Below are 56,931 nucleotides of genomic sequence, written 5' to 3' on the forward strand. Positions count from 1 at the left end.
GACGATTGGCTATCGTTTAGTCTGTTCATTTGTCTCAATTGCTGGGGATTGAGCCGGAAATCATGATAAATAAAATCCCCCGTAAATTCAGTGCGCTTTACCCGTTATAATAATCGGATAACGGAGGTTTCCATGCCCATCAATCTAACGAAGCGCCAAGCGTCGCGATAAGCCCCCTGAACCACTGCTGAGCCGGATGCGGATCGCTGCGCCGGTGCCAGATCAGGTGAAAATCAATGGACGGCAGCACAATCGGCGGCGGAAACAGGACCAGATCCCGTTGAACGGACGAATGGAGCACGACCCGCTTCATTACCGTTGCCGTCATGTCGGTTTGAGAGATGACCGCGGGAACCGCAAGCATCTGCGGCAGGGTCAGCGCCAGGGTGCGGTGCTTGTTCATCTGCGCCAGCGCCTGGTCCACCAGGCCGTAGCGATCCCCTTCCGGCGACACCAACACATGGGACAGGGCCAGGAAGGCATCCATACTCATTCCCCTCTTCGCCGCGGCGCTGTCGCGGCGAACAATGGTCACGAATTCATCCCGGAAAATGGACTTGGTTAATATGCGGCTCTCCGGGCGTCGCGGGGGTACCCCTACCGCCAGATCGATGGTCCCCGTATCCAGCAGGTCCACTGCGCTATCCCGGCCGTTGAACGCATGCACGTTTAATGTGACGCCGGGGGCCCGCTTTTCCAGCGCCCGCGCCAGCGCCGGTAGCAACACAATGGCCGCATATTCGGACATCCCGAGGGTAAAGGTAAGCGACATCCGTTCGGGTACAAACTCCGGTTTTTCCACCAGGGCCGCCTCTATCTGCCTTAGCGCCTGGGAAATAGGGTTGGCGATATCCCTGGCGAGGGGGGTGGGCAGCAAGCCGTCCGCGCTGCGCAGGAACAGCCGATCGTCAAACAGCTGGCGCAGGCGCGACAGCGCCGCGCTCATTGCAGGCTGACTGACCCCCACGCGCGCCGCCGCGCGGGTCACGTTACGTTCAATCATCAGCGCATCAAACGCCGCCAGCAAATTTAAATTGATACCATGAAAATCCATATTTCAAATAATCATTCATATTGGATATTTGTTAGACAAATTTTAACGGGTTATACAGAATTGGCCATGGGTTCTTAAAAATTCAACGAGGATGAGAGGCATATGACCGACACCAACACGCTGGCCGATACCGAACGACTGAAAATTGAACGTCAGGCGGTGGAAACGCTGTATCGGGCGTTCAACGACAAAAACCCGGATCTGATGGATATCGCCGTCACCGCCGATTGGGAAGACATTCCGCTGGCGCCCGGCCAGGGACCCGGCCCGGAAGGACTAAAGCCGATCATCGGCCTTTTTTTACAGGCCATGCCCGATGTCAACATCATCGTTCATGACCTTATCCAGGTCGCCGGCCGCGCCGCCGTGCGGGCGGAAATTACCGGCACACATCTTGGCCCGCTGTTCGGTATTCCGGCCACCGGAAAAAAGGTCAGCTTCAGTATCCATGAGTTCCATGAATTCGAAGGAGAGCATATCAAAAGGACTTGGCATCTGGAGGACTGGTTCGGCCTGTTCCAGCAGTTGGGCGCCTACCCCCCGTTAGGTAATCATTGATGGCGGGAGGGATGTTTCACGCCGCGAAACAGGTGGACAGATAATCGATAAATACCCGGGTTTTCAGCGGCAGGTAAGGCCCGGAAGGCCATAGCAGCCAAAGCGGTTCGACGCGGATGGCATACTCATCCAGCACGCTCACCAAGGTGCCCTCATCCAGAGCGCCCTGGACGATATAATCCGGCAGCCAGGCCAACCCCACGCCGCGCTTGGCGAAGTCCAGCCGCCCCTGGATATTGTTGCATACCATCGCAACGGGCAGCGTACCCGCGGCGGCGGGTTCCAACCCCCTTATCTGCCAATGCTCTATTTTACCGCTATGAAGGAAGCGGTAATGCAAACAGGCATGGCGCAGTAAATCCGCCGGGTTTTCAGGCGTTCCGGCTTTGGCGAGATAATCGGGCGAGGCGACCACCTTTGAACTGAATACCGCCAGCTTTTTGGCCATCAGCCGGGAATCGCCGATATTGCCGCTGCGGACGACCACATCGAACCCTTCCTCGATGACATTCACCATGCGATCGGAGACCACCAGCTCCAGCTCGATATCCGGCCAGGCCAGGGCAAAATCCGCCATAAAGGACGACACCATGCTCTCTTCCGCCATGCTGACCTTAAGCTTGCCCCGCGGATATTTCCTGATTTGGGTCAGATCCTGTTCCGCGTCTTCAACGGCGCGCAGTATCACCAGTGTGTTCTGATAAAACCGGGTACCTTCCGCCGTCAGGGCGACGCTTCGCGTGCTTCTGTTAAGCAAGCGAACCTTTAACCTCGCCTCCAGCCGGGCGATGCCTTTGCTTACCGCCGAAGGCGATACGCCGGTAAGTCGGGCCGCCTCGACAAAACTTCCCGCCTTGGCCACCTGTACGAACAGTTCGAGACCACCCAAATGATCCATGCGCGCTCCATTCATGACCTATCCATTCATGACATAGCTGTCATCAGAGAATTGAATGCTACCTTATTTTTCTTTAATCGTTTAAAGATTATTGTGGGGGCCAGACATCGGTCTACACGACGGCGATGGTGACAACCGGATAAATAACGATGATTCGTGCTTTATTGGTATTGATGTTAGGCGCCTTTGTTTCCCAAACCACCGAGTATTTACCCATAGGACTGCTGCCTCGTATCGCTGAGGACCTCCAGGTGTCCCAGGCCGCCGTTGGCGCGCTGGTGACAGGCTATGCCTGGATCATTACCCTGACGGTCATTCCCATCACGCTTTTGACCAACCGGATAAACCGCCGCCCCCTGTTTCTCGCCCTGCTGGCTATTATCACCCTATGCAACGGACTGGCGCTGGTAGCTCATTCCTATTGGTTTCTGATGCTGTTAAGGATCGTTGCCGCCTTGGGGCATGGGGTATTCTGGTCCATTCTGGCCTCCTACGCGGTTAAAATCGCGCCGCGCATGCCGCCGGGCCGAACGACCGCCTGGGCCTATTCCGGCATCTCCCTTTCCATTGTCGGCGGCGTACCTTTATCCACCGCCCTGGGACAGGCCTTTGACTGGCAAGTGGGATTTGCCATATTCGGCGCGTTCGGACTGATCATTTTTATCCTGGGGTATTTTTGGCTACCGTCGGTGGCCGTCGCGATCCCGGATTCCGGGGGCAGCTTCCCACGCCGCAACTGGCCGCTGTATGGCGCGGTGGCGGTGACGCTGCTGATTATTACCGCCCACTTCAATGGTTACACCTATATCACCCCGCTGGTAACAGATACCCTGGGGATGCGGGGCCCTCGCCTGCCGCTGGCGTTACTGGTATTCGGCCTGTCCGGCGCGGCGGGAACATTACTGGCCGGCTGGCTCGGGGCACACCCCGCGCGTTTGGCGGTACTCTCCGCCAGCAATATCGTTATCAGCCAAGTGCTAATGCTTTATCTCGCCCCGCAGCCCGGTATCCCCTGGCTGGTGATGGCGGTTTGGGGCGCGGGCATCGCCATGCTGTTTATCGGCTTGCAGAGCTGGGTCATAGAGCTGGCGCCGGGTCAGGCCGAGGCGGCATCGGCGCTGTATGTAATGACGTGCAATATCGGCATTGGCGCCGGCGCGATGTCGGGCGGATTGTGGATGGTGCATTACGGCCCAAAAGCATTGTTGCAGGCGGGGGCGGTGTTGGGCATTGTTGCCCTGTGCAGCTTTATGCTGCCCGGTTATTTACGAAAGCGGCGGAAGGCTTATTCCCAGAACCGTTCGGTGCGCCGCTGAAGGCCGGGACCTTCGAGCGATTGTTCCCCGACTTGTGATGGAGAACATTGTATCTTTAGCGCGGATGATACTTTTTGGTAAAGATAATTATCTCTGGCGCAGATTGTACGCATTGACGAAAATTATTATTCACGCCATTTCCTCCTGTTTTAGCTTAATCGAACCAAGTCTCTTTATTGTTTTTTATAATGTCCAGGCTGCTTTTAATTTCAATGGGAACGATCCGCGTTAAGGATAATGGCGGCAGCTTTTGCGGATCGAAAAAATCAATATCAAGAGAATCCTCGCTTAATTGCAACGTGCCCCCCAGTTCTTTACAGAAGAATATCAGCTTATAGACATGCCAGGGATAAGGGGGATGTCCATGCAGATTTCTGTCCCATACTCCTAATAAACGTTCAACCCTGACTACCAGGCCGGTTTCCTCGACAACTTCCCGGCACACGGCGTCGGAGGGACGGTCTCCCACATCGGCCCAGCCGCCGGGCAAGCTCCATAATTTATCATCGGCTTCCTTTACCATCAGTATCTTACCCTCCCTTAGCACCACGGCCCTGGTATCAACCTTGGGTGTGGCGTAACCCTGCTGTTTGATAAATTCTTCCGCAAAGTGCAGCTTGTCCGCCGAAAACTGTTGAGCCATAAATTGCGCGGCGATATCACGCAGCTCCGTGTAACGCTCAATATCATAGCGATCTTTGGTAAAGGTCAGCCCGGTTTGCGCCATTGCCTGCAGTTTTTGTCCCAATGCAATCAACGATAATTCCGCTGTGTTTCCCTGATCGTCTTTTATATCATTTGAGCTCATAGCGCCCTCTCGTAAAATAAAAAATATCTGGCCAGTATAAAGAAAATAAAATATTCTTAAAGCACTTTGCTAATATTTTAAGAATAAGGTGCAAGATGAAATTTGGTTAATTTATGTTAAGCCTGATATATGAAGAACGAAACGTACCGGGCAAATAAAATTGCCGTCATGGCTAACGGTAAGTGAGTCTTGGATGGGTAGCGGGAAAGTCTTTAATTTATACAATTAATAGATATTTAATTCTTAATAATTTATTTTGTAAGCATAATATTTCAATATTAAGCAAGAAAAAATCCTTACCCGATTTACGTCGCCGGCGATGATTGTTTGTATTAGCATCGTCATGACTTGCTCGGATGAAGGTGACCGTAATGTTATTTGATCTGCCGGATGATGACATTCTTTACCAAGCGTTGATGGAACGGGATCCTTCCTATGAGGGGTTCGCTTATGTGGGTGTGAAAAGCACCGGCGTTTTCTGTAAGCTAACCTGCCCGGCGCGCAAACCGAAACGGGAAAACGTCCTGTTTCATACCTCTATAGCCGCCGCGCTGGAAGCGGGATTCCGGCCCTGCAAGCGTTGCCGACCCATGAACGCCGGGCTGACCCGTGAGCCGGCCATCGATCGATTGCTCGACGCATTGGAGCATGACCCCAATCAAAAGTGGTCGGAAAAAGAAATAATCGATATGGGGTATGATCCGTCCGCCGTCAGACGGGCTTTCCGGCGGCAGTTTGGCATCACCTTTTTAGAGATTGCCCGATTGAGGAGAATCGGACGGAGCATTGATTCGTTAGCTCATGGCGCCAAAGTCATCGAGGCGCAGGTAAATGCCAACTATGATTCAGGCAGCGGCTTTCGCAATGCCATCGCCAAATTGATAGGCGTTGCGCCCAAGAACGTCAATCACCTTTCTTATCTTAAAGCAGATTGGATAGAAACCCCCATCGGCACAATGATCGCCATTGGGGATAAGCGGGCGCTTTATTTATTGGAATTTCTTGATCGCAAGGCATTGCCCGGCGAAATAGTATCTATCAAAAAGGTCACCGGTTCCGAAATAGTCATGGGGCGGGAAGAGCCCATCGATTTGATTGAAGAGGAACTTGGTTTATATTTTGCGGGAAAGATTTCCGACTTCACCACGCCGCTGGCGAAATTCGGCACGCCTTTTACCAATACCGTCTGGGATGCGTTGAGAACCATCCCCATGGGACAGGTGCGCAGCTATTCGGACATAGCCAGGCAACTAGGCAATGGCAAAGCAACCCGCGCCGTTGCGAGAGCGAATGGCGCCAATCAAATCGCCATTGTTATCCCTTGCCATCGGGTCATTGGCGCTGACGGCTCTCTGACCGGCTATGGCGGCGGTCTCTGGCGGAAGAAGTGGCTTATTGAGCATGAACGCCGTATGACGCATGTACAGGGTTATCATGAATAAAAATAGAGAATGTATGAATGGTAAGAGGATCCTGAACGTGGCTGTAACATTGTTGCTTATATAGCCGTAACGCTGAGGTGATTTTTTGTATTTTTAATTATTTATCAAAGTGTTATGTGACATTTTATACAGGAAAAATGATGCTGTCATACGATTTGTTTATCCCTTTCTTTTTTACCACTATCATATTCGCCTATATTCCCGGCCCTGCGATGCTTTATACCGCCGCCCAGACCATTGCCAAGGGTCGGCGCGCGGGATTGATGGCCGCGCTAGGTATCCATTTAGGTGGTTATGCCCATGTTATCGCGGCAGCGGCGGGACTAACCTTGCTGTTTCATGTCGTTCCCATTCTTTATTTGGCGGTAAAGCTGCTGGGTGCGGCCTATTTAGTCTGGCTGGGTATACAGATGTTCCGTATCCGACCCTCTGGCGAGGTTGCGACATCCGACGTGAGAAGGGTTAAATCTGCAAAGCAGGCTTTTTTTGAGAGTGTTACGGTTGAGATTCTGAATCCTAAAACAGCCATTTTTTATCTGGCATTTTTGCCGCAGTTTATTGATGTTTCCGGAACTCTTCCGGTTTGGCTGCAATTTATCGCGCTGGGAAGCATCGTTAATCTGACATTTTCTTCTGCTGATATTGTTTGCGTGCTTTTGGCCGAAGTCATTTTATCCCGGCTGAAGAAGTCAAATCGCATGCAAAATGCCATGCAAAAGATCGGCGGCGCGATTTTCATCGGCTTAGGAGTAAATGTTGCATTGCAGAAAATTTAAATTTTATCAAATGAGGATAATAGATGGAGCTTTGCATCGCGGAGGTCAAAGACCTCGATAAAGTCGCCGAACTGGTTAACCAGGCCTATCGAGGTATTTCAGCGCCGGATTGGACGACCGAAGTCGGATTGATCGAAGGGCCACGTACCAACAGGCATTCGCTGGAAGAGATGATTGAGAACGGCGCATCGATCATTCTTGTGGCGCGTGGTAACGCTTCCGGCAAATTGGCCGGCTGTGTCGCCCTTACTCCGATGGACAGCGGCGAATGGTACCTCTCGATGCTGGCCGTGAGTCCTCAGGTGCAATCCTCCGGTCTGGGCCGCTCTCTAATGATGGGAGCGGAGAAATTCGCCCGCGACGCCGGCGCCCACAGTTTGAAAATCTCGGTCATCAATGTGCGTGAAAAGCTGATTGAATGGTATGAGAGGCGCGGTTTTGCGAAAACCGGACATATTGAGCCCTTTCCCTATGACGATCCCGGCGTAGGCGTCCCGCTGCGCGGCGATCTTACGCTGGTTACGCTGACCAAATCATTAATGGCCTGAAATCACGGATCGGGCTGTTTGCGTTCGTCCAAAACGGCAAGCGGCCGCAACGCCGCTGGCATAAACGCGTTGTGCGTATCAGTCCAGCGGCGGGACCACGCCTTCCGCCAACGTCTTGAGCAAACGCGCGCGGCGGCGCTCGAGATCGGCTATCTGACGTTCTATTGAGAGTAACCGCTTGCGCTGAGCTCTTACCGGCCCAGTGATTTTTTTTGAGTAAAAGGCTGCCAAATTAGACGATTGACCCTGACCTCGGCGTAAGGGTAACTGTAATCTCTTGTTCGTTAAAGAGAGTACCCTAAAATGGTTAAATTTAATCTCAGTCGCATCCTGTCAGTAATAGCGGTTATCGTTGCGTTGCTCTTTGGGACGCCCTTTGCTTTCGCGCAGCCCAAAAACTATACGGTCACTTCTTCCGACGGCGTTGTCATCGCTGTTCAGGAATCAGGAAACCCTAACGGTATCCCTGTGGTATTGATTCACGGACTGCTCGGCAGCCATCTGGATTGGGCGGGGCAGGTTAACAGCGCCCAGCTCGCACGCTATCGCCTGATCACCTACGATCTGCGCGGCCACGGTCTGTCCGGCAAACCCACGGCTGCCATTGCCTATACCGATGGATACCGCTGGGCTGACGACCTCGCCGCAGTCATCAATGGGGCGCACGCCCGCAAACCGGTATTGGTGGGGTGGTCCCTAGGCGGTATTACCCTCTCCAACTACTTGGCGAAGTATGGCGACGGTAATATTTCCAGCGTGATGTATGTGGATGGCGTGATAGAACTGACCGCCGATCTGATTACACCACATCCCGATGTCTACGCGAACCTGGTTTCACCCGATCTCCTGACACACCTCAATGCCATACGTGATTTCCTGAACCTGTGTTTTTATACCAGGCCTCCTCAGTCCACGTTTGAGCTGTTGTATGCCAGTGCCGCCATGGCCTCCTGGGATATGCAAGATAATATATTTTCAGTATCCGTCTTTGCCGTTCAAGGGTTAGGTAAAACCAAGGTGCCGGTATTGCTGCTCTTTGGCGCGAAAGACGCCCTGGTGCAGCCTAACCCGACCATCGCCAGGGCGAAAGCCATTAATCCCGCCGTTAAAAGCAAATTATATGCAAATTCCGGTCACTCGCCTTTTATCGAAGAAACGGTGCGGTTTAACGGCGATCTTTCGGCTTTCATCAGAGCTACCGCATCTCACTGAGGGTGTTCCCTCCCGGCCGGCAAAACCCCTGACGCTACAGATTTTCTTAATCTCTCATCCGCAGGCGTGAAAAGGTGCTGTTATCTGCAGCGGCCAGGGGTATTGGCCCGATATAATGGTGGGTCGGCCATTTATTATTCAAAACGTCCTATGCTTACTATAAGATTATCAATTATTACTGATATGAATCTGCTCGTGCATTGCTTGTCTGTCTCATCGATGTTAAGGAATGCTAAAGATGTTTTTACATAGACGTTGGCGAAAACTCGATGGTTCCTAAGCGCTTGAAGTCAGCACGGATAAGGGCAAATCTTACTCAGGTGGAGTTGGGTATTCTGGCGGGTATTGAGGAAGCAACGGCATATTCCCGCATGTCACATTATGAAAATGGCACTCACCGTCCTTCTTTTGAAATCGTCTGCGCATTTGCTCGCGTTTTAGATTTACCCGAAGCCTATTTTTATACCGTTGATGACAAACTTGCCGAGGCGGTACTTGAATTGTATCTGGAACATAAGGCGAATAAGCCGCGTGGAAAAAAACCGTTGTGATCCGCGCTATGGTCGGCAATTATCCTTTTTTTTATTTAAGAGAGTACTGTTGATATTCGCGAATAAAATCGATAAAGGCGCGCAGCGGCGTCGGCACCAGCCGTCTGTCGGGGTAATAAAGATAAGGGCCGGGAAAATCTTTCCACCAGGGTTCCAGTATGGGCTCCAGCGCGCCGCTGGCGAAGTGGGGTCTGAGCCACTCTTCAAACAGCTGGATGATCCCGATTCCCGCCATTGCCGTTTCCACCGCCAAATCGACCCCCGCGCCAATATTGACGATAAGCGGCCCTGACGGTTTTAGCTTGACAACCTCGCCGTTTTTTTCAAATACCCATTCCGGCAAGACGCCGCTGGCAAACTTGCCGCGAAGGCAAGCGTGGCGCAGCAGCTCTCGCGGATGCTCCGGCCGGCCCCTGCGGTCAAGGTAGCTGGGCGATGCGGCAATGGCGTAACGCTGCCTGCGGGGACCGATGGGCACGGCAATCATATCCTGTTCCAGATTCTCGTCGTAACGTATCCCCGCGTCGCTTCCGGCGCTGAAAATATCGATCACGTTGCTTTCCGCCGTGATTTCCAGCTGTATGTCTGGATACCTGGCCAAGAACGCGGGAACAATGCCTGGCAACACCAGGCGCGCCGCGCTGACGGGCACGTTCAGCCGCAATGTGCCGGCGGGGGTTTTACGAAATCCGTTAACCGCATCAAGGGCTGATTCCACTTCGCTCATGGCGGGCAGCAGTCGTTGCAAAAGGATTTCCCCGGCCTCCGTCAGGACAACGGTGCGGGTGGTTCGATGGAATAATCGTACCCCCAATTGCTGCTCGGCGCGCCGGACGGCATCGCTAAGGCGCGATGCATTGCTGCTGGTGGCCCGTGCCGCCTCCCGAAAGCCACCCGCTTTGGCAACGGCGATGACCGCATTCAACAGTCCGAGATCGATTTGCATTGTCCAGATTTCCGTACAGCCTGTTTCAACTTAACGGTATAGTCGCACAGGCATTTACCCCATACAATAAGTCACACATTGCAGAGGAGAGACATTATGGGAAGCCGCAACACATCCGGTAGTTATCAGCTTGGCCATCGTCAGGTCAAACGTATTGGCTACGGGGCGATGCAACTGGCGGGGCCGGGCGTATTTGGCCCGCCCAAAGATCCCGCTATGTGCCTGCGTGTTCTCCAGGAAGCGGTTGCCGCCGGCGTAGACCATATCGATACATCCGACTTCTACGGACCGCACATCACCAATAAACTTATCAAAGAAGCGCTGCATCCCTACGCGGACGATCTTTGCATTGTCACCAAGGTGGGCGCACGCAGGGATGAGAAGGGCGCTTGGCTTCCGGCCTTCTCGCCGGCGGAACTCATCAAGGCGGTGGAAGACAACCTGCGTCATCTAGGGCTAGATGTGCTTGATGTCGTCAATCTGCGCAGCATGTATGGTGAGCATCATCCTGAAGACGGCCCCCTTGAAGCCCAACTGACGGCCTTGGCCGAATTGAAGGAACGAGGTCTGATCCGGCATATCGGTCTGAGTCATGTGACGTCCGCGCAAATAGCTGACGCCCAAAAAATTACCCCCATCGCCTGCGTGCAGAATCTTTATAATCTGGCTTTACGTGATGACGATAGCCTAATCGATGAGCTTGCCGCTCAAGGTATCCCCTTTGTGCCGTTTTTCCCGCTGGGCGGTTTTTCACCTCTTCAATCCGAGGTGCTTAACGATGTCGCGCGCAAATTGGACGCCACACCCATGCAAGTGGCCCTGGCCTGGCTGTTGCAGCGCTCGCCGAATATTTTGCTGATTCCCGGTACGTCATCTCTCACGCATTTGAGAGAAAACCTGGCGGCGGCCGACGTGCGGCTGTCACAGGAAGATATTAGCTTGCTGGAGCAATAGGGCGGGCAAAGGTAAACGAAGCGTTGTCTTTAGATAAGGCACGGACGGCAGCCAAAGTACCGTCCGTGCAGGTAAGCGCAGCTTATTTCTGTTCAGGCAACGCGTAGGCGATAACGTAATCCCCTTCCGGTGTCATCATCCCATGATGGCCGCCGGCCATGATGATGACAAATTGCCGCCCGTTGACCTCATAGGTCATCGGCGTCGCTTGGCCCCCCGCAGGCAGCTGGTCCTTCCACAGCGTTTTGCCCGTATGCACATCGATGGCGCGCAGGTAGTCGTCCGTGGTGGCGCCGACAAAGGCCAAACCACTGGTGGTGGTCAATACCCCGCCATTGTTCGGCAATCCTATCTGGAATGGCAACATGGAATGCAGACCCCACGGGCCATTGCGCTCGGCGGTACCTAGCGGGCGATCCCAGAGGGTTTTACCGCTGGCAAGGTCTATCCCCTTGATCATGCCGAACGGCGGCTGTTTGCAAATAACGCCGATATTGGAGACCCAGCCGGTGTTCACGTCCTGACCGTAAGGCAAACCGGCCTGCGGACGGTTACGTCCCGGCGGCGGATTTTTGTAGCGTGGATCCCCCAGCCAGAACACGTTCATGGCATCGTCAACGGCGCGCGGCACCAGCTTGGAGTAACTGGGAAGGTCATTGTAATTTTCGATAATCAGACCATTGTGCACATCCACCGAAACGCTGCCCCAATCGGAGCCGCCGTTATTTCCCGGGTATTCAATCCAGGGTTTATCGGCGGTGGGCGCGGTAAATATGCCCTGATAGCTGGCAGACCGGTATTGTATCCGGCAGACCAACTGGTCAATGGGCGATATGCCCCACATCATTTTCTCGGTCAGGTCAGGCTTCTGGGTGCGGCTGTAAAGCGAACGTTTTTGCACCGGCGCCCGTTCGGCCGGCTCAACGCCGCCCTGGGGCACTTTTTGTTCCTCTACCTGGTGCAGAGGCTGCCCCGTACGCCTGTCCAGTACCCACAGGTCCCCCTGCTTGGTGGTGACGATCAATGCCGGAACATTGCCTTTATCGGTGGGAAAGTCCACCAGGCTGGGCTGTGCCGGCGTATCGTAATCCCATACATCATTCTTGACGAATTGATAGACCCAGCGCGGTTTACCGGTGGCGACGTCCAGCGCGGTAATCCCTGAGTCATATTTTCTCTCCTCATCATTACGGGTGGAGCTGTAATAGTCGCCCGCGGAACTTGCCATCGGCAGATAAACCAGGCCGAGTTTTTCATCCCCTACCGCCGTGGACCACATATTCGGCGTACCCAAAGAATAGGTGTTGCCGGGGGCGGGAAGGGTGGTGATATCCGGTTGTTCCATATCCCAGGCGAAACGCAGTTGACCGGTAACGGCGTCATAACCGCGTACTACGCCGGAAGGAGCGGACCTCAGTTGGCCATCCATCACCTGCTGCCCCGCCACCACCACGCCGCGAACGATGGTGGGCGCCGAGGTCTCGGAGACAATGCTTGGCGGCCATTTGCCCAGGCCTTGCATCAAATCAACGAAGCCGTGCGAGCCAAAATCCTCACAGGCCTGGCCGGTTTGAGCATCTACCGCCACCAGTTTAGCGTCCATGGTGCCGGCGATAATGCGCGTAGAACAGGCTTGCCCTGGTTGCGCTTGCGGATTGGCATAATACGACACGCCGCGACAGGCCGAGTTAGGCGCGGAAGATTCCGGCGGGGTTTTGGGATCAAACATCCACTTTTGTTTCCCCGTCGCCGCGTCCACGGCAAACACCTTATGGCGGATAGTACAGCCATACACCGTATCGCCGATTTTAATCGGTGTCAGTTCATTACCGTAGTTTGCCATGTGCGGCTCACCCGTCCGGTATACCCATGCGCGCTGTAACCCGCTGACGTTACTTGGGTTTATTTGCGATAGCGCCGAGAAACGCTGTGCGCCATAACCGCCGCCATAGGTCGGCCAGTCCTGGGAGGCGGGCGCGGTGACATCGTCAAAATAATTGCCCGGCTTGGTGGTGACGGCCGCGACCGGATAGGGTTTTTGCGCCATAGGCACGGCGATGCCCAATCCCACCACGGTTACCACCAGTAAGGCGATACCATAGGGACGATAGCCCTTTTCTCCATTGGCGCGTCGTGCCGGCATCAACAGCACGGCAAAGATCAAAAAAAGCAGCGGCAAATCAAGACGGGGCACCAAGGCCCAGCCGTTGAGTCCTGATTCCCAAAGCGACCAGATCAGGGTGGCGATGAAACTGATTGCATACAGATAAAGACCGGCGCCGCGTCTAAATAGCGTCAGTAATCCGGCAATCACCCATACCAGGCCGATGGTAAGGTAATAAGGACTGCCATGTAGCCTAAGGAGTTTGAAACCGAGCACAGCGAGGATAGCGCCGGCGATGATGAGCACTATCCCAAATACCACCATGCCAAAATATCTTAGGCGCGAATGTTTTACACTTCCTTCATTTGACGAATTCATGGGTAAACTCAGTTTGGATTGAATGCGATGGTGTGTTCAGCTGATATTCACATAAGCGAGATTTTTCGCAGAGAAGGTCCAGCCAGCTACCGCTATTGTTAATGAGTATTTAACAAAATGCGTGACGGATTTTAATAAAAACCATTTTCAATCTAGGTATTGCGGTTCCGGCTGTCAAGCATGCTAAAAATCATTTGATTGAATAACCTCATGTTTTGTAGAGGCTATGGTCGCAACAACACGATTTCCCTCAAGTTTAAAGAGAATGACTCTTGTTAAATTATTGTGATAAAATATTACATTACTGAAGTTATGAGGGAAGGGATTGATGAGCTGGCTGCTGCAAGGTTGATCAATGGTGTGGGTGTTCCAGAGCTGGAAAAGTGGATTATTGTCGCGGTGTAGACCTTGTGCCCGTACAAGTTGCTAATAAAACCGTTGTCCACAATCCGATATGTGTCTTAGCGGGTCAGATTTTTAAGTTCAGCGTTCATCAGTCCGCCAAGTTCTGCTTGAACTCAATGCGGTGGCCAAATATTGATATCCCTTGCTCTGATATGCTTTTGCACAAATTCCAACAGCGCGACTTTACGATGGGTTTTGATTTTGTCGCTCGGTATAACGATCACATCCATCAGGGTAAACCCGTGTTTTTTTACGTCATGACCTAAAGCGAGTCATGAACATTTTTTAGGGAATATATTTGCCGTTAGGAAATCATTAAGCTCTTCATATTTTAAGTTGCAGGTGCGTTGGTAATACTCGGCTCATCCATGAGCCTCGCTCATTCGGGCCCGACCAACGATGTGCTTACTTATATTTTTATCAAACTCGGGAATCCGTTTCTCTTCGATGATAAAGTAATTTAATAGCTCAATATTAAATTGATTAAATAATATATGCTGACTCAATTTCGATAATGAGCAAATCTTATATTCCTTACACTTTGCGACCGAAAAAGCATTTACCTACAAACTTCCCCACCGAGAAGCTTGATCCATTGAAGCGTCGTTGTTTGGCCCTTGATTTACGCTGCTGGCTCCATCAGGGCAACAAGTTCATTAGAGCTCAATCCGGTGGCACGTTCTATCGTGGCGCGATCTAAACCCATGGATAATAAATTAAGAGCGATTTCTCGGGCTTGCTCGCTCCGTCCTTCAAGTTTCAGGTTTTCTGCAAGAGTCATCATTTCCTCCCTGTAACGTGGCGTATTTTCCATAAGAATACGTAAAAGGGTTTCTAAGTCAAGATTATTTCCCTCCTGCGTAAGATAGCTCAAAAGCGATTTCACCTGCTCTTTGCTGGGATTTTCAAATTTCAGCAATAAGACAATATCCGGTAGCCAAACATTAATATCCCTTGCCCTGATATGCTTTTGTACAAATTCCAGCAGCGCGACTTTACGATGGGTTTTGATTTCATTGTCTGGGATAACCGTTATATCTACCAGGGGAAACGCTTGGTAATACAGCATTTGTGCCACGTCTGGGTTGTGGAAGCAGTCCAGCCAAAGGGTGCTGTACGGGTAGGGACTTTGTCTACCATGGTAAAACAACAACGGTATCACCAGCGGCAGTTTTTTATGACCTTGCTCAAGGTGGCGATGCATTGCCGCTATGCTGTAGCGCAGCAGCCGAAACGCCATCATCTCGTCCGCGCTGGACTGGTGTTCAATCAGGCAATAGACATAACCTTCTCCCTCCGAGGTGTGCATGCTGTAGAGCATGTCGGTGTACTGGGTGCTAAAGTTATCTTCGACAAAGGAGCCTGAAGTAATGGCCAGCGTGCCAAAGTCGCATATTTCCCGCAAAGCTGGCGGCAGGTGTATTTGCAGGAAATCATTGACGACGCTGGCATCGCTAAAGAATTTCTTGAACAACGAATCATGAGGTATAGGGATAGTTTTCATCGGTTCACTGTAGCGGTGTGAATATCTACACAATATAAACGGCATTTTGACCGGATTGAGCAAGGTATAAATTTTCTAGGTGCTTCGCACTTTAATGCAATACTGTATTTCTTATCGGTTACTTATTTTTATCAATGAATTTCCACAAATAAAATACTACGTTCGGATTATATTAATTGAGAAGAGTTTATTTATTAAGGTGTTTTTTAACTATTTTTGGTGGATTTTTAATCTTTGCACTGATAGAGCCGGTTTGTACTGCGTGAAATGAGTGGTCAGGTTTGGCTTACTCAGTTGGAAATGGCCGAGTTGTACCAGACCAGTGAACAAAATTTCGGCAAACACTTGAAAAGCGTGATCACTAAGGGGGGGCTGGCTGAGGAGGCGGTTGTAAACCAGAAGTTTACAACTGGCGCTGATGGTAAAGAGTATCTGACTTTGCTCTTTTCTCTGCCGATTGATCCGATGCTCAATTCGGACTGAATTCCATCAAAGAGATCTCCTATTTTGCAAAGCTATTTAGTGGCAAGATTCCCTGTGGGATACATTCGAACGACGTATGATTATTTCCGTGCCACACACTCAAGACGATATCTCTGCGAGCGCGATCACGACGATAAAAACACTCAGTGGTACAAGGTGCGTTAAGTCGCGGTGGCGCAAAACGGTCACCACCGCGGCCGCAATAATTGCTGTCCCAAGCGCCAGACCAACCATTCGACTGGCGGGCAGCGCAATCAGCAAGGCGCTTAATATTTCCAGGCCGCCGGTAAAACGGCCCCACCAGCGCGGGTAACCCCATCGGGCAAAATCGCGTCGCGTCGCGGCCGTGCCGATGGCGTTAACAAGGCCTGCTCCAAGGAAGCCGGAGGCCAGGAGCCAAACCGAAACAGCATGGACCATCTCAGCGTACCCCCATCAGTAAAGGAATAGCCGTTAAGATCATAAGCACGGCCGTAGGGGCATGAATGCCGAAGGCGCTTTTGGCGGAGCCTTTCGCAGCCAGAATCAGCAGCATGTCGCCGACAGGGACGATGGCTTCCACCAGCAGGATGATGCCGATCCCTTGGGGGGCGCCCCAGGCCATGAACGCCAGTATCAGCACTCCCGATGCAATGTCCCGCACCCCCTTGAGGCGGAGCCACCAAGGGATGTTGGCGCCGCTTTCAGGCAACGGCAGGCCGAAACTGCGTGTCGCGGTCATCGGTTTCAAAACATATTGGGTGCCGATCGCGATAATCGCCAGCGCCAGTAACAGCGCCATTCCCATCACAAGCCAATGCATGGCGGTAGTATCCTTAATGGTTAAATATAGCAATGAAATATAATCTATCATTGCTAGATAATCAAGCCTCCGTATAATAACAAGGCATATCGCACATCTGTGTCTGGGAGATCGAACGATGAGTATCGCCGAGCGGAAAGGCAGACAACGCGCTGAACGCGAATTCCGCATCATCGCGGCAGCGCGTGCGATCGCGGAGCGGGAAGGATGGAATGCCGTAACGATCCGCCGCCTGGCCGAAGAGATTGAATATAGTCAGCCGGTTCTCTATTCACATTTCGAGAACCGGGATGCGATTGTTGCAGCCGTCGCCATCGAGGGTTTCCAGGAGCTTACCGTCGCAATTCAGGAAGCGGCGCGTGAAGCCACCGGACCACGAAACGCCCTCGAGAATGTCGCCATGGCTTATTTCGACTTCGCATCGGGTCAGCCCGCACTCTACGAGGCCATGTTTATCCTGCCGACGGATCTGCGGTTCGCTGAAGCAGAAACCAGACCGGAACTGCGGGCGGCTTTCGACGCTATTGCTACGGTCATAACGCCGTTTTGCGACGACGAGGAGCTTGTGACCGAGACTTTTTGGGCGGCCTTGCATGGACTGGCCGAGCTTGAACGTTCAGGCCGAATCAGGCCCGGTGCGCGCGTTGAACGCATTATGCTGGTTGTTCGGGCGCTGCTCGTTTTCCGAAATAACTCACAGGACTCCGGCTCATAAGCCAAATTACCTTAAAAAATTCAATCTATAATAGGGGGTTTGCATAACAGAAAATGCTGTTGAAAATTATTAAATTAAATTTTAATAATTAAAAAATCATATTTTATTTGTTTGGACTCATCGGCCGAAAAATAACCATACACAAATCTTTCTACCGGTGAGTATGATTCTTGAAAGCCTGTATGATTAGCCCTTAATTCTTACCGCTAAATCCATCAACGCATCAAGCTCTATATTACTCAATCCCGTGGCCCGCTCTATCGTTGTGTGATCCAGACCCATAGACAATAAATTACGGGCGATTTCCCGGGCTTGCTCACTACGTCCTTCATTCCTTCCTTCATTCCTTCCTTCCAGTTTCAGATGTTCTGCTAGAGTCATCATTTCATCCCTGTAACGTGGCGTATTTTCCACAAGAATACGTAAAAAGGTTTTCGAGTCAAGAGTGTTTGTCTCCTGGGTGAGGTAGCGCAGCAGCGATTTTCCCTGGTCTTCGCTGAGTTGCGCTAAATCCATTAAAAAAGCAATATCCGGCAGCCGAAGGTTGATATCCCTTGCTTTGATATGTTTTTGCACATACTTAAGCAATGCCGCTTTGCCATGGGTTTTAATTTCACTGTTCGGTAACGGTGTGAATATCTACCGAATATAACCGTTATTTTGACCGAAGTGAGTGCGGTATAAATTTTCAAGGTGCTTTGCAATTTAATGCAACACGCTCGCTGTTTTCAGATACTAATTATCAATAATGAATTTCCACAAATAAAATACCAAGGTGGGATTATATGAAATGAACAGTGTTTAATTATTGTGAATTTTTCTAATATTTTTGGTGAATTTTTCATCATTGCACTGATGGGGCATTCAGTATAAATCTGACTTGTAGGGGAACCAAACCATCAATGCTTCCTTTCAGCCCGCCTTTTTATCAATGTAAAAATCTCTGTTTTCTCTTCCGGCGATAGCGTCAGGAATGCCAGCATCAATTCGGCTAACATATCATCGTCGGTATAAAAATAAGCTAACGGCACCTCCAGCACATCGGCTAACTGCTGGGCGGTCTTGATGCTGGCCTCATGGACGCCTTTCTCATAACGATTGATGCGGGCACTTGCGACAAACTCGTCAATCCCGGCGGCAATGCCGAGCTTCTTCTGTGATAAACCCTTAGCAAGCCGTGCCTGCTTGAGTCGCTGGTAAAAAACTTCATGGTAGTTTGGTTTAGATTTCATAACTACGATAATCGTAGTTATGGCTTGAAATCGATACTACGAATAACGTAGTATTGGGAGCCTATATTCTCTTAATGGCAAAGAGTTAAGGTTTACATGAAAAACGACTGGCATCCGGCGGATATAATCGCTGCCTTGCGAAAACAGGGCACCACATTGGCTGGGCTTTCACGCTCCGCCGGCCTTGGCTCATCGACACTGGCAAATGCGCTGACGCGTCCTTGGCCGAAAGGTGAATGGCTTATTGCCGAGGCACTGAGTATTCATCCTGCTGAGATTTGGCCGAGTCGCTATTATGATGGTGTGGGGGGGTTGATAGATCGTAAGATCAGAATTCGGGAAAAACGGCCGAAGTGACGCCTGAGCATTAATACACGCCGCCGCTGGTTATTCGCTTTCTAATATTTTTAGGCTTGCTGTGACATTATACGAATGCGAGTCTATTTCTGGTTAGTCCGCTATGAACCTACGCAGATACGATACAAAAGCTGGAAAAGTGGATATCCGGTTGATTTACCATTGTATTTATTGTCGTGTTTTTGTGCGGTGGGCACAATTTTAGACACGAAACGGAAATTGCTTATAACATTATGATTTTTTTGAGTTAATATCCCGCTTCTTTCTGATGCTGAAAGGCCAGCACATAAACACGGTCTTTTATTTTCTCGTAGCGGTACAACGCCACATAGCCGGAATCGCCGAATTCAATCATCAATTCCCGTAATACCGGCAGCTCAGTAAAAGGGCGGCCCATTTCGGGGTTGTTTCCCCGTTGCTCAAAATGCGCTTCGAGAACCTGACCCGCCCTAATGGCTGCCAGCGGATTTTTGCTGGTCAGGAACTCACGACAGCGCGTTAACCCGGTTGCAGTTCGTTGTGTGATGATTACTTGTGGCATTCAGGAATATCCGTTTCCGCTTCTGTTCCCCAGCCACGCAGCCAGGTTTTGACTTCATCACCCGTCAGATGCAGGCCGGTTTCCTGATACTCACGCCAAGAGTCGATGGCTTCCTGCTTAAAACTCTCGCGTGCCTCTTCGTGTTCAATATATTGTGTGATAGCGGCTATCATCAGATAGTGTGGGCTGCGATCGCGTGAATCCGCCAGTTTTTTGACACGCTCTTTGAGTCTGTCGTCGATCTTGAGTGTGGTGCTTGATGTTGACATGAAGCTGGCCTCTTATGGAGTATAAGGTGTTACCTGTTACCAGTTTCATGTGTGGATAGGGTAAGGGCAATACTTGAGAAGATGATTATTGTTTGGACCTATCAAAGCCAGGATAATCGGTGTCCATTTTAATTGTCCTATCTAACCAACATCACTTCCCGATACAAAAACTCGAAAATATCCGTCCCAGCAAATCATCCGAAGTGAATTCACCGGTAATTTCGCTTAATGCCTGCTGCGCCAGCCGTAATTCCTCCGCCAGTAGCTCACCAGCGTAAGCACTTACTAACTGTTCTTTGCCCATTATCAGATGTTCCGCCGCCGTATCCAGGGCCTGCAGATGACGCCGCCGGGCAAGGAAGCCCCCCTCCAGGTTGCCGTTGAAGCCGATGCTTTGCAGTAAATGGTCCCGCAGCAGGTCGATGCCGGCGCCGGAATGGGCGGAAAGGGTAATAAGTGAGTGGCCATTCACTTCGCTTACGGTTTCGGCTTCACCGGTCAGATCGGCTTTGTTACGGATAACGGTAATGGGCAACGCGGCGGGAACCCTGGCGACAAACTCCGGCCATAGGGTATTGGGGTCGTTTACCGCGGTGGTGGTGCCGTCCACCATCAGCAGCACATGGTCTGCCTGTTCTATCTCCTGCCAGGCGCGTTGGATGCCGATGCGTTCCACTGCATCACCCGCTTCTCGCAGGCCGGCGGTGTCGATAATATGCAGCGGCATGCCGTTCAGCAGGATATGTTCCCGCAGAACGTCGCGGGTGGTGCCGGCGATATCGGTGACAATGGCTGCTTCCCGACCGGCCAAGGCATTGAGCAGGCTGGATTTACCGGCGTTGGGGCGACCGGCTATCACCACCTTCATGCCTTCTCGCAGCAGGCTGCCCTGGCGGGCTTCGGAGCGTACCGTTTTAAGCTCGTCCATGACCTCGTTGAGCCGGCGTTCAATCCTGCCGTCGGAGAGAAAGTCGATTTCCTCGTCAGGGAAGTCGATGGCGGCTTCTACATAGATGCGAAGGTTAGTGACTGCTTCCACCAAATGCTGTATGCGTTGGGAAAAAACGCCCTGGAGCGAATTCACCGCCGAACGGGCGGCCTGCTGCGAACTGGCGTCAATCAGGTCGGCGATGGCCTCGGCCTGGGCCAAATCAAGCTTATCGTTGAGGAACGCCCGTTCAGAGAACTCTCCCGGACGGGCGATACGCACGCCTGGCAGCCCCAGGACGCGTTTTATCAACATATCCAATATCACCGGGCCACCGTGGCCGTGCAGTTCCAGCACGTCCTCGCCAGTAAAGGAATTCGGGCCGGGAAACCATAGGGCTATGCCTTGATCAAGCACAGCGCCGTCCTTGTCGCGAAACGGCAGATAATCGGCGTAGCGGGGTTTGGGCAGTTTGCCCAGCAGCCGGCGCGCCGCCTCGGCGGCCAAGCGGCCGGAAATCCGCACGATGCCTACCCCGCCGCGTCCCGGCGGCGTGGCGAGGGCTACAATGGTATCGGACTGGCTCATGCTGTTCTCTCTTCGCGCTTGGACGGCGCGCATAATAAAAAAGGCGGCCATATGACCGCCCTTGCATTTGCTGACGAAGTTTCCAGTCGGAACAGGATGCTAGATCGTAAACACGCCGTAAACCCATCCCTGGGGGCTCGATCCGCGCCGTCCATGGCGCGGACGGTTTACTCTTCTATCATCCTGTCCCGCCTCGTTGACTCCGAGAAAATTTGCATAACTGCTAGGTTTTCTTTTTATCCCGGCTGTGCAAACCGCGTTTTTCCAGGCCGCGATAAATCAGCTGCTGCTGGATAATGGTCACCATGTTGCTGATGATATAGTACAGCACCAGGCCCGACGGGAACCACAGGAAGAATACGGTAAAGATCACAGGCATAAAGGTCATGACCTTCTGCTGCATCGGGTCGGCAACGGTGGTGGGCGACATCTTCTGAATGAAGAACATCGTAATGCCCATCAGGATCGGCAGGATGTAATAGGGGTCCTGAGCGGAAAGATCTTGTATCCACAGGATAAACGGAGCGCCGCGCAGCTCGATGGAGCCCATCAGCATATAATACAGCGCCAGGAAGATAGGCATCTGCACCACCAGCGGCAGGCAACCCCCCAGCGGGTTGACCTTCTCGGTCTTATACAGCGCCATCATTTCCTGGCTCATGCGCTGCTTGTCGTCGCCGATACGCTCGCGCATGGCCGCCAGTTTGGGCTGCAGCATGCGCATTTTCGCCATGGAGGTGTATTGCGCTTTGGTCAGCGGATACATGATGCCACGGACGATAAAGGTGATGACGATAATCGAGAAGCCCCAGTTACCGACGTAGCTATGAATAAACTTCAGCAGCTTGAACAGCGGTTGACTGATAAACCACAGCCAGCCGTAATCCACGGTTAAATCCAGGTGCGGCGCGATGGCGGCCATTTTGTCCTGGATTTCCGGACCAACCCATAACGTCGCGTCCAAGGTGTTCTGCGCGCCGGGGGCCACGGTAACCGGGGTGGATTTGAAGCCTACCGCCGCCTGGCCGTTGTCCAGATTGCTGGTGAAGAAATTATGGTTGCCGGGGGTTTGCGGAATCCAGGCGGTGGCGAAATATTGCTGCAGCATGGCGACCCAGCCGCCCTGGGTATTGATGTTCAGGTTATCGTCTTTGATATTGCTGAAGCTGTATTTCTTGTATTTGGTATCGCTTGACGAGTAAGCCGCGCCGCGGTAGGTGTGCAGCGCAAAATTACTGCTGCTGGTATCGCGGTGCTTCGGCAGATCCACGGACTGCTTCAATTGGCCGAACATCACCAGTTCAAGGGGTTTGTCGCTGGTGTTGTTGACGCTGTATTCCACATTCACCGCATAGTCGCCGCGTTTGAGGATGAAAGTCTTGGTATAGGCGACGCCGTCCGGCGCGGTATAGGTCAGGGGAACGCGTAGCTCGCCCTGGTTATCCGCCAGGACATAGGTGTCCTGATTGATATTGTACAGAGGACGTTCGCCGTTGGCCGGATTATCCGGACCATTTTTGCCGGTCAGGCCGCTTTGCGCCTGATAAACAAATTCGGGGGAGGTTTCAAGCAAATGGAAAGGTTGATCTGAACCCAATTTATCAGGATAAGTCAGCAAGTGAGCCTGCTCGATATCGCCGCCACGGGTATTGATGGAAAGCGACAGAACGTCGGTTTTCACTTTGATCAATTGCCCTTGCCCACTGGCGGGTAAACCCTGATTTGCTGCGTCACCGGTAGCTGTGTTCGCTGTCTGTTGCGTAGTCTGAACCGTCGCAGGCTGCGGATTGTGGTCCGTTTGCCAGGCTTGCCAGATCATGAAAGACACGAACAGCAGAGCGATGAAAAGAAGATTGCGTTGCGAATCCATCGTTAATGTTCTCTGTTATCGTTGGTTTTCGGCGGCACGGGGTCATCGCCACCTGGGTTCAAAGGGTGGCATTTTAATACGCGTTTTAATGTCAACCAACTGCCTTTTAACATACCGAACCTGCGTATTGCCTCGATACCATACTGCGAGCATGTGGGCTGGAACCGGCAATGAGGCCCCAGCAGCGGGCTGATATAGAGTTGATACAAGCGTATCAGCCCGATCAGCAGCCCGGAGACTGGCGACAATGGCGGCGCCATAACTTTTCCAACGCTTCCGTCAAAGCGTGATTATCTAAATCCGCCACCCCTTTTTTGGCGATAACGACAAAATCCATTGCGGGCAGGGCGTGCTGGTGCGTCCGAAAGCTTTCTCGCGTAAGACGCTTGATGCGGTTTCGTTCATGAGCCCGTTTTACATGTTTTTTGGCGACTGTCAAACCGACGCGGGGATGCCCCAGCATGTTCAGGCGGCCGAGGATGGTGATTTGCGGCGTGCCGGCCCGTTGTGGCTGCTGGAAGACGAAAGTAAAATGATTGGGAGTTAACAACCGTAACTCCCTGGGAAATGCGAGCTTAACCACCCGGGGGGTTAGCTTTATTACTTCGAAGAGACGGTCAGACGTGCACGGCCTTTAGCACGACGGCGTGCCAAAACCAGACGACCATTCTTCGTTGCCATACGCGAGCGGAAACCGTGATCACGGTTACGTTTCAATACGGACGGTTGGAAAGTGCGTTTCATAGCGATTTCTACCTAACTAATATTTGACTTCACAGTAAACGCGTTTGGCTGTTCGGCGTGAAAAGACCGACGCCTCAATCGCATTACGCATTAAAGAGGCGGGATTGTAGTAATTGTACAGTCCTGAGTCAATTCCCATCACGTTTTACCCACCTGAATACTCGTGCCTGCCCGGAATCTTCGTCTGAAAACAGAACAAAGGAAACAGGCATCACGCGTAGGGGTGAGAATTATACGGGTTCCAGGCCAAAGCGCAAGGATCAGGCGGGATCTGCCACATTAAATTTAGGATCCCGCCAGAGAAGAGCAACCGTTGAAAATCAGACTATGCTTAATTTCACTGATATAAGACTTACATTTTATCCCAAGGATGGAGAATCGGTTACACTCATTCCCGCCCTTTTCAGCCTGTGGATAAAAAGGATCGAAACTGTGTAGAAGAGGAGGATCTCTGGCGCGCTTTGCGTTATGATCCGCAGTCCCCTGACGGGATCCTCAAGGGGTTTCGTTGCGGTAAACCGTTTAAGGCGGTTCGCGGATTGCCATCGCGGTAACCCGTGTCAAAAAGATGATCCTGAATCATACAGTTTTGTTCTTTTCCTTTGTTGATCTTGTTCGATTGGAGTCCGCCGTGTCACTTTCGCTTTGGCAGCAATGTCTTGCCCGACTACAGGATGAGTTACCTGCCACAGAATTCAGTATGTGGATACGCCCTCTTCAGGCGGAACTGAGTGACAACACTCTGGCATTGTACGCCCCCAACCGATTTGTCCTGGACTGGGTGCGCGATAAGTATTTGAATAACATCAATGGGTTGTTAAATGATTTTTGCGGTACCGATGCGCCTTTGCTGCGATTTGAAGTGGGAAGCAAGCCGCCGTTATCGGTGGTGGTCAATCCGCAGCCGGTGAACCATGTCAATGAGGCGCCGGTGCAGGCGGCCCGTCCCAGGCCCATGCGGCCAAGCTGGGACAGTTCGCCGGTGCAGCCGGAGCTGTCATATCGTTCGAATGTCAATCCCAAGCACAATTTCGATAACTTTGTCGAAGGGAAATCCAACCAGCTGGCGCGCGCGGCGGCGCGGCAGGTGGCGGACAATCCCGGCGGCGCTTACAACCCGCTGTTTCTGTACGGCGGGACGGGCCTGGGTAAAACGCATCTGCTGCATGCGGTGGGCAACGGCATTATGGCCCGTAAAGCCAATGCCAAGGTGGTCTATATGCATTCCGAGCGCTTTGTGCAGGATATGGTGAAAGCGCTGCAGAATAACGCTATCGAGGAGTTTAAACGCTATTATCGCTCCGTGGACGCCCTTCTTATTGATGATATTCAGTTTTTTGCCAATAAAGAGCGTTCGCAGGAAGAGTTTTTCCATACCTTCAATGCCTTGCTGGAAGGCAACCAGCAGATCATTCTGACGTCCGATCGCTATCCCAAAGAGATTAACGGCGTGGAAGATCGTTTGAAGTCGCGTTTCGGCTGGGGCCTGACGGTGGCCATCGAGCCGCCTGAGCTGGAAACCCGCGTGGCCATTCTGATGAAAAAAGCCGATGAAAACGACATCCGGCTGCCGGGAGAAGTGGCGTTTTTTATCGCCAAGCGCTTACGTTCCAATGTTCGCGAACTGGAAGGGGCGTTGAATCGGGTCATTGCCAACGCTAATTTCACCGGCCGGGCCATTACCATTGATTTTGTGCGCGAAGCGCTGCGGGATTTGCTGGCCCTGCAGGAAAAACTCGTCACCATCGATAATATCCAGAAAACCGTGGCGGAATATTATAAAATCAAAGTGGCCGATCTGCTGTCGAAACGGCGATCCCGTTCGGTGGCGCGGCCCAGGCAAATGGCTATGGCGCTGTCGAAAGAATTGACCAATCATAGCCTGCCGGAGATCGGCGACGCTTTCGGCGGGCGCGATCATACTACCGTGTTGCACGCCTGCCGCAAGATCGAGCAGTTGCGTGAAGAAAGTCACGATATAAAAGAAGATTTCTCCAACTTAATCAGAACATTATCTTCCTAACTATGAAATTTATCGTTGAACGCGAGCATCTGCTTAAACCTCTGCAACAGGTTAGCAGCCCGTTAGGCGGGCGACCCACCCTACCGATCCTGGGCAACTTATTGTTGCAGGTGGCGGAAGATCGGCTATCGCTGACCGGTACCGATCTGGAGATGGAAATGGTGGCGCAAGTCGCCCTGTCCCAACCCCATGAGCCCGGCGCCACCACCGTGCCCGCGCGCAAATTCTTCGATATTTGCCGTGGTTTGCCCGATGGGGCGGAAATTACCGTGACGCAGGAAAACGAACGCATGCTGATCCGGTCAGGACGCAGCCGTTTTTCCCTGTCCACCCTGCCCGCCACCGATTTCCCCAATCTTGATGACTGGCAAAGCGAGGTTGAATTCACCTTGCCCCAAGCCACGCTGAAACGGTTGATTGAATCCACCCAGTTCTCCATGGCGCATCAGGACGTGCGATACTATCTGAACGGCATGCTGTTCGAGACCGAGGGCGAAGAGCTACGTACCGTCGCCACCGACGGGCATCGCCTGGCGGTATGTTCCATGCCGGTGGGACAGGCGCTGCCGACCCATTCGGTGATCGTGCCTCGTAAAGGGGTGATGGAGCTGGTGAGGATGCTGGATGGCGGCGAAACGCCGTTAACGCTGCAAATCGGCAGCAATAATATCCGCGCCAGCCTCGGTGATTATATCTTTACCTCAAAACTGGTTGACGGCCGTTTTCCCGATTATCGCCGGGTGCTGCCGAAAAACCCGGACAAGACCCTGGAAGCCGGTTGTGATGTGCTTAAGCAGGCTTTTGCCCGCGCGGCCATTCTGTCCAATGAAAAATTCCGCGGCGTGCGCCTGTATCTGAGCAACGATCAGCTGAAAATCACCGCCAATAATCCTGAACAGGAAGAGGCTGAGGAAATTCTGGACGTCTCCTATCAGGGCACTGAAATGGAAATTGGTTTTAACGTCAGTTATGTGCTGGATGTGCTTAACGCGTTGAAAAGTGAACAGGTCCGGTTATTGCTGACCGATGGGGTGTCGAGCGTGCAAATCGAAGACTGCGCCAGCCAGGCGGCGGCCTATGTTGTTATGCCGATGCGTCTCTAGAGATGTGGTAAGGTAGTGTGACTGAATGGCCCTATCGCGTCTTCTCATCCGTGATTTTCGTAATATCGAGTCCGCCGATTTGGCCCCGGCCGCTGATTTCAATTTTTTGGTCGGTGCCAACGGAAGCGGAAAAACCAGCGTCCTGGAAGCCATTTATACCCTCGGACACGGCCGGGCATTCCGCAGCTTGCAGGTGGGGCGCGTTATTCGTCACGAGCAGCCGGAGTTTATGCTGCATGGCCGGATAGACGGGATGGGGTCGGACTCGCGGCAAACGTCGGTGGGTCTGAGTAAAAACCGGCTGGGGGATAACCGGGTACGCATTGATGGCAGCGACGGGCATAAAGTCGCTGAGCTCGCCCAGCTGTTGCCTATGCAGCTCATTACGCCGGAGGGATTCACCCTGCTGAACGGCGGTCCGAAATACCGTCGTGCCTTTATGGACTGGGGGTGTTTTCATAACGAGCCGGGTTTTTTCACCGCCTGGAGTAACCTGAAGCGTTTGCTCAAACAGCGAAATGCGGCTTTACGCCAGGTAAGCCGTTATGCGCAGCTGCGCGCCTGGGATCAGGAATTGATCCCCCTGGCGGCGCTGATAAGCCGCTGGCGGGCCCTGTACAGCGAAGCGATAGCGGTGGATATCACTGCGACCTGCGCCTTGTTTTTACCGGAGTTCCAACTGGACTTCAGTTTTCAGCGCGGCTGGGATCGCGAAAGTGACTACGGCGATCTGCTGGAACGGCAGTTTGAGCGCGATCGGGCATTGACATATACTGCTTCCGGCCCGCACAAGGCGGATTTTCGCATCCGCGCCGAGGGAGTCCCGGTTGAGGATTTGCTGTCCCGCGGCCAATTGAAATTATTGATGTGCGCCTTGCGCTTGGCGCAAGGCGAGTTTCTGACCCGCCAGAGCGGTAGACAGTGCCTCTATTTGATAGATGACTTTGCCTCAGAGCTGGACGCCGGCCGCCGCAGGCTGCTGGCGGAGCGCTTGAAAGCCACCCGGGCCCAGGTTTTCGTCAGCGCGCTGAGCGCTGAACAAATCCGTGATATTACGGATGAAAAGGGCAGGATGTTCCTGGTGGAACAAGGTAAAATACGTATTCAATCCGAAGTTTAAAATGAGCGAGAAACGTTGATGTCGAATTCTTATGACTCCTCAAGTATCAAAGTACTCAAGGGACTGGACGCAGTGCGTAAACGTCCGGGAATGTATATCGGTGATACGGATGACGGCACCGGTCTGCACCATATGGTATTCGAGGTTGTGGACAACGCTATCGACGAAGCCCTCGCCGGCTATTGTAAAGAAATTGTCGTTATCATTCATGAAGATAACTCTGTATCGGTTCAGGATGACGGGCGCGGTATTCCCACCGGCATCCATGAGGAAGAAGGTATCTCCGCCGTTGAAGTCATCATGACCGTGCTTCACGCCGGCGGTAAGTTCGATGACAATTCCTATAAGGTGTCCGGCGGTTTGCACGGCGTGGGCGTATCGGTCGTCAATGCCTTGTCGGAAAAGCTGGAACTGGTGGTTCGCCGCGAAGGCAAAGTCCATGAGCAGACCTATAAAGGCGGCATACCGCAGGCCCCGCTGGCCATCGTCGGCGAAACCGATCAAACCGGGACCACCGTGCGTTTCTGGCCGAGCCTGGAGACGTTCACCAACAATACCGAATTCCAGTATGAAATACTGGCCAAGCGCCTGCGGGAATTGTCTTTCCTCAATTCCGGCGTGGCCATCCGTTTGGTGGATAAACGGACCGATAAAGAAGATCTTTTTCATTATCAAGGCGGTATCAAAGCCTTTGTTGAATACCTGAATAAAAACAAGACGCCGATTCATCCTACTGTATTCTATTTTTCCACGGAAAAAGACGGTATCGGCGTGGAAGTCGCCCTGCAGTGGAATGACGGCTTCCAGGAAAATATTTATTGCTTCACTAACAATATTCCCCAGCGCGATGGCGGTACGCATTTGGTGGGATTCCGTGCCGCAATGACCCGTACCCTGAACTCCTATATGGACAAAGAGGGTTACAGCAAAAAAGCGAAGGTCAGCGCCACCGGCGATGACGCCCGTGAAGGATTGATAGCCGTGGTGTCGGTAAAAGTGCCGGACCCGAAATTCTCCTCCCAGACCAAGGACAAGCTGGTTTCCTCCGAGGTGAAAACCGCGGTGGAGACGCAGATGAATGAGCGGCTGGTGGCCTATCTGCTGGAAAACCCCACCGATGCCAAGATCGTGGTGGGCAAGATTATAGATGCCGCCCGCGCCCGTGAAGCGGCGCGCAAAGCGCGGGAAATGACCCGGCGTAAAGGGGCATTGGATTTGGCGGGGTTGCCGGGCAAGCTGGCGGACTGTCAGGAGCGGGATCCGGCGCTGTCAGAACTTTATCTGGTGGAAGGGGACTCGGCGGGCGGTTCGGCCAAACAGGGCCGGAACCGTAAAAATCAGGCGATTTTGCCGCTGAAAGGGAAAATCCTTAATGTGGAGAAAGCGCGTTTTGACAAGATGCTCTCTTCTCAGGAAGTGGCGACGCTGATTACCGCGCTGGGCTGCGGTATCGGCCGGGATGAATACAATCCCGATAAACTGCGTTATCACAATATCATCATCATGACCGATGCCGATGTGGATGGTTCCCATATCCGCACCCTGCTGCTGACCTTCTTTTATCGCCAAATGCCCGAGGTGATAGAACGCGGTCATGTCTTCATCGCCCAGCCGCCGCTATACAAGGTGAAGAAAGGCAAGCAAGAGCAGTACATCAAGGATGATGATGCCATGGATCAATATCAGATATCGCTGGCGATGGACGGTGCCGCGGTTCATCCCAACGAGCATGCCCCGGCATTGGCCGGCGAGCCGCTGGAGAAACTGGTTGCCGAGCATTATGCGGTGCAAAAGATGATTGGCCGTATGGAGCGTCGTTATCCGCGCGCCTTGTTGAATCATTTGATCTATCAGCCGACGCTCCATGAGCCGGATCTGGCGAACCAAGAGCATGTGGCAAGTTGGATCGGCGCCTTGGTGAACGATCTCAATCAGAACGAAAAACATGGCAGCAGCTATAGCTATACCGTGCGCGAAAACCGTGAACGCCAGCTGTACGAGGCGGTGCTGAAGATTCGTACCCATGGCGTGGATACCGATTATGTGATGGATTTCGAGTTTGTTCACGGCGGCGAATATCGCAAGCTTTGCTCGTTGGGTGAAAAACTGCGCGGCCTGATAGAATCGGACGCTTTTGTGGAGCGGGGTGAACGGCGCCTGCCGGTTACCACCTTTGAGCAGGCATTGGACTGGCTGGTAAAAGAGTCACGGCGCGGTCTGGCCATACAACGTTATAAAGGGCTGGGTGAAATGAATCCGGAGCAGCTGTGGGAAACCACCATGGATCCGGAAAGCCGCCGCATGCTGCGGGTGACCGTCAAAGACGCTATTGCCGCCGATCAGCTATTTACCACCCTGATGGGTGATGCGGTGGAACCGCGGCGCGCCTTCATTGAAGAGAATGCGTTGAAAGCGGCTAATATCGATATTTAACGTTTATCGATAGCGGCGGTCAGCTTTTGATTGGCGCTGAAAACAAAAAAGGCGGCCGTTGGCTGCCTTTCTTTTCAATTTATGGTTATGAATCATTTGAATTTATATAATATAAGTATATATAATCTCTATTATTTGTTTACTATTTTTATAGTTGTGTTTTGCTAGTTCGGATATTTACACGTCTACTCAACTTCTTATATAATGTCAACGTTGTCGAGTTAGGGGCAAGTCACTTTAAATGGAACGACAACGGTAACTGCCGCGCCATTATTTGGCGCGGCGTTTCCTTAGATAATAATATAATTTAATTATAACTAATAAAATATCAAATGAATTAGTATCAATGAACAACTCGCGATCTCGTCATCGTTCGAAAAAGAGTGCCCTCGATGATATAACACGTGATAGCCCTTGGCTCGAATAGCCATACTTCGACGCGCAGCTTTCCATTTTCCGGTTTAATCTTCACCAGTGATTTTGTTTTCATATATTCCCTTCCTTTGGGTTTGCTACTTTTTATGTCACTCAATGACGGCAATCAATAATAAATTATCCGCATAAGAAGTCTAACGAAAGAAGGTTAGAAATATTTCATAATAATGGGTTAAATCAATATTAATTTAATAGTCTGATGTATCTTTAATATTCAAGGATAAAATCATGAGCCCATTGAAATATCTTTCAGTCTAATTACCGGCAACGCAATCTGTGAGCATATTTACCTTCAGGGATGCCTGCAAACCGGAATCAACACGAAACATTCACCGTAAGCGGTGGATTTGCGCTATTATCGGTTGGTTTAGTATGATGATTGAGTGATGACGGAATGGCGACTTATTCTGGCTTTCCGCCACCGCCTAAAGAGGGTGCAATGACGATAAAACTTATAGCAATAGATATGGACGGGACCCTGTTAAATCATAAGCATGAGATAACCCCCGCGGTTAAACGCGCCATAAGCGCAGCGCGGGATAAGGGTGTCTATGTTGTCTTGGCCACCGGCCGGCCCTTTATCGGCATACAGCGCTACCTGCTTGAGCTGGATTTACAACAGGAAGGGCATTACTGCATTACCAATAACGGCGCGCTGGTCCAGCGGACGGTTAACGGCGATCGCGTATCGGAAATTACCCTCGATTTTGACGATTATCTTTATTTCGAGGCGTTGTCACGGCAGCTTGGTGTGCATTTTCATGCGCTGACTTTCTCTACACTCTATACGGCAAATCGGGATATCGGCCGCTATACCGTTTTTGAAGCTTTTCTGACCGGTATGCCGTTAAAATTCCGCCGGGTAGATGAAATGGACCGGGGTCTTCGGTTTCCTAAAGTGATGATGGTTGATGAGCCGGCTATTTTGGACCACGCCATCAGCCAGATCCCGCAGGAAGCCTTTGACAGATATACCATTATGAAAAGCGCCGAATATTACCTGGAATTGTTGCGCAAAGAGGCGAATAAAGGCGAGGGAGTCAAGGCATTGGCGGAGCATCTGCATATCACGGCTGATGAGGTAATGACGATCGGAGATCAGGCGAATGATTTAGCAATGATTAAGTATGCCGGCATTGGCGTGGCGATGGGGAATGGCATTGATGAAGTAAAAGCCGCCAGCCAGTTCGTGACCAAAAGCAATCTGGAAGACGGCGTTGCGGTGGCAATCGAGAAATTTGTACTGAATTCCCGCTAGCATTGGGGCTTGACGCGAAAACGACACTCAGAGCGGCGTCCCCTAGAGAAAGGGGGATGAAACATGGCGAAGAGGTGCCTGAATGCTATGCCACAAATCTCAGGATGTGCCGGTTAACGCGTAAATCTCAAATAACCAAGGCTTCCACCGTTATGACATAAAGGTTATGGTCATTTTGGGGAAGTCAGACTCAGTCTTATTCTCTGTTCACTTAGCGTTACCTTATATATTATTTGACACCATTTATAGATGATGTAAACAGGTATTTTATACTTCGCTGTACTTTTTTAACTTATTGCCGGGCAACTCACTTTATACGGCGCGAAATTATTATTGGTTGCATTAATTGAAATGAATTTTTCTCCGCACACTTTTAAGTTAGTTTAAAATTCGAACCTATTATTTGATAGCATTCAGCCGAGGACGATATAAGAATATTGTTCATATTGATTGTTCTCCTTCATTATATGCACCTAATTATTAATATGTGTTTGGCCTTGTCCATAAAGGTTCCTAACCATAATTATTCGGTATTTTTTTTCTTTGTCAGTCTCGGATTTATAACCTATTTTTTCTATAATTTTCTAAAGTCATGTTGTGTATTTCTCTACACCAGCGGTGAATGTTAGTACAACAAATATTGTAATGTTTGGCGACCTCATATACAGGCTTTTTAATGCCGCAAGCTTCCTGGACAATCTTTTCTTTTTCTAATGTAGTAAAAGTTTTTCTCTTTTTTTTTAACTCATAAGAATGAATTATGGTATCCAGTGCCAAAAAGGGAGTTTTATTAGCTGAAGGATTTTGATAAATATATTCCAGAATTTTTTTTAACTCTGTGATGGACATGGAAAAATGCTTTTTACACCATGCAAATATATATTGATGCGGAATGTCGTGTATTTTAGCCACCCTGCTACAGTTAGAATATGGGTGGCAAGCCTCAAGTACGATAGAACACTGTTCATCACGGCTTCTTGCTTTATGGCTGGCAATACAGCGGTGATGCGGCTTATTATTTTTTTTAAGTTTAATGCCATGTTGCGTTTGAAGTAATAAATCTTTTGCTTTTTCAATCTGAAATGATGAGGAAGGTTTGTTATCTTCACCACAACAATGGTCGTTTTTTCTTGCTATGGATAAATCAAGAGGAAGGTTATCCTCTTTTTTTGATAACTCTTGTTCAGAACGGTTTGACTGAACCAAGCTAAAAATATATATGTTTTTTGTATGTTTTTCGCTGCTCCCACCTTGATGCTGGTGCGTTTCATGGGATTTCATATCTACATTGTAAGCTTCTTTGAGTCCCATCTTCAGCTTAACATAATTGCCATTAAAACTGACATCGTAACTTTCCCCATGAGTTTTTTCCCAACCGGCAAGGGAACCTATAGTGTTCATTTTTATTTATCTCCATAATGTTATTATACTGTTTAATTGTTATAATAAGTCTTAACTTAAATAAGGTAAAATAACTATTTTTAATGAATTAATTGCCAGCAAATTTCTTCCTTTTTAAGGTTAAAAAATATAACACAGAATATATAAATTTTTTTTCAATAAAGATTCCATCAATAGCGGGTATGCTAGATCCATCTCACAGTTTTTTGTTAAATATTTTGTTGTTCATCATGCTCTTTAGTTAGAATGCTAACTCGTGGTAGTTATGGAGAAATCTATGAAAAACCCATGTTTTATCGGCGTGGATGTGGGATCCGCCAGCGTCCGCGCGGGCATTTTTGACGGGCAGGGTCAGCGGCTGGCTTTTGCTGTGCGCCCGATTCAACAATATCACCCGCGCCCGGGCGTGGTGGAGCAATCATCACGGCAAATCTGGTCTCAGGCCTGTGAGGCCATCAAAGAGGCGGTAAAAGAGGCCGGGGTAGCGCCGGACTCGGTGGTTTCGCTGGGCTTTGACGCCACCTGCTCGCTGGTGATGGTGGATGGCAGTGGGCAAGGTATTTCCGTATCTGAAGGCGGGGAAGCCGAGCGCGATATCGTCATGTGGATGGATCATCGGGCGGTAGAGGAAGCTCAGGCAATTAATGCCACCGGCGATGAAGCGCTTGCCTACGTGGGCGGAGAGGTGAGCGTTGAAATGGAGCTGCCGAAAGTATTATGGCTTAAGCGGCATTTCCCCGATCGATACCAGCGCGCCCGGCGCCTGTTTGATTTGGCTGATTTCCTGGTATGGCGCGCCACCGGCGCCGATGTTGCCAGTGTGTGCACCCTGACCTGCAAATGGAACTATCTGGCCCATGAGCACCGCTTTAGCACATCGCTTTTACAGGCCGTCGGATTAACGGATTTATTGGAAAAAGTGCCGTCAACCATCCTTGAACTGGGCCGACCGGCAGGCACCCTGAGCGAAACGGCGGCAAGCCAATGCGGCCTGACAACCGCTGTTATCGTGGCCGGCGGCATTATAGATGCCCATGCCGGCGGCCTGGCGCTGGTGAGCTCACGTCCCGAAGGGACGCTGGCGATTATCAGCGGTACGTCTAACTGCCATATGCTGGTAAATCAAAAAGAGATACACGTTCCCGGTGTCTGGGGACCGTATTGGGGCGCGATGTTGCCGGATTGGTGGCTTAGCGAGGGGGGGCAAAGCGCCGCCGGGGCCCTGGTGGACTGGACGCTGCGGCAACATGCCGCCTGGCCGCTCCTGCAGCAGCAAGCGGCGCTGGAACACTGCAATGAATATACCCTGCTTAATCGATGGGTGGCCGCTCTGGAACAGCGGGAACCCCTGCCCACCCGGCAGCTGCATGTGTTGGCGGATCACTACGGCAACCGTTCCCCCCGCGCCAACCCCCATGCCCGCGGCGCGGTTATCGGCCTTACCCTTGAAGAGGGACCGGATGCCCTGGCCCGGCTCTATCTCGCCACGCTTCAGTCCATTGCCTATGGTACCCGCCATATTATCGATGCCATGAATCAGGCCGGTCATCACATTACCCGGTTGATGATATGCGGCGGTGCGACAAAGAATCCCCTGTGGCTGCGTGAGTATGCCAATGTCACCGGTTGCGATATAGCGTTGTCGGCGGAAGACGATGTGGTGACGCTGGGGGCCGCGTTATTGGGGGCGGTTGCCGCTCAAGCTTATCCCACCTTGACCGAGGCCGCCCAGGCGCTGGTGCGGCCCGGATCAATATGTGCAGCGGATGCCGGCCAAGCCGCTTTCCACCAGGCGAAATATCAGGTTTATCTGCGCATGTATGAGGATTTGCAGCAGGCGGTGAAGATAATGCGTCCCTGGTGCTGACAGCGAAAGGGATGGCGGCGGATAAAAAAATTCGCCGTTACCCTGGCTAATCGGGCTAATCGGGCTAATTGGCGGCGGGGGGATTATCAGCGTTGGCTGAGGAGGCGCCATGCAGCATGCGTTCTCGGGGTGAATCAAGGCGTTTATCGCTGTTTCGGCGCAGGTAATCATAGGGCAGCAGCATGGTGTCGAGCACTGCGGAAAACGGTAAATCAATTGCCGCAAAGGGGATCATGCTCCAATTAGTATCGTCATCTTCCAATACTGCCATGCTGGCTCGGGTTCCGGGATAATAACCCTGGTTGGGGCCGGTATGGGTCATCACACTTGAACACCCTGTGCTGCCCATTAATGCGCAGCTTGCCGTGAGAAAGAGCAATGTCTGTTTTAACATAGTTTCTCTGCATCCATTTTTGTCATAATAATTTGATGGCTACGCATTAGTCGGAATGAGTAAATATGCTGCTGCTACGGCCTATTCAGTGTAAGTTATAATAAACTCTTCTCAATCTGATTTCCCTCAATCTGCGATATTTTTTTCGTATTCCCCCTTGAAAAAATTACGGCCGGCGCCATTTTATAGTTGTGGCCGGGAAAAATATGCCGTAAGGGTATTTGGTCACCGACCTGTCCATCCGGAAGGTTGTTTACCACCTCGCTGATTGCTGGAGGCTTTAACCATGCGTAATTTTGATTTATCACCTCTCTACCGTTCGGCCATTGGTTTTGATCGGCTGGTCAACCTGCTTGAATCCGGGCAGACCCAAAGTAACGGCGGTTATCCTCCCTATAATGTGGAATTGGTAAATGAAAACCAATATCGCATCGCCATTGCTGTAGCAGGTTTTGCCGAACATGAGCTCGATATTACCGCCCATGACAACCTGTTGACGGTCAAAGGCGCCCATGGGGACGAGCCCACGGAACGCAACTATTTGTATCAAGGCATCGCCGAGCGCAATTTCGAACGTAAATTCCAATTAGCTGAACATATCCAAATTAAAGGCGCAAATTTGGAAAATGGATTGCTCTATATCGATTTAGAGCGTGTGGTTCCGGAAACGTTGAAACCGCGCCGTATTGAAATCAAGTAAACCGGCCGCAGTCCGCAGCCACAGTATGTAATAACATCCGCCTGCCGAAAACGGGGGCAAGCTTAACCCTATCTATATACCCTAAAGATAAAGGGTATTACAGATTATCTCGCTTCAAAGAAGGAGTAAATATGATGCGTAACTATGATCTCTCTCCACTATTACGCCAGTGGATCGGTTTTGATAAATTAGCCAGCAGCATGCAGGGCAATCAGGATGACTTTAGCTTCCCGCCCTATAACATCGAAAAAAGCGACGATAACCATTATCGCATTTCGCTGGCATTGGCCGGGTTCCGGCAGGAAGATCTGACTATCGAGGTTGAAGGCCCGCGTTTAAGCATCGCCGGCAAACCCCTGGTGTCGGAGAAGAAGGTGGAATATCTCCATCATGGCCTGGTCAGCAAGCCTTTCTCCCTGAGCTTTACCCTGGCCGAACATATGTCCATAACCCACGCCGAATTTACCAACGGCTTATTGCATATCGATTTGGAACGCCATGTTCCCGAATCCTTGCAGCCCCGCCGTATCGCCATCAGCAGCGGCGAACGGTCCCCGGTGCTGGAACACCAGGCGGACGGGCAATAAAACATTCGACCGCGTTGTACGCCCCAGGTGTGCAAGGGTTGAACCGCCCGCGGGCATAACATTACCTACTGCGCCACATCCTATCCGAAGAGCTATTTGATGGGATGCGGCGCGGTTTTTGCGTTAAAGACAATCCTACGACGCTATTACCGACACATTATTCAGCGGCCGCTTCCCTGTGCGCCCGCTCCACTTCTTCCGCCAAAATGGCGATGCCCCTTTCGATTTTATCGGCCTCCGGGACATAATTCATGCGCATGCATTGATGAGCATGGGGCCAGTCCGGCTCAAGACCGGGGAAAAAATAGTGGCCCGGCACCATTAATACACCGCGCATTTTCAGCCGTTGATATAGCATCTCGGTGGTAATGGGCAGGTTTTGGAACCACAGCCATAAAAAAATGGCCCCCTCCGGTTTGTGGATCAGGCAGCGCTCCGGCGGCAGATAGCGCCGCAGCGTGGCGATAGTCTGCGTCACGCGCCGCTGGTAAAAAGGCCGAATGACGTCGGTGGCCAAAGACATCAGATCGCCACGGCGGATCATGGCGGCGGCCAGTGCCGGCCCAAGGCCGCCGGGGGCCAGGCTGATGATGCCGTTCATATTGCTGATGGCGGAAATCACCTCTTCATCGGCAATCACAATACCGCAGCGCACGCCGGGTAATCCCAGCTTAGACAGACTCATGCATAGAATGATATTGGAATTCCACAGCGGCGTGGCTTCGCTGAAGATAATACCCGGGAACGGCAGTCCATAGGCATTGTCGATTAATAAAGGAATATTGTGCTGTCGGGCCAGCTCATCCAGGCGCAGCAGCTCCTGGTCTGTAATCACGTTGCCGGTGGGGTTGGTGGGGCGAGAAACGCAAATCAGACCAATATCCTCACCCACCTGCAGATGCTCGAAATCAACATGGTATTTAAACTGGCCGTCCGGCAAGCGGGCAATGTTCGGCTTGGTTGAAACGAACATATCTTCTTCCAACCCGGCATCGGCATATCCCAGATATTCCGGCGCCAGCGGGAACAGCACCTTTTTCAGGCTGCCGTCTTGCGCTCGTCCCGCGAAAAGATTGAATAAATAGAAAAAAGCGCTCTGGCTGCCATTGGCCAGCGCAATATTTTTTTCGCTGACCGCCCAGCCGAGCTCCTGGCGCAGCAAGGCCGCCAACGCGGTCAGCAACACGTTTTTCCCCTGCGGACCGTCGTAATTGCATAATGCTTCGCCTAGGGTGCCTTCATCCAACATGGACCGGCAAAGATCATGAAAATATGTTTCCATCGCCGGAATGGCCGCAGGATTGCCCCCTCCGAGCATAATCGCCCCAGGGGTGCGCAGCCCGTCGTTCATATCGTCCATGAGCTGGGCAATGCCCGAATGGCGGGTGAATTTGGTTCCGAAAAGCGAAAAGGCCATGTTATTTATATGTTAAAAGTTGATGAGGGATGTGGTGATACCATACCGCCCTTGCTGCGCCAGGCAACCACTATTTAACGGCCGAAAAAAGTTAAATCAGGTCCAGGCTGCGCAGCTCGGTTTTAAGATAGGCGTAATAGATAGGCGCAGCCACCAGTCCCTCCAATCCAAAAGCGGCTTCGAATACCAGCATAGCCAATAGCAGCTCCCAGGATTTAGCCTGGATTCGGTTACCGACGATCTCCGCGTTGAGAAAATACTCCAGCTTGTGGATGAGTATCAGGTACAAAAGCATCACCCCGCCCACCGGCAAGGAGATTGATAGCGCCGAGATGATAAACATGAAATTTGAGATCAGGTTCCCGATTATCGGTAGTAAACCAAAAATAAACGTTGCCACCACCAGCGTCTTGGACAGCGGCAAATGAATTTTGAATAGGGGAAAGATAACAAAGATCAAAATGGACGTGAGGACAGTATTGACTAAAGACACCTTGATTTGCGCAAACACGATATTGCGAAAGGAGCTGGATAAATTCTGGATGCGCTGCAGCAGTTGTTCCCGAAAGTAGGTAGTGCGTCCGGACGGTTTGTTCAACGAAATGATGGCGCCGATAATCAAGCCAATCAGAATGGTGATAAAGCCATGCAGAAAGCTGCGCCCCATGTTCCTGATAGTGATGAGGTTTTTTTCCACCAGCGCGAACACTTCGTTTTTAAGCTCTTCGGCGCTTTCCGGCAGGAAAGCGGGGAAACTGGCGGGGATGCGGTTTTTGATGCCGGAAAAAATCCGGTTCGTTTCGGACGTTATATCAATGCCGCGCTGGATGTTCGAGGTCAGGAAGCTCACCAGGCTGACGATGGCGATGGTCAACACGATTACCACGACGGCGGCAATGATACTGACCACCAGCCATCTCGCCCTGGTACCGCCGATAAGGCGTTCAAACCAGGGTGTCATGGCGAAAATGATTTCATAGGCCAGGAAACCGGCGACAAAGCAGGGGAATAAATGCAGCGGGATGATGATGGCAATAAAAAAAATCATCAAAATATAGGTACTGATTTTTATATAGTCGTGACGGCTGGTCATCATAGTTCCTTGCTCAGTAGGTCCTTGCAAAACGCGTTGGTTCCATTCATATCGCTGTTAAAAGTAAAGCACATGCCTGCATAGCGGCAAAGGTCAATTTTCGCCGGCGGTAAAATCTGCGACCGGTCTTGCGCATCCCACGGGCATAGGGATGCCGCGGCAGCGCATATCATACGCTCTCGCGAGAAGTTCGTTAGCCGTTATTGTTTTGTTGCGGCACAAACGTGGGCGGATGCGGCCGGATGGCGCCTCGCAGCGATAAAGCAGACTCAGACTCAAAATACGGCCGGATGGCGCTCCTTCGCGATTTAACCCTGTCTGAGTGCGGTCGGGTAAGCGTCTTCCTGCGATATCCGACCGTTCAGGATTACTGGATAACCTGCGGATTGACGCAGTTTCGTTCCACTTTGCCGGTCAGGGCGGTAATAAGATTTTCCACCGCTGTAGCCGCCATGTCATAGCGTGTTTCATGGGTGGCGGAACCCACATGGGGCAATGCCACGACATTTGGCAAACGCAGCAGCGCGGAATCCGCAGGCAAGGGTTCGTGCTCAAAGACATCCAGGCCGGCGGCATGGATACGATGATTTTTCAGGGCGTCGATGAGGGCTTCCTCGTCCACCACCGGGCCGCGTCCGGCGTTAATCAAAATGGCGCTGGGTTTCATTTTCGCCAGCTGGTCGCGGCCGATCAAATGGTGGGTCTGTTCGTTCAGGGGCAAGGTGATGCAAACAAAATCGGACTCTGCCAGCAGGCTGTCTACATCACGATAGCCGGCGTTGAATCGCTGCTCCGCCTGCTCATGCCGATGGCGCGCGTTGTATAAAACCGGCATGGAAAATCCCCCGTGGGCCCGTTGCGCCAGGGCCATGCCAATGCGCCCCATGCCGATGATACCCAGCGTCTTGTGGTGGACATCGATGCCATACCAACTGGGATCCACGCTGTCGCGCCATTTGCCGGCTTTGGTGCGTTCAGCCAAATCAACCACCCGGCGTGCGGTGGACAATACCAGCGCCATCATCAAATCGGCCACCGTTTCAGTCAAGGCGTCCGGGGTATGCATCAGCGCGATACCGCGTGCGCTCATTTCTTCCACGTCGAATTGATCGTAGCCCGCCGATATCGTGGAGGCGACCTTAAGGCTGGGCAGCAGGTTCAATCGCTGCTTATCGAATTTGCCGCCTGAACCGATGATTCCTTGCGCTTTCTGCAGTACCTGAGCATATTTTTTGCAATTTTCTTCGCTTAATCCCTCAAACTCTGTCACCGCAAAATGCGTATCCAAGCGTTGACGCAGATCTTCAGGTAATGTTTTATAGGCAACAACAACAGGTTTCATCCTCTTTCCCCTTTCAGCGATATGTTTTATACCCTTCGGGTATACAGAAAGCAGCATAACAGTTTTGCCGGTGAACGAAATAGCCGCCGCCCCGCTAGGCCGTTTGCGGCTGCGTATTCTGCGCCGGTTTGACTATCAGCGTTAACCATACCGAAACCAGCAGGGCTATGGCCATAAACATATAGGATGCCGATGGCGAACCGGTGGCGCCGTTAAGATATCCCACCACCCAGGAGCCGACAAACGAACCGAGGGCTCCCATGCTATTGATAAGCGCCATTGCCCCGCCGGAAACGTTGCGCGGCAGCATTTCGGGCACGATGGCGAAAAATGGACCATACGGGGCGTACATAGCGGCGCCCGCAATGACCAATAATGTATATGAGCCCCAGAAATGATGAGCGCCCAGCATATAGGAAGACAAAAATGCCAAGGCGCCGATCAAAAGCAGCGGCCAAACAAAGATTTTTCTTTTCTGCAGCTTATCCGACGCCCATGACACGAGAATCATGGCGATAGTGGCCGCCAGATAAGGCACCGCCGACAGCCAGCCGGCCTGAACCATACCCATCTCCATTCCGTTGCGCAAAATGGACGGCAGCCATAATACGAAGCCGTAAACACCGATGCTCCAGGCGAAATATTGAATACTCAGAATAATGACATTACGGGAGCGAAACGCCTCAGCGTAATTATGAACCGCTTTTATACCCTCTTGTTCTTTTAACAGCTGCTGTTGCAAAGCCTGCTTTTCACTCTCGGACAGCCACTTTGCCTGAGCGGGTTTATCCTGCACCATAAACCACCAGCAGAACGCCCAGATAATGGCGGGAGCGCCTTCGAGAATAAACATTTCGCGCCAGCCGAAGGAGTTAATCAGGTAGCCGGATAACACCGACATCCACAGTACCGTTACCGGATTACCGAGGATAAGGAAGGTATTGGCCCGTGAGCGTTCGGATTTGGTGAACCAGTTACTGATATAAATCAGCAGCGCCGGCATGACCGCGGCTTCAACCACCCCCAGCGCGAATCGAATCACCATCAACATCGGGATATTGCTGACGATGCCGGTCAGAGAGGCGCAGCCGCCCCAGAGCAGCAGGCACCAGAAAATCAGCTTTTTTACGCTGCGTCGTTCCGCATAGATGGCTCCCGGTATCTGGAAAAAGAAATAACCCAGGAAGAACAACGCCCCCAGAAGGGATGAAATGGTTTTGGTAATGCCCAGATCGTCATTTATGCCTGCCGCGGAGGCGAAACTGAAATTAGCCCGATCGAGATATGCCAGACTGTAACTGATAAAGACAATCGGCATAATATACCACCAGCGCTTTGGTGCTATTTTCGCTATGCTCATCATGTTTCCTTAGTAAGGTAAGGTAGACAATTCCATTCACGGACAATCGTTTACTGGTTTATTGCAAGCGGGGCGGCTGCCCTCATCGAAAAAATGTAAATACGACCGTATGGTATCGGTTCCATTTGGGTCATTGCCTATTCGCCGCGCTTATTGCAACAAGCTGACGAAACGGCGGGTAACGGCGACCAAATCTTCTCCTTGCAACGGGAATTCAATACCGCGCGGGACGCTGTCCGGCAGCGCGGCCAGTAACTGCCGCCAGTTCTGCGCGCTGGCGTCAGGGGGCACGGCGCGCCAGCCGCCGTTTGCTTCAACCGCCGTTTTGACGTGTATATAACCCACATGGGCCGCCAGGATCCGGGCGGCCTCAAGCGCCCCCTGGCCGACCCAATGCCAGTTGCCCATATCAAAGGTCATATTAATGGGAGGCCCTGTGCCGGCCGACCGTTGGAAAAATGCCGTCAGCGGAGCCAGCGTTCCGCATTCGGTCTGATCGTTTTCCACCGTTAACGCGACTTGTCGCCCCGCCGGGAATGTCGCCAGAGGGGTAAGATCGGCAGCGGCGGAAAAATGGCCTAATGATAATTTTAGCCGCTCGGCGCCAAGTTGATTCGCTTCGGCAAATAAACGCGGCAGCTGGGTATTGAGCGAACCGTCAGGGGTAAACAGGGCTTCCGGCGCGGAATAAAAACAGCGTAATCCATAGCCGGCGATGGCCTGCCGTAATTCCGGCAGGCGCTTCAGGTCGGTTTGGGTCAGAAGTTCCCGGCGTATTTCCACGCCGGCCGCGCCGGATTGGGCGATGATAGGCAATAGCGGGCGCTGGCCGCCCAGGGCCGAGACGGTAGCATTGCCATATGCGGCGGTGACCACGAAAATATCGTGTTTCATCCTAACTCCTCGGCGGTTGCATTTCCCAGCTATGATTCAACGTTAGATGGGACCGGTTCCATTGAGAAGCTTGATAGGCAAAATTTATGATCATAATCACGAATTAAAGCCCGCTTTTGCCCGCTAGCGAGTGGTTGAGCCGCGTACGATCAGCTTGCCGCTGAACGCCTGTTCGCTTATAGGCTCGTCGGCGCCCTGGATCCGTTTCAACAGCTGTTCGAGGGCGGCATAGCCGATTTGATAAGTAGGCTGTTGGAACGTGGTGATGCCGACCCCCGCCAGTTCCGCCCAGGCCAGCTCATCGAAGCCAAGCAGGCCGATATCGCTGCCCCAGCGCAGATCCAGGCGACGCAAGGTGCGGGCGATTTGCAGCGTCAAGGCGCCATTGGCCGATAATATGGCCTTGCGCATTCCGCGATGGTGATGATTGAACTTCTGCAGGATGGTGTCCAATGCGGCATTGTCGTCCAGTGCGCTTTCCGCCTCCTCGGCCACAAGGTCGGGATGCGCCGCCATGCTATCGCGGAACGCCTGTAAACGTTCAATCCGGGTATTTACCGCGCCCAGTGGTTCGCTGAGAAACAGGATGGCTTCAAATCCCTGCTGAATCAGATGCTCAGTGGCGAGGATGGCCGCCTCACGATTGTCCAGCCCCACCACATCGCAGGAGAAACCGGGAATTTTACGATCAATCAGCACCATCGGCAGGGAAGATTGCTGCAGCATGCCGAGAGCGTCTTCATGCATCCCTACGGCGTTCACCACGATGCCTTCCACCTGGTAGCCGTTGAGCAGCTGCAAATAATGGCGTTCCTGATTAACCTCATTATTGGTGTTGCATACCAGCAGGGTGAAGCCGTGCTGGCGACAGGCGGCCTCTATGCCGCGCATCACCTCGACGGAGTAGGGATTGGTGATATCGGCGATAATCAGGCCGACAAGCCCGGTCTGGCCGCCTTTAAGACTGCGGGCCATCTGGCTGGGACGATAATTCAATTGGATAATGGCCGCTTCGATACGCTGTTTCATATCGTCGGAAAGCCGGTGATACTCACCGTTCAGGTAACGGGATACGCTGGTTTTGCCGCTGTTCGCGGCCTTGGCAACATCGCTGATGGTGGCGCGTGCCGGCGCGAAGGAGCCCTTCTTGCGGTTCAATGCTCAACTCTCCCGGTATAAAAAAAACGCTTATCCAATGGATCCGTTATAATGCGGGATCGGCGGGATTCGCGCCAGCATACCCGTCATCTTTCAAATTACAGCTGTGTTGGTTTTGTTACTCAGCTCATCCATGAGCGGGACAATCATTCAGTCTTCACGCCATTGCAGCGTCAATATGCGATGGCCGGTTTCAACGCTGAAAGCGCTGCCGATTTCCCGAAAGCCCTGCCGGTAATAAAAGGCGCGCGCCGGACGGTTCAATCGGTATACTTCCAATGACAGCACCGGATAATGCTGTTTGGCCTTTTCCATCAGCGCGCTGCCGATACCCTGGCGATAATAAGCCGGGGATACAAAGATCGCGCCGATGAATTGATCCATCAGCACGCTGATAAAACCGGTAAGTCTGCCGCCGCGTTCATCCACCCAGCTTACGGATTGCGGCAGATACTCATCCCGCACCAAGGGCAGGCTCTCCACCCAATAATCGCTGTGGATAAAGGGATGCGCCCGGATAGTGCTCTCCAGCCAGAGGTCCAGCAGGGGCGGCATATCCGCGGATTGAAAGGGCCGGATCATCCTGCCGCCTGCCGGTAAAAGGCCGCGCCGGGGCCGTTAAAAGCCGTTTTGGCCGGGCCGGGCCGGCTCTCGATAACCTTTGCCACTTTTCAACCTCCTCCCCGTCGTGGAATAGATTTCGACACAGACAATAATAAGCGGTATCTAATGCGGCCATGAGATTGACACTTGTTACCGCATTCGGGCTGTATATCTTACCGCCAGAGGGTATACTGGCGCATTCTTAATAAATCCACTTTTATCGCGTGCGAATTCAACATGCAAAAGTTTGATCCCAAGACCTTTCAGGGCCTGATCCTGACATTGCAGGATTACTGGGCGCGCCAGGGCTGTACCATTGTCCAACCGCTGGATATGGAAGTCGGCGCGGGTACTTCCCACCCTATGACCTGCCTGCGGGCGCTGGGTCCAGAGCCCATCGCCGCCGCTTACGTCCAGCCCTCCCGCCGTCCCACCGACGGCCGGTACGGTGAGAATCCGAACCGTTTACAGCACTATTACCAATTTCAGGTCATCATCAAGCCCTCGCCGGATAATATCCAGGAGCTGTATCTCGGTTCGCTGAAAGAGGTCGGGCTGGATCCCACCATCAACGATATCCGCTTCGTCGAAGACAACTGGGAGAATCCGACGCTGGGCGCCTGGGGTCTTGGCTGGGAAGTGTGGCTCAACGGCATGGAAGTCACCCAGTTCACCTACTTTCAGCAGGTGGGCGGGCTGGAGTGCCGTCCGGTAACCGGTGAAATCACCTACGGCCTGGAGCGCCTTGCCATGTATCTGCAAGGGGTGGACAGCGTTTACGATCTGACCTGGAGCAATGGCCCGCTGGGCAAGACGACCTATGGCGACGTATTCCATCAAAACGAAGTGGAACAGTCCACCTACAACTTTGAATACGCCGATGTCGATTTTCTGTTCGTCTGCTTTGATCAATACGAAAAAGAAGCGCAGAAGCTGCTGGCCCTGGATCAGCCGCTGCCGCTGCCGGCCTATGAACGCATTTTGAAGGCGGCGCACAGCTTTAACCTGCTGGATGCCCGCAAGGCCATATCGGTTACCGAACGCCAGCGTTATATCCTGCGCATCCGCACGCTGACCAAAGCCGTCGCCGAAGCGTATTACGCTTCCCGTGAAGCGCTGGGTTTCCCGATGTGTAAAAAGAACGAGAAATAAGAGGCAGCCATGACGCAACATACTTTTTTGGCGGAAATCGGCACGGAAGAGCTGCCGCCGAAGGCGCTTCGCCAGCTGGCGCAGTCTTTTGCCACTTTGTTTACCGCCGAGCTTGACGGCGCCAACCTGCCCCACGGCGAGGTTAAATGGTTCGCCTCCCCCCGCCGCCTGGCGCTCAAGGTAAGCGACCTGGGCGCCGCCCAGGCAGACAGCGAAATTGAAAAGCGCGGTCCCGCCGTTTCCCAGGCGTTCGACGCCGCGGGCAATGCCACCAAGGCGGCCGAGGGCTGGGCGCGCGGCTGCGGCATTACCGTTGAACAGGCTGAACGCCAGAAAACCGATAAAGGGGAGTGGCTGCTCTACCGGGCGTCCGTTAAAGGCAAACCCGCGCAAGAACTGCTGCTGGGCATGGTGACCGCCGCCCTTGGCAAACTGCCTATTCCCCGCATGATGCGCTGGGGCGACAGCGATACGCAGTTTATCCGTCCGGTGCATACCGTTACGCTATTGCTGGACAGCGAACTGATCGCGGGGCGCGTGCTGGGCATTGAGTCAGGGCGCACCGTGCGTGGACACCGCTTTATGGGTGAAGCCGAATTCACTATCGATAACGCCGATCAATACCCCGCCTTACTGCTGGAACGCGGCAAGGTGATAGCCGACTACGAAGAGCGTAAAGCGATTATCAAACGGGACGCACAAGCGGCCGCCGCGCGCATCGGCGGCAAAGCCGATTTGACCGACAGTCTGCTGGAAGAGGTGACTTCTCTGGTGGAATGGCCGGTGGTGCTGACGGCGAAATTTGAAGAAAAATTCCTTGCGGTGCCCCCCGAGGCGCTGGTCTACACCATGAAAGGGGATCAGAAATATTTCCCGGTGTATGACGCGCAGGAAAAGCTGCTGCCGAATTTTATTTTTGTCTCCAATATCGCATCCATCGATCCCCGGCAGGTGATTTCCGGCAATGAGAAAGTGGTGCGGCCGCGCCTGGCGGATGCGGAATTTTTCTACAACACCGACCTGAAAACCCGGCTGCAAGACCGGCTGCCCCGTCTGGATACGGTATTGTTCCAGCAGCAGCTCGGCACCCTGCGCGATAAAAGCGACCGTATCGAATCCCTTTCCGGCTGGGTTGCCGGAAAGATTGGCGCGGATGCGGAACACGCCGCCCGCGCCGGCCTGCTGTCCAAATGCGACCTTGTGACCAATATGGTGGTTGAGTTCACCGATACCCAGGGCGTGATGGGCATGCACTATGCCCGCCACGACGGCGAGCCGGAAGACGTGGCGCTGGCGCTGAAAGAGCAGTACCAGCCGCGTTTTTCCGGAGATGCCCTGCCCTCCACGCCGGTCTCCTGCGCGGTGGCCATCGCGGAGAAGATGGATACCCTGGCCGGTATTTTCGGCATCGGCCAGCATCCCAAAGGCGATAAGGACCCCTTCGCCCTGCGCCGCGCGGCGCTTGGAGTGTTGCGTATCATTGTCGAAAAGCGCCTGCCCCTGGACTTGACGGCCCTGGCGGAGGAAGCGGCTCGCCAGTATGGTGAAAAACTCACTAATCCCCGCGTAGTAGAGGATGTGGTGGACTTTATGCTCGGCCGCTTTCGCGCCTGGTATCAGGAAGAGGGCCATAGCGTCGATACCATCCTGGCGGTGCTGGCCCGCCGGCCCACCCGCCCGGCGGATTTCGACGCCCGCGTACGTGGGGTAAGCTATTTCCGCACCCTGGACGCGGCGGCATCCCTGGCGGCCGCCAATAAACGCGTGTCTAACATCCTGGCCAAAGCCACCGACACCCTGAACGACGACGTGCGGGCCGCGGTGCTGAAAGACGCGGCGGAAATCCAGCTGGCAGCGCACCTCCAGGTGCTGCGCGATAAGCTTGAGCCGCTGTTTGCCGAGGGCCGTTACCAGGAAGCGCTGGTGGAGCTGGCCGCCCTGCGGGAGCCGGTAGACGCCTTTTTCGATAAGGTGATGGTCATGGATGAAAATGCCGAGGTGCGGGTCAATCGTCTTACGCTGCTCGACCAACTGCAAAAGCTGTTTTTGCGGGTGGCGGATATCTCGCTGCTGCAATAGCGTCTAGGCGCGCCCGGCGGTTTGCCGGGCGCGTACCTGACCATCATGCCTCATGACAAGATAGGCCTAAAAATAATCTATTTAGTTAGGGGCGACTATTTTGCCAAGATCAAAACATTGGCTATAAATAATGATGTTGATACTTTATCTATTCGAATAGTCAAACTGAAAATAATGAATTAATTGACGATTCCTCATTGAAAACCATTGTTTTTATTGAGTATGGGTTGTCAGCGGTATAACTTACTTACTGCAATATTATGAAAATTAAGGCTTGATGCTGATGAGGGAAATCATTGAAAGATAATACCTCCCTTAATATGCTGAACGGCCTTGAGTTTATCAATCAAGTCTGCATAGTCAATCAACAAAAAAAGTATGAAATATCACTCTCCATTATCCTAATAGCCGGTGCTATCCAATAGATGTTTTGCCCAATAGGTAATACTAAAGGACAGTTTTAGCGTATTTATTCCGCTAAAAGTGGGCTATCCTTATGCTGCTATGAGGATGCGGCGATTCGCAAACCAGAGTAAACCAGTGAAATATTTTACAGGAGTATTCGGTCATGATGTTAAGGGATAGACTGGCGCAGCTGCGCTATGCGCTGATGATTCCAGTATTGATGCTGCTGGCGGTGCAGATCACCGCCTGCGGCGATAAAGAGCCCGATCAACGTAAGGCATTCATTCAGTTTCTACAAACCACCGTGCTGCCGGGCGGTGAGCGCCTGCCCACCCTTAGCGACGATCAAAAAAAGCAGTTCGGGCCTTATACCAATGATTATCAGGTGCTGTTGACCTTTACCCAGCAATATACCCAGTCGGTGAATACCAGCCTGCTGCCGGTATTGGATCTTATTAGCCAGATCAGGGTTCCGCAGGATTATCTCACCCGCCGCCAGGATGTGCAGCAATCCGCCGCCGCCCTCAACGCACTGGCGCCGCAAATCGCGCAGCTGAAAAAACAGGCCGATGATGCTCGCGCGGGCCTTAAGCAGCCGGCTGATTTGAAAACGGTTTATGATCAGGCCTACGCCAAATTGGTGACGCAGCCGGTGCAAAAAGTGGCGCCGGTGATTGCCGCGGCGTCCACACTGTCGTCCACGCTGGTGCAGGTAGGTGATTTCCTCAATACGCAGGGTAATCAGGTGACCTTTGGCGCCAATGCGGTGTCATTTCCCAACCGGTTGCCGGCGACGCAGTATAATGAACTGATGAAGGGCCTGGAAAGTCAGTACCAACAGCTGGTGCAGGCCCAAAACAATGGCGGCGCCACCTTGCCCTGAGGCATAAGCGCCGGCTGGGTTTTGGCCGGCACGGCCGCAGATCCATCATATTGCTTTCCCTATCGGCATGACTTGCCCGGCAGATATTCTCGTCGCCGGGCGAGACATTTACCGGTAAGTTTCTTACAAAACCTTGTTTTGTTTTGCCAAGGCTGTCGCAAATTTACGCATATCAATGCCGCTATACCTGTTAACAAAATTTTTACTCACAAATAATTTGTGACTCAACTCACATTTATCAAACAAACTCTCCCCATAAAATAGTGATATGTATCACATTACTGTCCTTGTTAGCTTACTAAAAGTTAAATTGTGATTTATTTACAATGCTTATTTGTGATGTAAATCACTAATATAGGGTGCTTTAGGGGGGGTATCCAGTGATATTCCTCACACTTTAGTCCCGGTAGTACGCTTAACTAACTGAGCGTGGTAGAGTCGCGCTGCTTATAGAACTACTGACAGTTTGTGCAACACTGTCGCAACAATATTCACGCGCCCTTATTGTCTGGCGCGTATCAATAGGGGTGAGTTTTTATGTCTTCATCGGATATCAAGGTCAAAGTACAAAATTTTGGCCGTTTCCTCAGCAATATGGTTATGCCGAATATCGCAGCCTTTATTGCCTGGGGGATTATTACCGCACTGTTTATACCCACCGGGTGGACTCCAAACGCCACATTGGCCAAGCTGGTAGGCCCGATGATCACCTATCTGCTGCCGCTGTTAATCGGTTATACCGGTGGACGGCTGGCGGGCGGCGAACGTGGCGGCGTAGTGGGTGCCATTACCACCATGGGTGTGATTGCCGGCGCCGATATGCCCATGTTCCTGGGCTCCATGATTGCCGGTCCTTTGGGCGGCTGGGCCATTAAGCGCTTTGACCGCGCGGTGGACGGCAAAATCAAGAGCGGCTTCGAGATGTTGGTTAACAACTTCTCAGCCGGTATCATCGGCATGATATTGGCCATCCTGTCATTCCTGCTGATCGGGCCGTTCGTTGAAATCATTTCCCATTTCCTGTCCGCCGGCGTAAACCTGATGGTTCGCCACGATTTGCTGCCGTTGGCGTCCATCTTTGTGGAACCGGGCAAGATCCTGTTTTTGAATAACGCCATCAATCACGGTATCTTCTCACCGTTGGGTATTCAGCAGGCTACCGCTACTGGCAAATCCATATTCTTCCTGATTGAAGCCAATCCCGGTCCGGGCATGGGCGTTTTGACCGCCTATATGATATTCGGGCGCGGAACCGCTAAACAATCAGCCGGCGGTGCGGCCATCATCCATTTCCTGGGTGGTATCCACGAAATCTACTTCCCTTACGTCCTGATGAACCCGCGCCTGCTGCTGGCGGTAATCCTTGGCGGTATGACCGGCGTATTCACCCTGGGCCTGCTGCACGGCGGCCTGGTGTCTCCGGCATCTCCGGGTTCCATCCTGGCGGTGCTGGCCATGACGCCCAGAGGGTCGTACTTTGCCAACATCTCCGCGGTAGTCGCCGCCTTTGCCGTCTCCTTTGTTATTTCGTGTATTCTGCTCAAGAGCACCAAAGCGAAAGAAGGGGATGATCTGGATGAAGCGACCCGTCGTGTGAAAGACATGAAAGCCCAGTCCAAAGGCATGGCCGCTCCGGTTACCGCCGGCGCCACCGGCGACCTGAGCTCGGTACGTAAAATCATCGTTGCCTGCGATGCCGGTATGGGTTCCAGCGCCATGGGCGCCGGTGTTCTGCGTAAGAAGGTGAATGAGGCCGGGCTGAAAAATATCAGCGTGACCAATGCCGCCATCAACGACCTGCCTGAAGATGTGGACCTGGTGATTACCCACCGTGATCTGACCGAGCGCGCTATGCGTCATGCTCCGCAGGCCCAGCATATTTCCCTGACCAACTTCCTCGACAGCGGCCTGTATACCGATCTGACGGCCCGCCTGGTAGCGGTGCAAAAGACCGATGCGAAGCAGCAAAAAGTCCTGTCGACCCTGGATGACAGCTTTGAGGGCAGCGAACAGAATCTGTTCCGTCTTACCGAAGCCAATATCTTCCTGGGACAGCATGCCGATCAGAAAGAGCAGGCCATCCGCTTCGCCGGTGAACAGCTGGTGAAAGGCGGCTATGTCCAACCCGAGTATGTTGATGCCATGCTGGAACGTGAAAAGCTGACCTCTACCTACCTGGGTGAATCCATTGCCGTTCCCCATGGTACCATCGAAGCCAAAGATAAGGTGTTACGCACCGGCGTCGTATTCTGCCAATATCCGGACGGTGTCCGGTTCGGTGACGAAGAAGACGATGTCGCCCGCCTGGTCATCGGTATCGCGGCCAGAAACAATGAACATATCCAGGTCATCACCAGCCTGACCAACGCCCTGGATGATGAAACCGTCATTGCGCGGTTAAGCACCACCACCAGCGTCGCTGAAGTGCTGGAGTTGCTGAAAGGCCAGAAGCCGGTCAGAAGCGCGTCGTAACGGATGGAACCGGTTGTATTTGAGAGGGGGCCGTCACGGCCCCTTTTTAGCTAAGAGAATCCAAGGTTAAATCTATGAAAGCATTACATTTCGGAGCAGGTAATATCGGTCGTGGATTCATCGGCAAGCTATTGGCCGATGCCGGGATTGAAGTGGTATTTGCGGACGTTAATCAGGTTGTGCTGGATGCGTTGAACGCGCGCCACGAATATGAAGTCCATGTCGTGGGTGAACAGTCTCGGGTCGAGATAGTGCGTAATGTCAGCGCCGTCCACAGCGGCAGCCCCGATGTGACGGCGTTAATCGCTACCGTGGATTTGGTGACCACTGCCATCGGCCCGCAGATTCTTGAGCGTATAGCCGCAGGCGTCGCCAAAGGGCTGATACAGCGCCATGATGCGGGTAACGCCCGTCCGCTGAATATCATCGCCTGTGAAAACATGGTGCGCGGCACCAGCCAATTGAAGCAGCATGTGCTGAAAGCGCTGCCGGACCAGTACCATGACTGGGTCGGTCAGAACGTGGGTTTCGTTGATTCGGCGGTGGATCGCATCGTCCCGCCGGCCCAGGCCGGCAGCCAGGATCCGCTGGCGGTCACGGTTGAAACCTTCAGTGAATGGATTGTGGATAAGACCCAGTTCAAAGGCGAGCCGCCGGCCATTGCCGGTATGGAACGGACCGATAATCTGATGGCGTTTGTGGAACGCAAACTCTTCACATTAAATACCGGCCATGCCATTACCGCGTATCTGGGACAGCAGGCGGGACATAAAACCATTCGCGACGCCATTCTCGATCCGGCGATCCGCCAGGTGGTGAAGGGGGCGATGGAAGAAAGCGGCGCGGTGCTGATTAACCGTTACGGTTTCGATCCGGAAAAACATGCCGCTTACATCAATAAAATCCTGCAGCGTTTTGAAAATCCCTATCTGCACGACGATGTGGAACGCGTCGGCCGCCAGCCGCTGCGTAAGCTCAGTGCCGGCGATCGGTTAATCAAACCGTTGCGCGGCACGCTGGAATACGGCCTACGTCACGACAACCTGATGAAAGGTATCGCCGCTGCGATGCATTACCATAGCGAGCAGGATCCCCAGGCGCAGGAATGGGCGGCATTACTGGAAAAATCTGGGCCGGAGGCTGCTTTGGCGCAGGTTTCCGGTCTTGAAAAAGACAGTGAGGTGGTTGAGCAGGTGGTGACTATTTATAACGCCATGCAATGATGATCGAGACCCGGGGGTAAGGCCTGCCTCGTCCCCGGATTTTACATGGTGTTAGGTGATGACGGAAAATACGCAACTGCATGAAAATCAGGTTCTGGAACAGCTGAACGCCGGTACGACGGTGAGGGATCTGATGGAAGCGGCGGTGACTTTATTGGCTGAAGCGGTCAATATCCTGGTGCTTCAAATATTTCGCAAGGATGATTACGCGGTGAAGTATGCCGTGGAACCGCTATTGGTTGGCGCCGGGCCGCTGGGAGAACTGCCGGTGCGTTTGAAATTGGTTTATGCCCTGGGGGTTATCAGCCGGCAGGAATATGAAGATGCTGAGCTGCTGCTGGCTTTGCATGAGGCCTTGCAGGACGATCCCAAAGAGTACCGTTTTACCGATGATGAAATTCTCGGTCCGTTCAGCGAACTGCATTGCGTTACGGCGTTTCCGCCATTGCCGGATTTTTCCCGTGTGCCGGGGGACGATGCGCTGGTAAGAATGCAGCAGCAGCGCTATCAGCAGATTGTGCGCTCCACCATGGTGTTGTCCACCACCGAATATCTCGTGCGCATCAGCGCGAAAAAGGCCTTCACGGATAAACTGCTGTTAAAATAAAAAACCATCCCGCGGGATGGTTTTTTCATTAATCAGCCGATAAAGCGGCGTTATTTGGCTTCAGAGAAGCGCTTGGCCGCTTCGTCCCAGTTCACCACGCTCCAGAACGCTTTGATATAATCAGGACGGCGGTTCTGGTATTTCAGGTAATAAGCGTGTTCCCATACATCCAGGCCGATAATCGGATAGCCTGATGCGCCGGAAATCGCTTCGCCCATCAGCGGGCTGTCCTGATTGGCGGTTGAGACCACCGCCAGCTTATCGCCTTTTTTCACCAGCCAGGCCCAGCCGGAGCCGAAGCGGGTGGCGGCGGCTTTCTCAAAGGTTTCCTTGAAAGCGTCCACGGAACCGAAATCGCGTTCGATGGCGGTTTTCAATTCACCCTGAAGCTGGGTGCCCAATTTCAGGCCTTTCCAGAACAGGCTGTGATTGTAATGGCCGCCGCCGTTGTTGCGCAGCGGGGTTTTTTTGTCCGCCGGCAGCTGATCCAGTTTTGTGATCAGTTCGTCTACGGGCAGGTTGGCAAATTCAGGCAGGCTTTCGAGCGCGGCATTGGCATTATTGACATAGGTCTGATGATGCTTGGTGTGGTGGATTTCCATCGTTTGTTTGTCAAAATGCGGTTCTAAGGCGTCGTAAGCGTACGGCAAGGATGGCAGTGTATAGCTCATAGTTATCTTCTCCATTTTTGTGGTGCGGCACCCGGAATAAATGTTAGTGCCGCGTAAGCAATCCGATCATTATAGTTAATTAAACGTTTATGAAAACGTTTATCAGTCCCTTTTAAAGAACATGTTTAGCTTTTGCTATCCAGGATTCGCTCGGGATGGGTATAAATCGTCGCCCGGCCCGGCTTGCTGAAGCCCACCAGAGTAAGCCGGCACCGCTGCGCCACGTCAACCGCCAGCGCGGTGGCGGCCGAGACGGCGAACAGGATTTCCACGCCGCACATGGCGGATTTCTGCACCATTTCATAGCTGGCCCGGCTGGACACCAGCACCGCACCGGGCATGGCCCCGGCCCGCGCGCGATAGCCCAGCAGTTTATCCAGCGCCACGTGACGGCCCACATCCTCGCAGCCTAAGGTCAGTTCTCCCGCCGGCGTAATCCAGGCCGCCGCGTGGGTACAACCGGTGAGCCGCCCGATGGGCTGCACGCTTTTCAACTGGGCCAGCGCCTGGTCCAGTCTTTCCAGCGGCCAGGTCTGGGTGAACGGCAGCGGACTGATGGGCTTGGCGATTTCGTCCAGCTGTTCGACGCCGCACACGCCGCATCCGGTGCGGCCGGCCATGGCGCGGCGATGTTCCTTCAACGCCATGAATCGGCGGCTGGACAGCTCAATATGCACTTCCATACCGTTGCAGGCCTGCATCACATCCATGCCGTAGATTTCAGCGGGGTGATCGATAATGCCTTCCGAGAGGGAAAAGCCCAGGGCGAACTGCTCAAGCTCTTTCGGCGTCGCCATCATAACCACATGGGATATGCCGTTATACACCAGCGCCACCGGCACCTCTTCCGCCAGCCAGTCCGGTTCGGACCGGGTGAGCTGCCCGCGCTGGCGGACCGGACATTGCCTGAGGCCCGCCATGGCGGCGGGGTCGGTATCCTGTGGCGAAGAGATTTTATTCACGGCGGTTTACCCAGGTAGCGGACGAAAAAGCATGCCGCATTATTGTATCCTAAGGGCGCGGATGAAAAATATCCCCTAGTGCGTTATTCACGAAAGCGGTCCAGGAAGCCGGGCTGGGACGCAACCTCCTTTGCCATATCAATAAACGCCCGCAGTTTCGGCTGCGTTTGCGAACGCTGGGGAAAATAGAGGAACACCCCGCTGTCGCTGGGAATATATTCCCGCAATACGCTTTCCAGCCGTCCGGCGGCGTAATGGTGGCGCACTTCGTAATCGCTGACAAAGGCCAGCCCCAGGCCCTGCAGGGCAAACTCGATCAGCAGATTGCGGTCGTTTACGATAATACCGCCTTTCACATCCACCACAAAATCCCGCCGGCCGCTGCGAAATTCCCATCGGTGAACGATTCGGGACGTGACGAACCGATAACGAATGGCCTCATGGCGCAACAGGTCTTCCGGGATAACCGGACGACCCGCCCGGATGAAATACTCCGGCGTCGCCGCGACCGACCAGGAGATTTCAGGGGTCAGGCGAACCGCCACCATATCGCCCTCAACCGATTCTCCCAAACGAATGCCGGCGTCAAATCCTTCGGCAACGATATCCACCAATCCGTCGTCCAGGGAGATATCCAGCATGACCTCCGGATAAGCTTGCCTGAAGCGGGGAACGATGGCGTTGAACAGATAATCCGCGGTGTTATTGCGGGGGGCGGTCACCCGCAGGGTTCCCTGCGGCCGGTGGCGATAATGTTCAAGGGTCTCTATGGCCGACAGCATATCGGCCACCGCGGGACGCATTTGCCGGTACAGACTGTCGCCGGCTTCGGTCAGGGCGACCCGCCGGGTGGTTCGCTGGAATAACACTACGCCGTAACGGTGCTCGAGAACCCTGATGGCCTTGCTGACCGCGGTAGGAGTAACTCCCAGGCGCGCCGCCGCCTCGGTAAAGCTTTTCAGCTCGGCTACCGCCATAAAAGGGGTGATTCCATCCAGTTGATCGTTAAGCATAGATGCCGATTATAAACCTCAGGTTCAAAGCAGATGTAGCTTACTCGTCTATATCTCATTAATCCAGAGGACTAGCATAAGTCCCGACGGTTGATAACACCTCCATCTTACGTGGGCCGGCGGCGTTATTAATGGTTTTCGTCAGGAAGGGTGGTTTACGCCTGTTCCCCACATTTGCGGAGAAGAAATATGTCGACTTTAAGCTGGTTCATCACCGGAACCTCCAGTGGTTTCGGCCGTGCTTTGACCGAACAATTATTGGCCCGCGGCGATCGGGTGTTTGCCACCCTGCG

Annotated in this window: 55 protein-coding genes and 2 pseudogenes (2 of these 57 cut by a window edge); 27 read left to right on the forward strand and 30 right to left on the reverse strand. The window is 52.6% G+C overall.

Translation table 11 applies throughout. The features are described from left to right. Window positions 1–17 (forward strand): annotated as a pseudogene (locus ACL2XO_RS01305) (helix-turn-helix domain-containing protein) (its annotated part extends 144 nt beyond the left edge of the window); the annotation flags it as partial. 122 nt (window positions 18–139) lie between these two features. Here the strand turns inward: ACL2XO_RS01305 and ACL2XO_RS01310 are convergent. Further along, window positions 140–1,054: a LysR family transcriptional regulator gene (locus ACL2XO_RS01310; protein ID WP_413742026.1), complete on the reverse strand. Its 915-nt coding sequence runs from the start codon at window positions 1,052–1,054 to the stop codon at window positions 140–142. Between the two features lie 102 nt (window positions 1,055–1,156). Between ACL2XO_RS01310 and ACL2XO_RS01315 the strand changes: the two genes are divergently transcribed. Continuing rightward, entirely contained in the window at window positions 1,157–1,612 is a 456-nt protein-coding gene (locus tag ACL2XO_RS01315) for an ester cyclase (RefSeq protein ID WP_132924087.1), read from the forward strand. 16 nt (window positions 1,613–1,628) lie between these two features. Here the strand turns inward: ACL2XO_RS01315 and ACL2XO_RS01320 are convergent, their stop codons facing one another. Further along, window positions 1,629–2,510: a LysR family transcriptional regulator gene (locus ACL2XO_RS01320; RefSeq protein ID WP_132924086.1), complete on the reverse strand. Its 882-nt coding sequence runs from the start codon at window positions 2,508–2,510 to the stop codon at window positions 1,629–1,631. Between the two features lie 149 nt (window positions 2,511–2,659). Between ACL2XO_RS01320 and ACL2XO_RS01325 the strand changes: the two genes are divergently transcribed. Beyond that, window positions 2,660–3,826, forward strand: a complete 1,167-nt coding sequence (locus ACL2XO_RS01325) for an MFS transporter (protein WP_413742027.1) — start codon at window positions 2,660–2,662, stop codon at window positions 3,824–3,826. Between the two features lie 154 nt (window positions 3,827–3,980). On the opposite strand, the gene ACL2XO_RS01330 is transcribed toward ACL2XO_RS01325, so the two are convergent. Continuing rightward, window positions 3,981–4,634, reverse strand: a complete 654-nt coding sequence (locus tag ACL2XO_RS01330) for an NUDIX hydrolase (RefSeq protein ID WP_413742028.1) — start codon at window positions 4,632–4,634, stop codon at window positions 3,981–3,983. A gap of 371 nt (window positions 4,635–5,005) precedes the next feature. Between ACL2XO_RS01330 and ACL2XO_RS01335 the strand changes: the two genes are divergently transcribed. The 5 genes from ACL2XO_RS01335 to ACL2XO_RS01355 all read left to right on the forward strand — a co-directional run bounded on the left by ACL2XO_RS01335 (window position 5,006) and on the right by ACL2XO_RS01355 (window position 9,163). After that, window positions 5,006–6,076 (forward strand): bifunctional transcriptional activator/DNA repair enzyme AdaA, encoded by a 1,071-nt coding sequence (locus ACL2XO_RS01335; RefSeq protein WP_413742029.1) that lies wholly within the window; start codon window positions 5,006–5,008, stop codon window positions 6,074–6,076. A 137-nt stretch (window positions 6,077–6,213) separates the two neighbouring features. Further along, on the forward strand, window positions 6,214–6,852 hold the full coding sequence (locus tag ACL2XO_RS01340) for a LysE family translocator (protein ID WP_413742030.1): 639 nt from the start codon (window positions 6,214–6,216) through the stop codon (window positions 6,850–6,852). A 23-nt stretch (window positions 6,853–6,875) separates the two neighbouring features. After that, the gene (locus ACL2XO_RS01345) at window positions 6,876–7,400 is read left to right on the forward strand and encodes a GNAT family N-acetyltransferase (protein ID WP_413726172.1); all 525 of its coding nucleotides are present in this window, start codon (window positions 6,876–6,878) and stop codon (window positions 7,398–7,400) included. 303 nt (window positions 7,401–7,703) lie between these two features. After that, on the forward strand, window positions 7,704–8,612 hold the full coding sequence (locus ACL2XO_RS01350; RefSeq protein ID WP_413742031.1) for an alpha/beta fold hydrolase: 909 nt from the start codon (window positions 7,704–7,706) through the stop codon (window positions 8,610–8,612). Between the two features lie 269 nt (window positions 8,613–8,881). Next, a complete protein-coding gene (locus ACL2XO_RS01355) occupies window positions 8,882–9,163 on the forward strand; it encodes a helix-turn-helix domain-containing protein (protein WP_132924080.1) in 282 nt (93 codons plus the stop codon). 31 nt (window positions 9,164–9,194) lie between these two features. On the opposite strand, the gene ACL2XO_RS01360 is transcribed toward ACL2XO_RS01355, so the two are convergent. Further along, the gene (locus ACL2XO_RS01360) at window positions 9,195–10,109 is read right to left on the reverse strand and encodes a LysR family transcriptional regulator (RefSeq protein WP_413742032.1); all 915 of its coding nucleotides are present in this window, start codon (window positions 10,107–10,109) and stop codon (window positions 9,195–9,197) included. A gap of 96 nt (window positions 10,110–10,205) precedes the next feature. On the opposite strand from ACL2XO_RS01360, the gene ACL2XO_RS01365 reads away from it, so the two are divergent. Next, window positions 10,206–11,063: an aldo/keto reductase family oxidoreductase gene (locus ACL2XO_RS01365; protein ID WP_413742033.1), complete on the forward strand. Its 858-nt coding sequence runs from the start codon at window positions 10,206–10,208 to the stop codon at window positions 11,061–11,063. Window positions 11,064–11,145: 82 nt separating this feature from the next. Here the strand turns inward: ACL2XO_RS01365 and ACL2XO_RS01370 are convergent, their stop codons facing one another. From ACL2XO_RS01370 to ACL2XO_RS01380, 3 genes and pseudogenes are all read right to left on the reverse strand, one after another. After that, complete coding sequence (locus tag ACL2XO_RS01370; protein ID WP_413742034.1) at window positions 11,146–13,491, reverse strand: membrane-bound PQQ-dependent dehydrogenase, glucose/quinate/shikimate family; 2,346 nt, start codon at window positions 13,489–13,491, stop codon at window positions 11,146–11,148. 593 nt (window positions 13,492–14,084) lie between these two features. Continuing rightward, window positions 14,085–14,198, reverse strand: a pseudogene (locus ACL2XO_RS01375) (Rpn family recombination-promoting nuclease/putative transposase); the annotation flags it as partial. 374 nt (window positions 14,199–14,572) lie between these two features. Then, a complete protein-coding gene (locus tag ACL2XO_RS01380; protein WP_413742035.1) occupies window positions 14,573–15,454 on the reverse strand; it encodes an Rpn family recombination-promoting nuclease/putative transposase in 882 nt (293 codons plus the stop codon). 267 nt (window positions 15,455–15,721) lie between these two features. Between ACL2XO_RS01380 and ACL2XO_RS01385 the strand changes: the two genes are divergently transcribed. Continuing rightward, complete coding sequence (locus ACL2XO_RS01385; protein ID WP_413726177.1) at window positions 15,722–15,937, forward strand: hypothetical protein; 216 nt, start codon at window positions 15,722–15,724, stop codon at window positions 15,935–15,937. 99 nt (window positions 15,938–16,036) lie between these two features. Here the strand turns inward: ACL2XO_RS01385 and ACL2XO_RS01390 are convergent, their stop codons facing one another. Both ACL2XO_RS01390 and ACL2XO_RS01395 read right to left on the reverse strand, forming a co-directional pair. After that, window positions 16,037–16,357: a DoxX family protein gene (locus ACL2XO_RS01390; protein WP_413726178.1), complete on the reverse strand. Its 321-nt coding sequence runs from the start codon at window positions 16,355–16,357 to the stop codon at window positions 16,037–16,039. Between the two features lies 1 nt (window position 16,358). Continuing rightward, the gene (locus ACL2XO_RS01395; RefSeq protein WP_132924074.1) at window positions 16,359–16,739 is read right to left on the reverse strand and encodes a DUF4267 domain-containing protein; all 381 of its coding nucleotides are present in this window, start codon (window positions 16,737–16,739) and stop codon (window positions 16,359–16,361) included. A 118-nt stretch (window positions 16,740–16,857) separates the two neighbouring features. Between ACL2XO_RS01395 and ACL2XO_RS01400 the strand changes: the two genes are divergently transcribed. Then, the gene (locus ACL2XO_RS01400; protein ID WP_413742036.1) at window positions 16,858–17,454 is read left to right on the forward strand and encodes a TetR/AcrR family transcriptional regulator; all 597 of its coding nucleotides are present in this window, start codon (window positions 16,858–16,860) and stop codon (window positions 17,452–17,454) included. Window positions 17,455–17,640: 186 nt separating this feature from the next. On the opposite strand, the gene ACL2XO_RS01405 is transcribed toward ACL2XO_RS01400, so the two are convergent. Continuing rightward, window positions 17,641–18,030 carry a hypothetical protein gene (locus ACL2XO_RS01405; RefSeq protein ID WP_413742037.1) on the reverse strand — a complete coding sequence of 130 codons (390 nt, stop codon included), beginning with the start codon at window positions 18,028–18,030 and terminating at the stop codon, window positions 17,641–17,643. 323 nt (window positions 18,031–18,353) lie between these two features. Next, window positions 18,354–18,686 carry a helix-turn-helix domain-containing protein gene (locus ACL2XO_RS01410; RefSeq protein ID WP_203524265.1) on the reverse strand — a complete coding sequence of 111 codons (333 nt, stop codon included), beginning with the start codon at window positions 18,684–18,686 and terminating at the stop codon, window positions 18,354–18,356. Between the two features lie 96 nt (window positions 18,687–18,782). Between ACL2XO_RS01410 and ACL2XO_RS01415 the strand changes: the two genes are divergently transcribed. Continuing rightward, the gene (locus tag ACL2XO_RS01415; RefSeq protein WP_413726181.1) at window positions 18,783–19,043 is read left to right on the forward strand and encodes a helix-turn-helix domain-containing protein; all 261 of its coding nucleotides are present in this window, start codon (window positions 18,783–18,785) and stop codon (window positions 19,041–19,043) included. 247 nt (window positions 19,044–19,290) lie between these two features. Here ACL2XO_RS01415 and ACL2XO_RS01420 read toward each other — a convergent pair whose 3' ends face one another. The 7 genes from ACL2XO_RS01420 to rpmH all read right to left on the reverse strand — a co-directional run bounded on the left by ACL2XO_RS01420 (window position 19,291) and on the right by rpmH (window position 23,983). Then, entirely contained in the window at window positions 19,291–19,584 is a 294-nt protein-coding gene (locus ACL2XO_RS01420) for a type II toxin-antitoxin system RelE/ParE family toxin (protein ID WP_413742038.1), read from the reverse strand. After that, the gene (locus ACL2XO_RS01425) at window positions 19,572–19,853 is read right to left on the reverse strand and encodes a CopG family ribbon-helix-helix protein (protein ID WP_331122750.1); all 282 of its coding nucleotides are present in this window, start codon (window positions 19,851–19,853) and stop codon (window positions 19,572–19,574) included. The genes ACL2XO_RS01420 and ACL2XO_RS01425 overlap by 13 nt, the downstream gene beginning before the upstream one ends. 151 nt (window positions 19,854–20,004) lie before the next feature. After that, the gene (gene mnmE / locus ACL2XO_RS01430; RefSeq protein WP_413742039.1) at window positions 20,005–21,369 is read right to left on the reverse strand and encodes a tRNA uridine-5-carboxymethylaminomethyl(34) synthesis GTPase MnmE; all 1,365 of its coding nucleotides are present in this window, start codon (window positions 21,367–21,369) and stop codon (window positions 20,005–20,007) included. Between the two features lie 223 nt (window positions 21,370–21,592). Beyond that, entirely contained in the window at window positions 21,593–23,239 is a 1,647-nt protein-coding gene (gene yidC, locus ACL2XO_RS01435) for a membrane protein insertase YidC (RefSeq protein ID WP_132924067.1), read from the reverse strand. Between the two features lie 2 nt (window positions 23,240–23,241). After that, window positions 23,242–23,499: a membrane protein insertion efficiency factor YidD gene (gene yidD, locus ACL2XO_RS01440; RefSeq protein ID WP_132924066.1), complete on the reverse strand. Its 258-nt coding sequence runs from the start codon at window positions 23,497–23,499 to the stop codon at window positions 23,242–23,244. After that, window positions 23,463–23,822, reverse strand: coding sequence for a ribonuclease P protein component (rnpA, locus tag ACL2XO_RS01445; protein ID WP_132924065.1), 360 nt, complete (start codon window positions 23,820–23,822; stop codon window positions 23,463–23,465). The genes yidD and rnpA overlap by 37 nt, the downstream gene beginning before the upstream one ends. Window positions 23,823–23,839: 17 nt before the next feature. Then, window positions 23,840–23,983 carry a 50S ribosomal protein L34 gene (gene rpmH / locus ACL2XO_RS01450; RefSeq protein ID WP_132924064.1) on the reverse strand — a complete coding sequence of 48 codons (144 nt, stop codon included), beginning with the start codon at window positions 23,981–23,983 and terminating at the stop codon, window positions 23,840–23,842. Between the two features lie 631 nt (window positions 23,984–24,614). Here rpmH and dnaA point away from each other — a divergent pair. From dnaA to yidA, 5 genes are all read left to right on the forward strand, one after another. Beyond that, entirely contained in the window at window positions 24,615–26,006 is a 1,392-nt protein-coding gene (gene dnaA, locus ACL2XO_RS01455; RefSeq protein ID WP_132924063.1) for a chromosomal replication initiator protein DnaA, read from the forward strand. Between the two features lie 2 nt (window positions 26,007–26,008). Next, window positions 26,009–27,109 (forward strand): DNA polymerase III subunit beta, encoded by a 1,101-nt coding sequence (dnaN, locus tag ACL2XO_RS01460; protein WP_132924062.1) that lies wholly within the window; start codon window positions 26,009–26,011, stop codon window positions 27,107–27,109. A gap of 25 nt (window positions 27,110–27,134) precedes the next feature. Continuing rightward, window positions 27,135–28,229, forward strand: a complete 1,095-nt coding sequence (recF, locus tag ACL2XO_RS01465; RefSeq protein ID WP_132924061.1) for a DNA replication/repair protein RecF — start codon at window positions 27,135–27,137, stop codon at window positions 28,227–28,229. A gap of 18 nt (window positions 28,230–28,247) precedes the next feature. Further along, window positions 28,248–30,662, forward strand: coding sequence for a DNA topoisomerase (ATP-hydrolyzing) subunit B (gene gyrB / locus ACL2XO_RS01470; protein WP_132924060.1), 2,415 nt, complete (start codon window positions 28,248–28,250; stop codon window positions 30,660–30,662). 874 nt (window positions 30,663–31,536) lie between these two features. Further along, window positions 31,537–32,355 carry a sugar-phosphatase gene (gene yidA / locus ACL2XO_RS01475; protein WP_413726185.1) on the forward strand — a complete coding sequence of 273 codons (819 nt, stop codon included), beginning with the start codon at window positions 31,537–31,539 and terminating at the stop codon, window positions 32,353–32,355. Window positions 32,356–32,913: 558 nt separating this feature from the next. Here the strand turns inward: yidA and ACL2XO_RS01480 are convergent. Then, complete coding sequence (locus tag ACL2XO_RS01480) at window positions 32,914–33,756, reverse strand: transposase (RefSeq protein ID WP_413742040.1); 843 nt, start codon at window positions 33,754–33,756, stop codon at window positions 32,914–32,916. Window positions 33,757–34,033: 277 nt separating this feature from the next. On the opposite strand from ACL2XO_RS01480, the gene ACL2XO_RS01485 reads away from it, so the two are divergent. Next, window positions 34,034–35,623 (forward strand): FGGY-family carbohydrate kinase, encoded by a 1,590-nt coding sequence (locus ACL2XO_RS01485; RefSeq protein ID WP_413742041.1) that lies wholly within the window; start codon window positions 34,034–34,036, stop codon window positions 35,621–35,623. 64 nt (window positions 35,624–35,687) lie between these two features. Here ACL2XO_RS01485 and ACL2XO_RS01490 read toward each other — a convergent pair whose 3' ends face one another. Then, the gene (locus tag ACL2XO_RS01490; RefSeq protein WP_132924056.1) at window positions 35,688–36,017 is read right to left on the reverse strand and encodes a YceK/YidQ family lipoprotein; all 330 of its coding nucleotides are present in this window, start codon (window positions 36,015–36,017) and stop codon (window positions 35,688–35,690) included. Window positions 36,018–36,303: 286 nt separating this feature from the next. On the opposite strand from ACL2XO_RS01490, the gene ibpA reads away from it, so the two are divergent. Further along, window positions 36,304–36,717: a small heat shock chaperone IbpA gene (gene ibpA / locus ACL2XO_RS01495; protein ID WP_132924055.1), complete on the forward strand. Its 414-nt coding sequence runs from the start codon at window positions 36,304–36,306 to the stop codon at window positions 36,715–36,717. 134 nt (window positions 36,718–36,851) lie between these two features. Then, a complete protein-coding gene (gene ibpB / locus ACL2XO_RS01500) occupies window positions 36,852–37,304 on the forward strand; it encodes a small heat shock chaperone IbpB (protein WP_132927930.1) in 453 nt (150 codons plus the stop codon). A 157-nt stretch (window positions 37,305–37,461) separates the two neighbouring features. On the opposite strand, the gene ACL2XO_RS01505 is transcribed toward ibpB, so the two are convergent. The 7 genes from ACL2XO_RS01505 to ACL2XO_RS01535 form a co-directional block, all read right to left on the reverse strand. Continuing rightward, entirely contained in the window at window positions 37,462–38,721 is a 1,260-nt protein-coding gene (locus ACL2XO_RS01505) for a valine--pyruvate transaminase (protein WP_132924054.1), read from the reverse strand. 91 nt (window positions 38,722–38,812) lie between these two features. After that, complete coding sequence (locus ACL2XO_RS01510) at window positions 38,813–39,814, reverse strand: AI-2E family transporter (RefSeq protein WP_132927929.1); 1,002 nt, start codon at window positions 39,812–39,814, stop codon at window positions 38,813–38,815. 367 nt (window positions 39,815–40,181) lie between these two features. Next, a complete protein-coding gene (gene ghrB, locus ACL2XO_RS01515; RefSeq protein WP_203524275.1) occupies window positions 40,182–41,156 on the reverse strand; it encodes a glyoxylate/hydroxypyruvate reductase GhrB in 975 nt (324 codons plus the stop codon). 94 nt (window positions 41,157–41,250) lie between these two features. Further along, window positions 41,251–42,516: an MFS transporter gene (locus ACL2XO_RS01520; protein WP_413726867.1), complete on the reverse strand. Its 1,266-nt coding sequence runs from the start codon at window positions 42,514–42,516 to the stop codon at window positions 41,251–41,253. Window positions 42,517–42,666: 150 nt separating this feature from the next. Then, window positions 42,667–43,410 (reverse strand): sugar phosphate isomerase/epimerase family protein, encoded by a 744-nt coding sequence (locus ACL2XO_RS01525; RefSeq protein ID WP_413742042.1) that lies wholly within the window; start codon window positions 43,408–43,410, stop codon window positions 42,667–42,669. A gap of 123 nt (window positions 43,411–43,533) precedes the next feature. Further along, window positions 43,534–44,568 (reverse strand): LacI family DNA-binding transcriptional regulator, encoded by a 1,035-nt coding sequence (locus ACL2XO_RS01530; RefSeq protein WP_413742043.1) that lies wholly within the window; start codon window positions 44,566–44,568, stop codon window positions 43,534–43,536. A gap of 150 nt (window positions 44,569–44,718) precedes the next feature. Continuing rightward, on the reverse strand, window positions 44,719–45,150 hold the full coding sequence (locus tag ACL2XO_RS01535; RefSeq protein WP_413742044.1) for an N-acetyltransferase: 432 nt from the start codon (window positions 45,148–45,150) through the stop codon (window positions 44,719–44,721). Between the two features lie 258 nt (window positions 45,151–45,408). Here ACL2XO_RS01535 and glyQ point away from each other — a divergent pair, with 258 nt between their 5' ends. The 6 genes from glyQ (at window position 45,409) to ACL2XO_RS01565 (ending at window position 53,992) form a co-directional block, all read left to right on the forward strand. Beyond that, complete coding sequence (gene glyQ, locus ACL2XO_RS01540) at window positions 45,409–46,323, forward strand: glycine--tRNA ligase subunit alpha (RefSeq protein WP_132924048.1); 915 nt, start codon at window positions 45,409–45,411, stop codon at window positions 46,321–46,323. Window positions 46,324–46,332: 9 nt separating this feature from the next. Further along, window positions 46,333–48,402, forward strand: coding sequence for a glycine--tRNA ligase subunit beta (glyS, locus tag ACL2XO_RS01545; RefSeq protein WP_413742045.1), 2,070 nt, complete (start codon window positions 46,333–46,335; stop codon window positions 48,400–48,402). Between the two features lie 571 nt (window positions 48,403–48,973). After that, a complete protein-coding gene (locus tag ACL2XO_RS01550) occupies window positions 48,974–49,690 on the forward strand; it encodes a DUF3053 domain-containing protein (RefSeq protein ID WP_203524312.1) in 717 nt (238 codons plus the stop codon). Window positions 49,691–50,227: 537 nt separating this feature from the next. After that, window positions 50,228–52,162 (forward strand): PTS mannitol transporter subunit IICBA, encoded by a 1,935-nt coding sequence (locus ACL2XO_RS01555; RefSeq protein ID WP_413742046.1) that lies wholly within the window; start codon window positions 50,228–50,230, stop codon window positions 52,160–52,162. Between the two features lie 74 nt (window positions 52,163–52,236). Continuing rightward, window positions 52,237–53,385 carry a mannitol-1-phosphate 5-dehydrogenase gene (locus ACL2XO_RS01560; RefSeq protein ID WP_413742047.1) on the forward strand — a complete coding sequence of 383 codons (1,149 nt, stop codon included), beginning with the start codon at window positions 52,237–52,239 and terminating at the stop codon, window positions 53,383–53,385. Between the two features lie 58 nt (window positions 53,386–53,443). Further along, a complete protein-coding gene (locus tag ACL2XO_RS01565) occupies window positions 53,444–53,992 on the forward strand; it encodes an MltR family transcriptional regulator (protein ID WP_132924044.1) in 549 nt (182 codons plus the stop codon). A gap of 50 nt (window positions 53,993–54,042) precedes the next feature. Here the strand turns inward: ACL2XO_RS01565 and sodA are convergent, their stop codons facing one another. The 3 genes from sodA to ACL2XO_RS01580 form a co-directional block, all read right to left on the reverse strand. Continuing rightward, window positions 54,043–54,663, reverse strand: coding sequence for a superoxide dismutase [Mn] (sodA, locus tag ACL2XO_RS01570; protein WP_132924043.1), 621 nt, complete (start codon window positions 54,661–54,663; stop codon window positions 54,043–54,045). Window positions 54,664–54,788: 125 nt separating this feature from the next. Continuing rightward, complete coding sequence (fdhD, locus tag ACL2XO_RS01575; protein WP_413743017.1) at window positions 54,789–55,583, reverse strand: formate dehydrogenase accessory sulfurtransferase FdhD; 795 nt, start codon at window positions 55,581–55,583, stop codon at window positions 54,789–54,791. Between the two features lie 125 nt (window positions 55,584–55,708). Beyond that, window positions 55,709–56,638, reverse strand: a complete 930-nt coding sequence (locus tag ACL2XO_RS01580; RefSeq protein ID WP_203524285.1) for a LysR family transcriptional regulator — start codon at window positions 56,636–56,638, stop codon at window positions 55,709–55,711. 189 nt (window positions 56,639–56,827) lie between these two features. Here ACL2XO_RS01580 and ACL2XO_RS01585 point away from each other — a divergent pair, with 189 nt between their 5' ends. Then, on the forward strand, window positions 56,828–56,931 hold the 5' end (the start) of the coding sequence (locus ACL2XO_RS01585; protein WP_413742048.1) for an SDR family oxidoreductase. Its footprint extends 748 nt past the window's final position; only the first 104 of its 852 coding nucleotides appear in the window; the start codon lies at window positions 56,828–56,830; its stop codon lies beyond the right edge, outside the window.

Source organism: Sodalis sp. RH15 (assembly GCF_047324255.1).
In the GTDB taxonomy this organism is placed as follows: Bacteria; Pseudomonadota; Gammaproteobacteria; order Enterobacterales; family Enterobacteriaceae; genus Acerihabitans; species Acerihabitans ligni.

Bases quoted from the DNA above. Each gene is read 5' to 3' on its own strand.
- ACL2XO_RS01310 (WP_413742026.1), bottom strand. From the start codon at position 1,054: ATGGATTTTCATGGTATCAATTTAAATTTGCTGGCGGCGTTTGATGCG.
- ACL2XO_RS01315 (WP_132924087.1), top strand. From the start codon at position 1,157: ATGACCGACACCAACACGCTGGCCGATACCGAACGACTGAAAATTGAA.
- ACL2XO_RS01320 (WP_132924086.1), bottom strand. From the start codon at position 2,510: ATGGATCATTTGGGTGGTCTCGAACTGTTCGTACAGGTGGCCAAGGCG.
- ACL2XO_RS01325 (WP_413742027.1), top strand. From the start codon at position 2,660: ATGATTCGTGCTTTATTGGTATTGATGTTAGGCGCCTTTGTTTCCCAA.
- ACL2XO_RS01330 (WP_413742028.1), bottom strand. From the start codon at position 4,634: ATGAGCTCAAATGATATAAAAGACGATCAGGGAAACACAGCGGAATTA.
- ACL2XO_RS01335 (WP_413742029.1), top strand. From the start codon at position 5,006: ATGTTATTTGATCTGCCGGATGATGACATTCTTTACCAAGCGTTGATG.
- ACL2XO_RS01340 (WP_413742030.1), top strand. From the start codon at position 6,214: ATGATGCTGTCATACGATTTGTTTATCCCTTTCTTTTTTACCACTATC.
- ACL2XO_RS01345 (WP_413726172.1), top strand. From the start codon at position 6,876: ATGGAGCTTTGCATCGCGGAGGTCAAAGACCTCGATAAAGTCGCCGAA.
- ACL2XO_RS01350 (WP_413742031.1), top strand. From the start codon at position 7,704: ATGGTTAAATTTAATCTCAGTCGCATCCTGTCAGTAATAGCGGTTATC.
- ACL2XO_RS01355 (WP_132924080.1), top strand. From the start codon at position 8,882: ATGGTTCCTAAGCGCTTGAAGTCAGCACGGATAAGGGCAAATCTTACT.
- ACL2XO_RS01360 (WP_413742032.1), bottom strand. From the start codon at position 10,109: ATGCAAATCGATCTCGGACTGTTGAATGCGGTCATCGCCGTTGCCAAA.
- ACL2XO_RS01365 (WP_413742033.1), top strand. From the start codon at position 10,206: ATGGGAAGCCGCAACACATCCGGTAGTTATCAGCTTGGCCATCGTCAG.
- ACL2XO_RS01370 (WP_413742034.1), bottom strand. From the start codon at position 13,491: ATGGTGGTATTTGGGATAGTGCTCATCATCGCCGGCGCTATCCTCGCT.
- ACL2XO_RS01380 (WP_413742035.1), bottom strand. From the start codon at position 15,454: ATGAAAACTATCCCTATACCTCATGATTCGTTGTTCAAGAAATTCTTT.
- ACL2XO_RS01385 (WP_413726177.1), top strand. From the start codon at position 15,722: ATGAGTGGTCAGGTTTGGCTTACTCAGTTGGAAATGGCCGAGTTGTAC.
- ACL2XO_RS01390 (WP_413726178.1), bottom strand. From the start codon at position 16,357: ATGGTCCATGCTGTTTCGGTTTGGCTCCTGGCCTCCGGCTTCCTTGGA.
- ACL2XO_RS01395 (WP_132924074.1), bottom strand. From the start codon at position 16,739: ATGCATTGGCTTGTGATGGGAATGGCGCTGTTACTGGCGCTGGCGATT.
- ACL2XO_RS01400 (WP_413742036.1), top strand. From the start codon at position 16,858: ATGAGTATCGCCGAGCGGAAAGGCAGACAACGCGCTGAACGCGAATTC.
- ACL2XO_RS01410 (WP_203524265.1), bottom strand. From the start codon at position 18,686: ATGAAATCTAAACCAAACTACCATGAAGTTTTTTACCAGCGACTCAAG.
- ACL2XO_RS01415 (WP_413726181.1), top strand. From the start codon at position 18,783: ATGAAAAACGACTGGCATCCGGCGGATATAATCGCTGCCTTGCGAAAA.
- ACL2XO_RS01420 (WP_413742038.1), bottom strand. From the start codon at position 19,584: ATGCCACAAGTAATCATCACACAACGAACTGCAACCGGGTTAACGCGC.
- ACL2XO_RS01425 (WP_331122750.1), bottom strand. From the start codon at position 19,853: ATGTCAACATCAAGCACCACACTCAAGATCGACGACAGACTCAAAGAG.
- mnmE (WP_413742039.1), bottom strand. From the start codon at position 21,369: ATGAGCCAGTCCGATACCATTGTAGCCCTCGCCACGCCGCCGGGACGC.
- yidC (WP_132924067.1), bottom strand. From the start codon at position 23,239: ATGGATTCGCAACGCAATCTTCTTTTCATCGCTCTGCTGTTCGTGTCT.
- yidD (WP_132924066.1), bottom strand. From the start codon at position 23,499: ATGGCGCCGCCATTGTCGCCAGTCTCCGGGCTGCTGATCGGGCTGATA.
- rpmH (WP_132924064.1), bottom strand. From the start codon at position 23,983: ATGAAACGCACTTTCCAACCGTCCGTATTGAAACGTAACCGTGATCAC.
- dnaN (WP_132924062.1), top strand. From the start codon at position 26,009: ATGAAATTTATCGTTGAACGCGAGCATCTGCTTAAACCTCTGCAACAG.
- recF (WP_132924061.1), top strand. From the start codon at position 27,135: ATGGCCCTATCGCGTCTTCTCATCCGTGATTTTCGTAATATCGAGTCC.
- gyrB (WP_132924060.1), top strand. From the start codon at position 28,248: ATGTCGAATTCTTATGACTCCTCAAGTATCAAAGTACTCAAGGGACTG.
- yidA (WP_413726185.1), top strand. From the start codon at position 31,537: ATGACGATAAAACTTATAGCAATAGATATGGACGGGACCCTGTTAAAT.
- ACL2XO_RS01480 (WP_413742040.1), bottom strand. From the start codon at position 33,756: ATGAACACTATAGGTTCCCTTGCCGGTTGGGAAAAAACTCATGGGGAA.
- ACL2XO_RS01485 (WP_413742041.1), top strand. From the start codon at position 34,034: ATGAAAAACCCATGTTTTATCGGCGTGGATGTGGGATCCGCCAGCGTC.
- ACL2XO_RS01490 (WP_132924056.1), bottom strand. From the start codon at position 36,017: ATGTTAAAACAGACATTGCTCTTTCTCACGGCAAGCTGCGCATTAATG.
- ibpA (WP_132924055.1), top strand. From the start codon at position 36,304: ATGCGTAATTTTGATTTATCACCTCTCTACCGTTCGGCCATTGGTTTT.
- ibpB (WP_132927930.1), top strand. From the start codon at position 36,852: ATGCGTAACTATGATCTCTCTCCACTATTACGCCAGTGGATCGGTTTT.
- ACL2XO_RS01505 (WP_132924054.1), bottom strand. From the start codon at position 38,721: ATGGCCTTTTCGCTTTTCGGAACCAAATTCACCCGCCATTCGGGCATT.
- ACL2XO_RS01510 (WP_132927929.1), bottom strand. From the start codon at position 39,814: ATGACCAGCCGTCACGACTATATAAAAATCAGTACCTATATTTTGATG.
- ghrB (WP_203524275.1), bottom strand. From the start codon at position 41,156: ATGAAACCTGTTGTTGTTGCCTATAAAACATTACCTGAAGATCTGCGT.
- ACL2XO_RS01520 (WP_413726867.1), bottom strand. From the start codon at position 42,516: ATGAGCATAGCGAAAATAGCACCAAAGCGCTGGTGGTATATTATGCCG.
- ACL2XO_RS01525 (WP_413742042.1), bottom strand. From the start codon at position 43,410: ATGAAACACGATATTTTCGTGGTCACCGCCGCATATGGCAATGCTACC.
- ACL2XO_RS01535 (WP_413742044.1), bottom strand. From the start codon at position 45,150: ATGATCCGGCCCTTTCAATCCGCGGATATGCCGCCCCTGCTGGACCTC.
- glyQ (WP_132924048.1), top strand. From the start codon at position 45,409: ATGCAAAAGTTTGATCCCAAGACCTTTCAGGGCCTGATCCTGACATTG.
- glyS (WP_413742045.1), top strand. From the start codon at position 46,333: ATGACGCAACATACTTTTTTGGCGGAAATCGGCACGGAAGAGCTGCCG.
- ACL2XO_RS01550 (WP_203524312.1), top strand. From the start codon at position 48,974: ATGTTAAGGGATAGACTGGCGCAGCTGCGCTATGCGCTGATGATTCCA.
- ACL2XO_RS01555 (WP_413742046.1), top strand. From the start codon at position 50,228: ATGTCTTCATCGGATATCAAGGTCAAAGTACAAAATTTTGGCCGTTTC.
- ACL2XO_RS01560 (WP_413742047.1), top strand. From the start codon at position 52,237: ATGAAAGCATTACATTTCGGAGCAGGTAATATCGGTCGTGGATTCATC.
- ACL2XO_RS01565 (WP_132924044.1), top strand. From the start codon at position 53,444: ATGACGGAAAATACGCAACTGCATGAAAATCAGGTTCTGGAACAGCTG.
- sodA (WP_132924043.1), bottom strand. From the start codon at position 54,663: ATGAGCTATACACTGCCATCCTTGCCGTACGCTTACGACGCCTTAGAA.
- fdhD (WP_413743017.1), bottom strand. From the start codon at position 55,583: ATGGCGGGCCTCAGGCAATGTCCGGTCCGCCAGCGCGGGCAGCTCACC.
- ACL2XO_RS01580 (WP_203524285.1), bottom strand. From the start codon at position 56,638: ATGCTTAACGATCAACTGGATGGAATCACCCCTTTTATGGCGGTAGCC.